The 57,005-nt window shown below is 40.9% G+C and carries 62 protein-coding genes (2 of these 62 only partly in view); 37 read left to right on the forward strand and 25 right to left on the reverse strand.

Annotated features, from left to right (window positions below; translation table 11 throughout):
- The 3 genes from CH352_RS12900 to CH352_RS12920 form a co-directional block, all read right to left on the reverse strand.
- A protein-coding gene (locus CH352_RS12900) for a helix-turn-helix domain-containing protein (protein WP_100707583.1) crosses the window boundary here: on the reverse strand, positions 1-831 show its 5' portion. It extends 63 nt beyond the left edge of the window; only the first 831 of its 894 coding nucleotides appear in the window; the start codon lies at positions 829-831; its stop codon lies off the left edge, out of view.
- A 387-nt stretch (positions 832-1,218) separates the two neighbouring features.
- Complete coding sequence (locus CH352_RS12915; protein WP_100707388.1) at positions 1,219-2,064, reverse strand: ParB/RepB/Spo0J family partition protein; 846 nt, start codon at positions 2,062-2,064, stop codon at positions 1,219-1,221.
- On the reverse strand, positions 2,048-2,800 hold the full coding sequence (locus CH352_RS12920; RefSeq protein ID WP_100707387.1) for a ParA family protein: 753 nt from the start codon (positions 2,798-2,800) through the stop codon (positions 2,048-2,050). The genes CH352_RS12915 and CH352_RS12920 overlap by 17 nt, the downstream gene beginning before the upstream one ends.
- A gap of 218 nt (positions 2,801-3,018) precedes the next feature.
- On the opposite strand from CH352_RS12920, the gene CH352_RS12925 reads away from it, so the two are divergent.
- From CH352_RS12925 to CH352_RS12950, 6 genes are all read left to right on the forward strand, one after another.
- Complete coding sequence (locus CH352_RS12925) at positions 3,019-4,428, forward strand: helix-turn-helix domain-containing protein (protein WP_243396367.1); 1,410 nt, start codon at positions 3,019-3,021, stop codon at positions 4,426-4,428.
- Positions 4,429-4,432: 4 nt separating this feature from the next.
- Complete coding sequence (locus CH352_RS12930) at positions 4,433-5,467, forward strand: hypothetical protein (protein WP_100707386.1); 1,035 nt, start codon at positions 4,433-4,435, stop codon at positions 5,465-5,467.
- A gap of 95 nt (positions 5,468-5,562) precedes the next feature.
- Complete coding sequence (locus CH352_RS12935; RefSeq protein WP_243396366.1) at positions 5,563-6,528, forward strand: hypothetical protein; 966 nt, start codon at positions 5,563-5,565, stop codon at positions 6,526-6,528.
- 5 nt (positions 6,529-6,533) lie between these two features.
- Positions 6,534-6,908 (forward strand): phosphatidylinositol phospholipase, encoded by a 375-nt coding sequence (locus CH352_RS12940; protein ID WP_207766704.1) that lies wholly within the window; start codon positions 6,534-6,536, stop codon positions 6,906-6,908.
- A gap of 810 nt (positions 6,909-7,718) precedes the next feature.
- Entirely contained in the window at positions 7,719-7,934 is a 216-nt protein-coding gene (locus tag CH352_RS12945) for a hypothetical protein (RefSeq protein WP_100707384.1), read from the forward strand.
- A gap of 99 nt (positions 7,935-8,033) precedes the next feature.
- A complete protein-coding gene (locus CH352_RS12950; RefSeq protein ID WP_100707383.1) occupies positions 8,034-9,479 on the forward strand; it encodes an MBOAT family O-acyltransferase in 1,446 nt (481 codons plus the stop codon).
- Here CH352_RS12950 and CH352_RS12955 read toward each other — a convergent pair.
- A complete protein-coding gene (locus CH352_RS12955; protein WP_165780190.1) occupies positions 9,464-10,942 on the reverse strand; it encodes a hypothetical protein in 1,479 nt (492 codons plus the stop codon). The genes CH352_RS12950 and CH352_RS12955 overlap by 16 nt on opposite strands.
- 91 nt (positions 10,943-11,033) lie before the next feature.
- Between CH352_RS12955 and CH352_RS12965 the strand changes: the two genes are divergently transcribed.
- The 4 genes from CH352_RS12965 to pyk all read left to right on the forward strand — a co-directional run bounded on the left by CH352_RS12965 (position 11,034) and on the right by pyk (position 17,160).
- Positions 11,034-12,578: a hypothetical protein gene (locus CH352_RS12965; protein ID WP_100707382.1), complete on the forward strand. Its 1,545-nt coding sequence runs from the start codon at positions 11,034-11,036 to the stop codon at positions 12,576-12,578.
- Between the two features lie 77 nt (positions 12,579-12,655).
- Positions 12,656-13,702 (forward strand): aspartate-semialdehyde dehydrogenase, encoded by a 1,047-nt coding sequence (asd, locus tag CH352_RS12970; RefSeq protein ID WP_100707381.1) that lies wholly within the window; start codon positions 12,656-12,658, stop codon positions 13,700-13,702.
- 16 nt (positions 13,703-13,718) lie between these two features.
- Entirely contained in the window at positions 13,719-15,689 is a 1,971-nt protein-coding gene (locus tag CH352_RS12975; protein WP_100707380.1) for a hypothetical protein, read from the forward strand.
- A gap of 40 nt (positions 15,690-15,729) precedes the next feature.
- Positions 15,730-17,160 (forward strand): pyruvate kinase, encoded by a 1,431-nt coding sequence (pyk, locus tag CH352_RS12980; protein ID WP_100707379.1) that lies wholly within the window; start codon positions 15,730-15,732, stop codon positions 17,158-17,160.
- A 19-nt stretch (positions 17,161-17,179) separates the two neighbouring features.
- On the opposite strand, the gene CH352_RS12985 is transcribed toward pyk, so the two are convergent.
- Genes CH352_RS12985 through CH352_RS12995 form a run of 3 tightly spaced genes read right to left on the reverse strand, consistent with a single transcriptional unit; the run spans position 17,180 to position 18,149 of the window.
- A complete protein-coding gene (locus CH352_RS12985; protein WP_100707378.1) occupies positions 17,180-17,452 on the reverse strand; it encodes a hypothetical protein in 273 nt (90 codons plus the stop codon).
- A gap of 21 nt (positions 17,453-17,473) precedes the next feature.
- On the reverse strand, positions 17,474-17,857 hold the full coding sequence (locus tag CH352_RS12990) for an LBF_4227 family protein (RefSeq protein WP_100707377.1): 384 nt from the start codon (positions 17,855-17,857) through the stop codon (positions 17,474-17,476).
- Positions 17,858-17,870: 13 nt separating this feature from the next.
- Positions 17,871-18,149, reverse strand: a complete 279-nt coding sequence (locus CH352_RS12995; protein ID WP_100707376.1) for a DUF883 family protein — start codon at positions 18,147-18,149, stop codon at positions 17,871-17,873.
- A 205-nt stretch (positions 18,150-18,354) separates the two neighbouring features.
- Here CH352_RS12995 and CH352_RS13000 point away from each other — a divergent pair, with 205 nt between their 5' ends.
- Both CH352_RS13000 and CH352_RS19265 read left to right on the forward strand, forming a co-directional pair.
- A complete protein-coding gene (locus CH352_RS13000; protein ID WP_086445698.1) occupies positions 18,355-18,768 on the forward strand; it encodes a TraB/GumN family protein in 414 nt (137 codons plus the stop codon).
- 11 nt (positions 18,769-18,779) lie between these two features.
- The gene (locus CH352_RS19265; protein WP_100707375.1) at positions 18,780-19,085 is read left to right on the forward strand and encodes a 4a-hydroxytetrahydrobiopterin dehydratase; all 306 of its coding nucleotides are present in this window, start codon (positions 18,780-18,782) and stop codon (positions 19,083-19,085) included.
- A 12-nt stretch (positions 19,086-19,097) separates the two neighbouring features.
- Here CH352_RS19265 and CH352_RS13010 read toward each other — a convergent pair whose 3' ends face one another.
- Positions 19,098-19,652, reverse strand: coding sequence for a DUF1564 family protein (locus tag CH352_RS13010; RefSeq protein WP_100707374.1), 555 nt, complete (start codon positions 19,650-19,652; stop codon positions 19,098-19,100).
- 155 nt (positions 19,653-19,807) lie between these two features.
- Positions 19,808-20,533: a response regulator transcription factor gene (locus CH352_RS13015; RefSeq protein ID WP_008588853.1), complete on the reverse strand. Its 726-nt coding sequence runs from the start codon at positions 20,531-20,533 to the stop codon at positions 19,808-19,810.
- A gap of 291 nt (positions 20,534-20,824) precedes the next feature.
- Here CH352_RS13015 and CH352_RS13020 point away from each other — a divergent pair, with 291 nt between their 5' ends.
- Positions 20,825-21,196: a DUF4279 domain-containing protein gene (locus CH352_RS13020; protein WP_243396365.1), complete on the forward strand. Its 372-nt coding sequence runs from the start codon at positions 20,825-20,827 to the stop codon at positions 21,194-21,196.
- Here the strand turns inward: CH352_RS13020 and CH352_RS13025 are convergent.
- On the reverse strand, positions 21,185-21,517 hold the full coding sequence (locus CH352_RS13025) for an STAS domain protein (protein WP_100707372.1): 333 nt from the start codon (positions 21,515-21,517) through the stop codon (positions 21,185-21,187). The genes CH352_RS13020 and CH352_RS13025 overlap by 12 nt on opposite strands.
- A gap of 51 nt (positions 21,518-21,568) precedes the next feature.
- On the opposite strand from CH352_RS13025, the gene epmA reads away from it, so the two are divergent.
- The 3 genes from epmA (at position 21,569) to CH352_RS13040 (ending at position 26,153) form a co-directional block, all read left to right on the forward strand.
- The gene (gene epmA, locus CH352_RS13030; protein ID WP_100707371.1) at positions 21,569-22,513 is read left to right on the forward strand and encodes an EF-P lysine aminoacylase EpmA; all 945 of its coding nucleotides are present in this window, start codon (positions 21,569-21,571) and stop codon (positions 22,511-22,513) included.
- A gap of 191 nt (positions 22,514-22,704) precedes the next feature.
- A complete protein-coding gene (locus CH352_RS13035; RefSeq protein WP_100707370.1) occupies positions 22,705-23,706 on the forward strand; it encodes an OmpA family protein in 1,002 nt (333 codons plus the stop codon).
- Positions 23,707-23,891: 185 nt separating this feature from the next.
- The gene (locus tag CH352_RS13040) at positions 23,892-26,153 is read left to right on the forward strand and encodes an aconitate hydratase (RefSeq protein ID WP_100707369.1); all 2,262 of its coding nucleotides are present in this window, start codon (positions 23,892-23,894) and stop codon (positions 26,151-26,153) included.
- A 46-nt stretch (positions 26,154-26,199) separates the two neighbouring features.
- Here CH352_RS13040 and CH352_RS13045 read toward each other — a convergent pair whose 3' ends face one another.
- Complete coding sequence (locus CH352_RS13045; RefSeq protein WP_100707368.1) at positions 26,200-26,886, reverse strand: TetR/AcrR family transcriptional regulator; 687 nt, start codon at positions 26,884-26,886, stop codon at positions 26,200-26,202.
- Positions 26,887-27,028: 142 nt separating this feature from the next.
- On the opposite strand from CH352_RS13045, the gene CH352_RS13050 reads away from it, so the two are divergent.
- Positions 27,029-28,777 (forward strand): ArnT family glycosyltransferase, encoded by a 1,749-nt coding sequence (locus tag CH352_RS13050; protein ID WP_243396364.1) that lies wholly within the window; start codon positions 27,029-27,031, stop codon positions 28,775-28,777.
- Complete coding sequence (locus tag CH352_RS13055; RefSeq protein WP_100707367.1) at positions 28,774-29,124, forward strand: Cys-rich protein; 351 nt, start codon at positions 28,774-28,776, stop codon at positions 29,122-29,124. The genes CH352_RS13050 and CH352_RS13055 overlap by 4 nt, the downstream gene beginning before the upstream one ends.
- Here the strand turns inward: CH352_RS13055 and CH352_RS13060 are convergent.
- A complete protein-coding gene (locus tag CH352_RS13060) occupies positions 29,121-29,696 on the reverse strand; it encodes a lytic transglycosylase domain-containing protein (protein WP_100707366.1) in 576 nt (191 codons plus the stop codon). The genes CH352_RS13055 and CH352_RS13060 overlap by 4 nt on opposite strands.
- Before the next feature lie 162 nt (positions 29,697-29,858).
- Between CH352_RS13060 and CH352_RS13065 the strand changes: the two genes are divergently transcribed.
- Complete coding sequence (locus CH352_RS13065; RefSeq protein ID WP_100707365.1) at positions 29,859-32,159, forward strand: sensor histidine kinase; 2,301 nt, start codon at positions 29,859-29,861, stop codon at positions 32,157-32,159.
- On the forward strand, positions 32,156-32,830 hold the full coding sequence (locus CH352_RS13070) for an LIC_20245 family lipoprotein (RefSeq protein WP_100707364.1): 675 nt from the start codon (positions 32,156-32,158) through the stop codon (positions 32,828-32,830). The genes CH352_RS13065 and CH352_RS13070 overlap by 4 nt, the downstream gene beginning before the upstream one ends.
- Before the next feature lie 2 nt (positions 32,831-32,832).
- Here CH352_RS13070 and CH352_RS13075 read toward each other — a convergent pair whose 3' ends face one another.
- Genes CH352_RS13075 through alr form a run of 4 tightly spaced genes read right to left on the reverse strand, consistent with a single transcriptional unit; the run spans position 32,833 to position 36,795 of the window.
- The gene (locus CH352_RS13075) at positions 32,833-33,597 is read right to left on the reverse strand and encodes a hypothetical protein (protein ID WP_100707363.1); all 765 of its coding nucleotides are present in this window, start codon (positions 33,595-33,597) and stop codon (positions 32,833-32,835) included.
- Positions 33,594-34,493: a hypothetical protein gene (locus tag CH352_RS13080; RefSeq protein WP_100707362.1), complete on the reverse strand. Its 900-nt coding sequence runs from the start codon at positions 34,491-34,493 to the stop codon at positions 33,594-33,596. Before CH352_RS13080 ends, CH352_RS13075 begins: the two co-directional genes overlap by 4 nt.
- Positions 34,494-34,503: 10 nt before the next feature.
- On the reverse strand, positions 34,504-35,643 hold the full coding sequence (locus CH352_RS13085) for a lysophospholipid acyltransferase family protein (RefSeq protein ID WP_100707361.1): 1,140 nt from the start codon (positions 35,641-35,643) through the stop codon (positions 34,504-34,506).
- Positions 35,644-35,661: 18 nt separating this feature from the next.
- On the reverse strand, positions 35,662-36,795 hold the full coding sequence (gene alr / locus CH352_RS13090; protein WP_100707360.1) for an alanine racemase: 1,134 nt from the start codon (positions 36,793-36,795) through the stop codon (positions 35,662-35,664).
- A 164-nt stretch (positions 36,796-36,959) separates the two neighbouring features.
- On the opposite strand from alr, the gene CH352_RS13095 reads away from it, so the two are divergent.
- Positions 36,960-37,448 (forward strand): DUF2505 family protein, encoded by a 489-nt coding sequence (locus tag CH352_RS13095; RefSeq protein WP_100707359.1) that lies wholly within the window; start codon positions 36,960-36,962, stop codon positions 37,446-37,448.
- Positions 37,449-37,493: 45 nt separating this feature from the next.
- Here the strand turns inward: CH352_RS13095 and CH352_RS13100 are convergent, their stop codons facing one another.
- Positions 37,494-37,826, reverse strand: a complete 333-nt coding sequence (locus tag CH352_RS13100; protein ID WP_243396363.1) for a hypothetical protein — start codon at positions 37,824-37,826, stop codon at positions 37,494-37,496.
- 302 nt (positions 37,827-38,128) lie between these two features.
- Here CH352_RS13100 and speD point away from each other — a divergent pair, with 302 nt between their 5' ends.
- The 4 genes from speD to pyrF all read left to right on the forward strand — a co-directional run bounded on the left by speD (position 38,129) and on the right by pyrF (position 41,157).
- Positions 38,129-38,515, forward strand: a complete 387-nt coding sequence (gene speD / locus CH352_RS13105) for an adenosylmethionine decarboxylase (protein ID WP_008596834.1) — start codon at positions 38,129-38,131, stop codon at positions 38,513-38,515.
- A gap of 114 nt (positions 38,516-38,629) precedes the next feature.
- Entirely contained in the window at positions 38,630-39,496 is an 867-nt protein-coding gene (locus CH352_RS13110; RefSeq protein ID WP_008588737.1) for an S-adenosylmethionine decarboxylase, read from the forward strand.
- A gap of 9 nt (positions 39,497-39,505) precedes the next feature.
- Entirely contained in the window at positions 39,506-40,348 is an 843-nt protein-coding gene (gene speE / locus CH352_RS13115) for a polyamine aminopropyltransferase (RefSeq protein WP_100707357.1), read from the forward strand.
- Positions 40,348-41,157: an orotidine-5'-phosphate decarboxylase gene (pyrF, locus tag CH352_RS13120; RefSeq protein WP_100707356.1), complete on the forward strand. Its 810-nt coding sequence runs from the start codon at positions 40,348-40,350 to the stop codon at positions 41,155-41,157. The genes speE and pyrF overlap by 1 nt, the downstream gene beginning before the upstream one ends.
- 13 nt (positions 41,158-41,170) lie before the next feature.
- Here the strand turns inward: pyrF and CH352_RS13125 are convergent, their stop codons facing one another.
- A complete protein-coding gene (locus CH352_RS13125; protein WP_100707355.1) occupies positions 41,171-41,923 on the reverse strand; it encodes a porin family protein in 753 nt (250 codons plus the stop codon).
- 115 nt (positions 41,924-42,038) lie between these two features.
- Here CH352_RS13125 and CH352_RS13130 point away from each other — a divergent pair, with 115 nt between their 5' ends.
- The 7 genes from CH352_RS13130 to CH352_RS13160 all read left to right on the forward strand — a co-directional run bounded on the left by CH352_RS13130 (position 42,039) and on the right by CH352_RS13160 (position 48,330).
- Positions 42,039-42,488: a YqaA family protein gene (locus tag CH352_RS13130; protein ID WP_100707354.1), complete on the forward strand. Its 450-nt coding sequence runs from the start codon at positions 42,039-42,041 to the stop codon at positions 42,486-42,488.
- A gap of 109 nt (positions 42,489-42,597) precedes the next feature.
- Positions 42,598-43,917: an NAD(P)/FAD-dependent oxidoreductase gene (locus CH352_RS13135; protein ID WP_100707353.1), complete on the forward strand. Its 1,320-nt coding sequence runs from the start codon at positions 42,598-42,600 to the stop codon at positions 43,915-43,917.
- On the forward strand, positions 43,908-44,690 hold the full coding sequence (locus CH352_RS13140) for a DUF1365 domain-containing protein (protein ID WP_100707352.1): 783 nt from the start codon (positions 43,908-43,910) through the stop codon (positions 44,688-44,690). Before CH352_RS13135 ends, CH352_RS13140 begins: the two co-directional genes overlap by 10 nt.
- A complete protein-coding gene (locus CH352_RS13145) occupies positions 44,677-45,972 on the forward strand; it encodes an SAM-dependent methyltransferase (protein ID WP_100707351.1) in 1,296 nt (431 codons plus the stop codon). The genes CH352_RS13140 and CH352_RS13145 overlap by 14 nt, the downstream gene beginning before the upstream one ends.
- Positions 45,969-46,451: a DUF2062 domain-containing protein gene (locus CH352_RS13150; protein WP_100707350.1), complete on the forward strand. Its 483-nt coding sequence runs from the start codon at positions 45,969-45,971 to the stop codon at positions 46,449-46,451. Before CH352_RS13145 ends, CH352_RS13150 begins: the two co-directional genes overlap by 4 nt.
- A 24-nt stretch (positions 46,452-46,475) precedes the next feature.
- Entirely contained in the window at positions 46,476-47,267 is a 792-nt protein-coding gene (locus CH352_RS13155; protein ID WP_100707349.1) for a DUF1295 domain-containing protein, read from the forward strand.
- A gap of 31 nt (positions 47,268-47,298) precedes the next feature.
- Positions 47,299-48,330, forward strand: coding sequence for an SAM-dependent methyltransferase (locus tag CH352_RS13160; RefSeq protein WP_100707348.1), 1,032 nt, complete (start codon positions 47,299-47,301; stop codon positions 48,328-48,330).
- 6 nt (positions 48,331-48,336) lie between these two features.
- On the opposite strand, the gene CH352_RS13165 is transcribed toward CH352_RS13160, so the two are convergent.
- The gene (locus CH352_RS13165; protein WP_100707347.1) at positions 48,337-48,957 is read right to left on the reverse strand and encodes a TetR/AcrR family transcriptional regulator; all 621 of its coding nucleotides are present in this window, start codon (positions 48,955-48,957) and stop codon (positions 48,337-48,339) included.
- 85 nt (positions 48,958-49,042) lie between these two features.
- On the opposite strand from CH352_RS13165, the gene CH352_RS13170 reads away from it, so the two are divergent.
- Positions 49,043-50,626 (forward strand): phytoene desaturase family protein, encoded by a 1,584-nt coding sequence (locus CH352_RS13170; RefSeq protein ID WP_100707346.1) that lies wholly within the window; start codon positions 49,043-49,045, stop codon positions 50,624-50,626.
- A 46-nt stretch (positions 50,627-50,672) separates the two neighbouring features.
- Here CH352_RS13170 and CH352_RS13175 read toward each other — a convergent pair whose 3' ends face one another.
- The 6 genes from CH352_RS13175 to CH352_RS13205 form a co-directional block, all read right to left on the reverse strand.
- Positions 50,673-51,428: a hypothetical protein gene (locus tag CH352_RS13175; RefSeq protein WP_100707345.1), complete on the reverse strand. Its 756-nt coding sequence runs from the start codon at positions 51,426-51,428 to the stop codon at positions 50,673-50,675.
- A gap of 48 nt (positions 51,429-51,476) precedes the next feature.
- Positions 51,477-51,683 carry a hypothetical protein gene (locus CH352_RS13180; RefSeq protein WP_008589214.1) on the reverse strand — a complete coding sequence of 69 codons (207 nt, stop codon included), beginning with the start codon at positions 51,681-51,683 and terminating at the stop codon, positions 51,477-51,479.
- A 78-nt stretch (positions 51,684-51,761) separates the two neighbouring features.
- Positions 51,762-52,310 (reverse strand): hypothetical protein, encoded by a 549-nt coding sequence (locus tag CH352_RS13185; protein WP_100707344.1) that lies wholly within the window; start codon positions 52,308-52,310, stop codon positions 51,762-51,764.
- Positions 52,294-53,403 carry a KamA family radical SAM protein gene (locus CH352_RS13190; protein ID WP_100707343.1) on the reverse strand — a complete coding sequence of 370 codons (1,110 nt, stop codon included), beginning with the start codon at positions 53,401-53,403 and terminating at the stop codon, positions 52,294-52,296. The genes CH352_RS13185 and CH352_RS13190 overlap by 17 nt, the downstream gene beginning before the upstream one ends.
- Positions 53,404-53,674: 271 nt before the next feature.
- Complete coding sequence (locus tag CH352_RS13200) at positions 53,675-53,995, reverse strand: hypothetical protein (protein ID WP_100707342.1); 321 nt, start codon at positions 53,993-53,995, stop codon at positions 53,675-53,677.
- 64 nt (positions 53,996-54,059) lie between these two features.
- Complete coding sequence (locus CH352_RS13205; protein WP_100707341.1) at positions 54,060-54,968, reverse strand: phosphate ABC transporter substrate-binding protein; 909 nt, start codon at positions 54,966-54,968, stop codon at positions 54,060-54,062.
- A 179-nt stretch (positions 54,969-55,147) separates the two neighbouring features.
- Here CH352_RS13205 and efp point away from each other — a divergent pair, with 179 nt between their 5' ends.
- The 4 genes from efp to CH352_RS13225 form a co-directional block, all read left to right on the forward strand.
- Positions 55,148-55,714: an elongation factor P gene (efp, locus tag CH352_RS13210; protein WP_100707340.1), complete on the forward strand. Its 567-nt coding sequence runs from the start codon at positions 55,148-55,150 to the stop codon at positions 55,712-55,714.
- Between the two features lie 91 nt (positions 55,715-55,805).
- Positions 55,806-56,339, forward strand: a complete 534-nt coding sequence (locus tag CH352_RS13215; protein ID WP_100707339.1) for a 1,2-dihydroxy-3-keto-5-methylthiopentene dioxygenase — start codon at positions 55,806-55,808, stop codon at positions 56,337-56,339.
- 3 nt (positions 56,340-56,342) lie between these two features.
- Positions 56,343-56,978 (forward strand): methylthioribulose 1-phosphate dehydratase, encoded by a 636-nt coding sequence (gene mtnB / locus CH352_RS13220; RefSeq protein ID WP_100707338.1) that lies wholly within the window; start codon positions 56,343-56,345, stop codon positions 56,976-56,978.
- 4 nt (positions 56,979-56,982) lie between these two features.
- Positions 56,983-57,005, forward strand: the beginning of a protein-coding gene (locus CH352_RS13225) for an SDR family NAD(P)-dependent oxidoreductase (protein WP_100707337.1). The gene runs 661 nt beyond the window's last position; 23 of the gene's 684 nt are visible here — the first part of the coding sequence; the start codon lies at positions 56,983-56,985; its stop codon lies off the right edge, out of view.

A 57,005-nucleotide genomic window follows, 5' to 3' on the forward strand; every position in this document is an offset into this window, starting at 1 on the left:
TTTGTCTGTGAAGTACTTTGTAATGATCATCCTAAGTGTCTCAGGAAGTGGATCCTTGACCAAAAGAGTCTTACCGTCCGGTTCCACCTGAACTTTCTCCAATACTTCTACGCTACTTCTAGAAAGATTTCCCTTACACCATTCCAGAAATCCAATCCAAGAAGCTTCTTTTCCCGAAGAATGTCCGGAGCCTTGAGACTGGACAGGGGAGGTATGCTCAAAATTCGGCCGCTTCGTTCCGGACAGATTTTTACAAATACCTCGAATATAATGTAAATTTTCCCCTAGTCCTTGTGTATTTGCAATTCCCATTGCTTCAGAAAGTATCCCGTCTCCGTATCGTTCTTTTAAAGAATCTAAACTCAATTCCTTCTTTTCCAAACTAGGTTTTTGGTTTTGGGTATTATGGATGGTTATATTTATATTGTTTGGGTTTCCAGTTTGACCCCCCTCCGGGCTACCTGTCAACACCCCTGAGGGCGCTCCAATTCCCCCTCCGGGGTTTCCAAAAATAACCCCCTGGGGTGGAATTTTAGAACCGGGGTAATTGAAGCAAAAATAATAGGTGGAATTCTTATGCCCGGTCCCAGGAACAAATTGTAGAAGGCCCGCCCTTACTAGGTCTTTCTTTCCTTCGTTAATAGATTTTTTAGTCTTTAATCCTGTAAGTCGGATCAAACTTTCATTACTAGGCCAGACAGGCTTAAAGGTCTGGTCACTAAATTTAAGCAGAACGAGATAAAGAGTCTTCGCGGCTGGGGATAAAGTGGCCCAAACCCCGGAATCTATGATATCCGAGAGGAATTTTATATATGGAAAATACTCGCCCATACCTTGGATCCTCTTTTGCCCCGGAGGCAAAAAAATTAATTTTAAGCAAAAAGGTTCGAAGGTAGTTGACATTTATCCGACATAAGGTTACTTATGTCTCATCCAACAACATTCCTTCGGGAAGGTCCGGCCCCTGGGCAAACCAGGGGAGTTTTTTTATCTCAGACCGACGGCAATGTTTCTTCCTTCTCTCTTCCGGGTTGGGAGAAAGTACTACATTTCCGTTTAGAATATTATGTCACATATTGGGGCGTTTTTCAGCTCCGTCAACTCATTCCCGATTTTTTCAGCCCCAGTCCCATAAAATCTTTTGCTAAGTACATGTTTGTACTGTTTTATTTCGTTTAACAACGAATGTTATTCGATTTTATGTTTCGGTTTTGGATCTTATTTTCCGAATTTTTTGGAAATTTCTTTCTTAATGAACTTGTGAAGTTCCGAAAGAAACTCTTCGTCTTCGGTAGAGATGATGACGCTTGTGCCTTTTTTTACGATCTTATAAGGATAGAGAGAAACTAACGGTTTTTCTGGAGATAGTTTAGTCCCAATCTGTGCGGGGGAGAATAATCCGCCTTCTTCTGCTCTGTTAAAAGTTTTTGCGTCTTTTACAGTCTTCAGTTCGCCTGAATTGAATTTTTCTAGAAAATCTTTTAGAGTACCTTTTTTGGCCGCAGAGGCTGCTTGCACTAAAAGGTTTTTGGATTCTATTCCTGCTTCTTTACAAACCTTTAGATCCTCTTTGGAAAGAGAGGAAATTCCCAAAAGTTCAGTCATATAACTTCTACTTTTTCCGAATAGATTTCCTAACTCCAGATCAGTATAAGAGAAAGAAGTTTTGAGATGGGTCATGGCCTCTATCTCTTCATAAGGAGATAAATTTTCTCTCTGTAGGTTTTCTATGATTGCTAGGCGGAAAGTTTCCTTTGCATCCTTGTCTAAAATTTTACATTCTACTTCCGGCCATTTGAGAAGACTCGCTGCATGGAATCTTCTCTCTCCGGCGATGATCGTATAAAATTCTTCGTCCGCTTTTTTGGTGACTAGGATAGGTTGAAGAAGTCCGTCCCTGTCCAAACTTTGGGCAAGTTCTTCTACACCTTTTTTTCTCTCTTGTCTAGGCTGACTTTCAGAAGGACGGATCTTATCCAAGCGGATCTTGCGGATCGTACCTTCTAATTTTTCGGCTTGGAAAACATCTGCGAGAGAGCCTAATCTTTTACTTTTTGAGCTCATTCAAAAATTCCTCAATGAAGCCTTCGTATTCTTGTGCCTGGCGGCTAGACTTATTGTATTCGTAGACTGACTTTCTTGCTAGGTGAGATTCTCCCACTGCCACCCCGTCCGAGATGCTATTATCAAAAATTCTGAAATATTTGGTAAGAACCGGAATGATCGTTTTAGTAAGAAGTGTCTGAGGCTTGAGCTGAGTAACCAAGGCGCCCATGATTTCCAAGCTAGGATTGATCCTTTTTTTAATGCTAGTGATTGTTTGCTGTAGTCCTAAAATTCCATCTACGGAAAACTTTTCCGCCTGCAAAGGAATGATCACATAGTTGGAAGCAACAAGAGCATTGATTGTAAAAATGGAAAGGCTAGGAGGGCAATCGATCACGCAAAAATCTATTTCCTTTTCCAGATCCGCAAGAGCGTCTCTTAAAATATAGGGGGCATCTACAATTGCTGCGATTGTTTCTGCTTCCGCGAGGGTCAGGCGAGAAGGAGCGATGTTCAGATTCTCCACTTCGGTCTTTACCATAACTTCTCTAATTTTCGCCTTGGACTGGAAAATATTATGCATGGATTTATCCAGCCCTTCCGGATTCAGGAAAATCCCTGTAGAATTTGCCTGAGGATCTATATCGATCAGCAGAGTTTTTTTACCTCTTCTGGCGAGACCCCAGGCTAAATTCAGGGAGGTAGTGGTTTTACCTTCTCCTCCCTTTTGGTTTGCGATGGATACTACAATCATTCTGTTCCCTTGTATCTCAATTGTCGGATGTCCGACATCCCGTCCTTATATCTCCCATACGAAATCGAGAGAATAAAGAGGAGAATTTAAACAAAAATAAAAATTAAAAAGTCAACTCCGGGACCGAAGCCAACACTATATTTCCATGTAAGAAGAAGGGGAGAAGCATTCAAACTAATTCTTAAATTTTCAGAAAATTGCAGAAAAATCGAACCCAAATGTCGGACGTCCGACATTCGAAAGAAAGTCCAGGTACATGGTTGACACCATGCTTAATTTTAAACATTTTCCCTTCTATGCTATCCGCTCCGGAAGAATTTATATGGGGGAATCCAAATCCTAAAGAACTTAGGATACTGCTGCCTCTTGCCTTTCCGGAATGTTTAAGATTAATCGATGGCCTGGCTGGACTTGCTACTTTAGTCTCCGAATCGGACCCTTCTTCCTTAGAGGAGGCGGGCTCTTGGGGGTATGGGGAAGATGGATTCTTCTATCCTTTCTTAACTAAGGGTTCCCAGATTCGAAGCCGTTTGGAAGGAAGTAAATCTCCATTCTTTTTGCATAGATCGGAAGAAGTGGAGCTGTTTCGAGATGATTCACTGGGATGTTTATTGTCCCCCGTTTTACTGGAAGGTAGAATGTTCGGATTCTTTCTGATAGAACTTCCGAACCAAGCCGAAGAAAAACAAATTTTACTCTTACATTTACTCTGCCAGAAGGTTGCTCGTCTTTTGAAAAAAGAATCGGAACCTTCTACCATTTATCGAGCTTCCGAGGAGATTGGTTCCGATCCTTTGGGAGAGCTTCTTTTTAGATTGGGAAATGGGAAAAGTTCCCAATTGGAGAAATTCAAAGAATCCAAGAGCATTTGTATTTCCGGTCCTGCATCTTCCGGAAAAAAAACCTTAGCAAAATGGATCCAAAAAAAGGAATTTCCTGGCAGGCCAATTTTAACGGTTTCGCTCCTTCCGGAGCAGGCATCCAAGTTGGAAAAGGCTCTGACCGATTGGGAAAAAATGGCCGAATCAGGGACCCTAATTTTAGAAAATTCAGAGAACTATTCTTTGGCACAACAGAGGATCTTGTTCGAATATTCTCAAAGAAAGTCCAGAAAATCCCGTCTCATTTTTTTAGAAAACTCAGGTAAAAAATCAACTGAAGAGTTCTTATATTTTCGTTCTCTTTTGGCCGAAAATAGGTTAGAATTACCTGTCTGGAAAGACTGGTCAAAATCGGATAAAATAGCGGCGGTCCAACCGATTTTCCAAGAGGTCTGCGAGTTACATGGCCGCCCTGATTTAGCACTTTCCGAGGATGCGATCGAATCTTTGGTGGAAGGAATTTCCTGCCAAAATTTAGAGGACCTTCGGAATGCAATTGAAGAAGCAGTTTTAAATTCCGGCTCGGGGGAGATCCGAAATTCCGATCTTAAAAAAGAAGGTTCAAAAGGGATTTCTCTTCCGGATCCGGAGGACCTGGATTTGCGAAAAGCAGTGGAAGCCGTGGAACGCCAAAAAATTCTTTTAGCGGATAAATTGTTCGGCGGTAACCAAATACGAATGGCAAAGGCCTTGGGAATTTCCAGGGGTTCTTTGCAATATAAATTAAAAAACCTAGGTTTGGGTTAAAATTTTGGAATTAGATTCCTTATACGAAGAAAGAAAAACTCCGGCCGGATTTTTAGTAAAAGTCCGCCTGGGAAAAATGACGTACGTAGTTTTCACTGCCAAGGGCCCAGAAGTCCCGAAAGGAGCCAGAAACCAGTCCATCGTGGTTCCGGTTCCAAGAATCGCATTTTTAGGAGAGGATTTTGACCTTTCCCATTTTAGGTTAGGTGAACTAAGTTTTGTAAACGTAAAGCAGGGGAAACTAGTGATCCCGTACCAGCATTCTAGTTCCGGAAACGAAGTTCGGACTATCTTCCTAAACAGTGGAAGTGAATGCGATATTCTGCCAATAATCATCTATCATTACGACCGAGTGGACAGTCTGCTCAGAGCCAGAGAAGAAGGTGTAGAAATGCATCACCTTGTTTTGGATGAGGAGTTCCCGCGCCAAGAATTGGTAGCCCTGAAAATCAGGTTCCCTTCCTTGAACATGCTGATCATCAAAAGAAAGGTGGCCCAAAAGATCGGAGCAGTGGGGGAAAAACCGCCCGCCGGAAAAGAGGAGCTGGAAAAAAGCCTGAGGGAAGAATCCAGCATTGTGGATTTCAACAAAGTCAGGGCCACGGATCTATTGGAGAAGGGCAACCTGAACATGCACTCCAAAAATCCGGTCTTCTTGGCCAGGATCCATCTCAGAAAAATGGAGCTGGAAAAAGTTAAACAATTACTTTTGGAATTCACATTGAAGTCGGAAGAAGTCGCATTCATCCGGACCTTCTTAGATGTAATGATCCGAAACGATGACAATAAAGAAGAGCTGAAAGGCTGGGCCCCTAAATTAAAAAATTTAGACGAAGGCTTCCGACTTGCAGGTTTAATTTTAGAAACGAAAGAAAAAGAGTTCGAAGCAGAATTAGAGAAAGGGTTTTCGAAAGATATCGCGAGCATGGTTTATGCACTTTTGGAAAAAGAGCAGGACAGAGCGGAGAACAAAGAACAGGAAATTGTGCTTTGGGAATGGAAGCTCCGAGCCAAGAGGCTGTTCAGAAAGATCGCTTAAAATCCTAGAAAAACGGTAAAAAAAGCTTCCATTTCCCTCAAAAATGGCTAAAAATGGGCTATACTGTCATGTTTTTTCGAATGAGACATAGTTTTTTGGCACAATTCTTGCTTATTGCCTCCCTGGCTTTGGGCTCGAGTTCTGCCTTCGCAGAAGAGGGTCCTGACTCAGGACTTTCTTCTCAAAATATGTCCGAGGCAGAAGAGTCCATTTCGGAAGAATTAAAATCTATCTACCAAGAAGAAGTGGATCAGGTGCTCGCTGAAGGAATTTCTTATTCTGAAGAAGAAAGATTGTCTGACTTTCCGGATTTAGATTCTCTTTTGGCTGATGATGTTGTTCCTACCAGAGTCGCAAAAATTTCTTCGCATCAAAAAGCGGAGAAGGAGAAAGACCCTAACTCTGAACTTGGGATCCAAAATCGAGAATCGACTTCTGAAATTTTTTCAGAGTCATCGATCCTCTCTCAAGATTGTCTTCTTGGTCTGAATGTTTTATTACCAAATATGAATGTCGGACAGTTCATTGGTCAGGAGTTCCTACCATTGCCCCAAGTCCAAGGACGAAATCGAGACCATGAGACTTCTCCAGTCGGAGGGGTTTCTTATGCGTACGCGGTGTCCGGATGTGCGGGTGTGTTTTCCCTATATTTAAGTGGAGAAGGCTCCGCAGCCGAGTCGGCCTGTTCTGTCGAAGATCAAAGAAATCTGCTCTTGGGGTCTGGAGTTCCTACCGCTAAAATGGCGGATTTAGGGAAAGCCGCAGAGAATGCGCTTGGATCGAGATTAAGCTTAGAATCCAATCAAATAGGGGACATTACCTGGGTTTTTGGAGAATCAGCTGAAAACCTGATCTTCTCCTGGGCAGACCTAAGCCAAGGGTTGGAAATAGGGGAGTTTGTCGGACACCAAATAGTAACTATCGGATCCTTCCCAGAAACAAGAGGGGCTCAGGATTCTAAACTAAAAACTGCAATCATTACTCAAAAAGGTCCTATCTACGCGGGACGAGACTCTCATAAATTTTCTTCTGGTCGTCCGACCCCAGAAATTCTAACGTAACAAATATGGCCGTGAAGATCAAACGAACCTCTTTTCAGAGGCTTCTGAATGCGATGAAGAAAGTCACTAGTGAGGTAAACGATCACGAAATTCTTCGCAGATTAGAGACTCTTATGGTCACTAGCAAAGAAGATCTAAACCAAGCGGTGGTTCGTTCTCTTTTAGAAAATCCTTTGGACTTTGATCCTAAATCTGTGCCTGAGCCCTATGCCCAATATGTTAGGCATTTCGTATATATGGTGAAACGAAATAAGAAGATGGGACTGGATGTAAATTTCGATGCAAGCGCTATCGATTCAAAAAAAGATAAAAAGAAGTTAACTGCTCCTAAAAAATCCGCTCCAGCTAAAAAACAAGTCCCCGCTCGCAAAAGAGCCTAAATTCACAAAACTTCCCTGTGCTGCGCACAGGGCCAAAATCCACTTTCCAAAGAAGGGCAGTATTCCTACTCAAATACCCGTATATGGGCGGATGTTCGCATAAATAGGCGGGCATTGCCTAAAAATCGTCTCTTGCTGCCTGGATTTTGGCTTTTACATAAGTGCCTAATCATAAGCAAGAAAAATGATTATTTGCCAGAAACGGCTTGGGGGTATTTGCAGATTGCGTAATGGGCGCAATTGCGAAAAACGGGAAAGGATCTACCGTAAGAGAAGCGATAGGATTCAGTTGTAGATCGGGCCTTCCGTAAGCCCAGAAATCCGACAGTCTATTGTAGTCGGGAAGTTAGCTTGGCCTCCTTGGTGAATACGGTGCTGCCCAAAAACGAGCGTTTAATTTAACTAGAGAGGTAGGTGCGAAAGGGGCAAGAATTGGCGTAAAGTGATCCAAATTGCCTCTGGGTAATGCATCTGAAAAAGGCAAGAATTCCCTCTCCAGGGTTCGATATTCGCCTTTACGTTGCGATTTGTAAGACTTTGGGCTCCATATTCGGACTGTTTATTGCCTCCATTTCGACCAAGCTGTCGATCCCTGGGCAGCAAATGAACGAACTCCCTGCCTTTCTTCCTTTTTTATTAAAATTTCAGAGAAAGGAGTTTGATTCCCCTTTTTGTTCGGAGACAAGAGCTATAGGCCCCTGTATTTATGTCATAAAGTCATGTGTATAAAATTTACACCCCCATGAGGTTTTGGCAGGCCTATATAGCTTTCTTCTTGCGAAAGGAGGATGCTTCATAGATCCTCTTCCAATGGCCGAAGTAATCAAATTGAGAGTAAAATGCCACGCCTGCTCAAATTTAATCGAAGGCTCCGCTAAATATGGAGGCGGGCATTACGTCCCTGAGGGCGTAAACTTTGAATTTGTGGCTATCGGGAAGATCGAGACTCCCAAAGGAAAGAGAGTAAAGGCGGAAATCACCGCAGATTGTCCTAATTGCGGGGTTCGTTGCAAATGGACCATTTAAATTGCTTTTTATTAGTGTATATTGGGATTATAAATAATCAATAATATGATTATGAATGAGCTGCCTCCTATGTTTTCAGTTATTGCTTAAAATTAAGTAATGAATTTTGCTACACCTCTATTTTTATTTTTCTTTTTGCTTATATTTGGGCTAAGATGGACCCTCCCCAGGTTGAAATTTCTTCCAGAATGGGTCCCGAAGCCATTTTTGTTGGTAGGAAGCTATTTCTTCTATATGTCTTGGAATCCTAAGTTTGGGCTCCTTCTTTTCGGAACAAGTATTCTGGATTATTGGATCGGGAGATTCATGGATCAAAAAGAAGGTAGGTCGCGTGCTATCTTGCTTTCTATCTCTCTGGTTTTGAATCTTGGAGTTTTGGCCTTTTTTAAATATTTCTTTTTCTTTATGCAGTCGGGAAATGCCGTATTATCGGCATTTGGGCTAAATTCAAGTCTTCCTGTATGGCGCATTGTGCTTCCTGTAGGTATCTCTTTTTACACTTTTCAGTCCCTAAGTTACACGATCGATGTGTTCAGGAGAGAAATTCTGCCTGAGAAAAATTTTTGGAACTATGCTCTCTTTCTTTCCTTCTTTCCTCAGTTGGTTGCGGGGCCTATCGTTCCGGCCAAAACTTTTTTGCCCCAACTTAGAAGCTGGGTGGCATGGAAGGAACTCCCACTTAGAGAAGGTCTACTTTTGGTTTTGATCGGCGTTTGGAAGAAAGTAGTGATCGCAGATCAACTTTCGATCTTGCCTGATTCTTTTTATCGCTCTCCTTTAGAGTTTTCCAGTGCCTATGCATGGGCAGCAATTTTTGCATATTCTCTTCAAATTTATTGTGATTTTAGCGGATACACCGATATCGCTTTGGGTTGTGCTCTTCTTCTTGGCTTCAGATTGACTGAAAATTTTAAGATGCCTTATCTCGCTTCCGGGTTTTCCGATTTTTGGCGAAGATGGCATATCTCTCTTTCTTCTTGGCTTAGGAACTATTTGTATATTCCTTTGGGTGGTAATCGTAAATCCGAACTAAGAACTTATGTGAATCTATTTTTGACCATGCTTTTAGGCGGTCTATGGCATGGGGCGAGTTGGAATTTTGTGGTCTGGGGAGGGTTCCATGGTATTTTTTTGGGTTTAGAAAGATTGGGTAAAAAGTTTTGGCCCGGTTTCTTCTCCCTTGAAAACGGATCTGGGATTTTAGCTAAATTTTTCTATCGGACCTTTGTGATCTTTGGCGTGGTTCTTTGTTGGGTATTTTTCAGATCTCCGAATTGGAAGACTACAGGGATCGTTTTCGAAAAACTTTTCCGGTTTTCGAGCGGCGGGGATCCGGCACTTTCTTCTTTGCGTATTTTGTTTATTGCATTCTTTCTTTTCTTTATCGCGACTTGGATTGGGAATCGGGATGAGAAAGACGGCAGTTTTCGTAAATTTTATGAAGGTTTACATCCGGTACTCTTTGGATTTTTGATAGGAGTTGGATTTTTGTTGGGGGCCATATTCTCTTCCGAATCTCAGCCGTTTATTTATTTTGTTTTTTGAACAGGCCTTTGCAGATAATCCCTGATCTTTGCGTTTTCTTCGTAGACCCAAATTTTTCCGATTCCTGATCCACAATTTAAAACGCGAGTAGGTTCCCCGTAAAATGATTTGATCCTGGATTCTCCGAGTCCTTCCGGTAGGACTGCGATCGGCCCTTCCGGTGGGAATAGGAACCATTCTTTGTTAGAAACTGAGTAAGATCCTTCTAATGTGCTGAAATCTATCGGATAAGCCAGGACTCTTTTTTCGGAATATGTGAGTATTCGTCTGGCTTTTCGCGGTTCTGAGAGTACGAAAACGAAAGAATCTTTTTCTTTCCATTCATCTACGCAGATTGTTTCAGGTGGTCGGATGGATTCTCTCGGATCTCTGAATTGTCCCGCTCCTTCTCCGAATGCTGCAAATATCCCAAGTCCGAATATCAGTCCTAAAAACGCAAAATTTCTAGAATGGCTTAGATAGTTTTGATTTTTGATAGAAGGTAAAATCCCAAAAAGTACAGGGACCATCACAATTGCAGGAAGGCTGTATTTGAGCGAATTTTGGCCGGAATATAACCCGAGTAAAGGTGGTAAAAAGCAAAGGCTGAGCTGGAAATATCCTAAAAATCCGTAACTATGCCCGGATTCTTTTCCTTTTCTTAGGCATAAAATTCCGCCCAAAATTGCGAATGCGAGAAAGATCCCTGAAAGTCTTAGGGTTAGGATTGCTGTGAAAAAATCACTCCACCAATGTGAGATCGATTCGAGTGTAGAAAGTTTATTGGGTGAGTTGATTGCTAAGAATATTTTTATGAATGAATGAAGTCCGAGCCCGATTAAGCCTGTGGCAAAAAATCGGATGGAGATTAATGGGAAAGAAATTCCCCAACGACCGTACCTTCTTGTCCAGGCAAATAAAGTGGGCAGATATAATTCTAAAATTAAGATCCTATCTGAAACTGTGAGTAGGGAAAGCAGGGGGAAGATGGAATATTTCGGGACCTTCTCCCTTTTTAAATATGGCCAGATCCATAGACTTGTGAGGAATGCGCTGATATGTACGGATGGAAAATATAAAAAATACAATAATGGAAATTTTTCCGCGATCAGAAATAGGAAAGAAAGTGTAAGCAAGCTGAACACGTAACTTTGGGGCCTCGGCATTTTTGGCTCCATTGCACGGATGAATTTTCCTAATAGATATGCAAGTAAGGAGGTTTGGAAAATCGCGTAGAGTGTTAATGTCCTGAAAACATTCTCAGTTATATAGCCGAATATAAAAACGATCGGTAGGTCCGGAAAAAAATAAGGTGTGGGTGCGAATGACCAGGTCCTTAAGGAGCCTCCGTTACGAAGCACGTCGATCAACACGGAAGGAAGATATAAGGCTTCTATATTCCAGAAGATTTCTTTAGGCGCAGTAAATAGGGAGAATATAAGTGAGGCTAGGAAAATAATTATAGAAGTCCAGAGCCAAACCACTTGGGAATCCTGGCCAATGCCTCATCCTAGGTAAAGTAGAAAACGAAACAATTTCTGGACAAAGAGGCAATTACTTTCAGTTTATGGAGCTGTGTCCCGTTCCAAGTTAACGATCTTATTTTCCGTTGTTATCTCCGTACTTTTTTTAGATTTCTTCTTATTCCGATACTCGTTTTGGCTCTTGCCTAACGAATCTTCCTGGGGAGCGGATTATTTTTATAATTTTTTACATGAGTTTAAAACTTTCGAAAAAGTTTCGAAGCAGAAATTCCGCGTTTTAGTAATAGGTTCTAGCGTTACCGGTTATTCTATTAATCCTAGAGACTTAGAAGCAGAGCTTCGAAAGGTCACTGGGAAAGATCTGGAAGTCATCTTTTTGTCTTATGCGGGTATGCCTCCTATGGATGCGTATCTGATGAGAAACCAATTCCTAAATTTATCTCCGGATCTTGTCGTGTATCCGGTGAACTTTGTGGATTGGAGATTGTATAGGACTTATGTTCTGGATCCTAAAAACGGTAAGAATGAAACCGCAGAAGAATCCAAACTGATCCTGGACGCTCTGGATTTTCGAGACGCTCCCCAATCCAAGATCATTTTTCCTTTAGAAAGTCTCTTTGAGTTTTGGGATTTAATCGGATTGGAGAAAGGTGCGGAATATCTAGCTGCTTCTATTTTCGGTTCTTATCGTTATAAGGAAGTTTATTGGAAAATTTCCTCTTCTGTTTATGAGCATCGTTTTGGTAGGAACACCAGCTTCAGAGAGTATAACGGCGTGGACATTCCGGAGAAGGTGACCTTTAGAGGTTGGACTGGGAAAGTTTTTTCTTTTCAGCCTAAACCTTATATGGCCCGCAAAGGTTTTTATATCCAGGTGGTAGAAGAAGTCCTGAAGGATGGAAAGTTGATCCTGAATTTGGAAAATTCTTCTCATACAGTTAAGCAGACCTTGGAGTTTAAGAGTCCTGGTTGGAAAAAAATTCTTTTAGATTCCAGGTTTTTGGATCAAGGGGAGAAGGAGAACTGGATCCGAGCAGAAGTTTCTAATACTTGGATCCCTTATTTTGCGGGACCGGAACATAAGGACTGGGCTCGGGACATTCTTGGGGTAAGGCTCCAGCAGATTTTCGGGAAAGAAGATGATCTCTCTCTTTTGGACAGAAGACCGGTGAGAGAAGAAAGGTTGGAAGACCTACGCTTTTTAGGGATGTCCGATAAGGAATATGAAGAATACTTTTACTTTCGCCTTCTTACAGACCTAAAAAAAAGACCGGGATTACAGTACATTCAGGTGTTGGCGGACTCTAAGAAGAAGATCGCAAAGGAGAAGTTCCGACCCATTCTTCATTTTCGTTATATGAAGAAGCTCATTTCTTTTTTTAAAGAGAAGGATTTGCCATTTCTCTTAATAAACAATCCTGAAAACCCAGTCAGCCTTTCCTGGTATGGGGATTCTGATTGGTATAAAGAGCATTTGTTTTATCTGAAAGAGATTAGCGGTGGCGGGGACAATTTTGTGGATCTAAGTCGGGCGTTGCCTTCGACAGATTTTTGGGATTTCCATCATCTTACGTATAAAGGGACTCAAAAGATGAATTCTAAGTATGCTTCGTTCATATCTAAATTTGTCGAATGACAGTCCGTGGTCTTGGAAAAAAATAGAAAAAAACAATGAAAAGCGGACTTTAAGTTCGCGAGCGGTCAATAAGTTCTATGAGCAAAATTAACGTAGCTGTTTTGGGAGCCACCGGCTCCGTCGGGCAAAGGTTCATCCAACTTTTGGAAAACCATCCTTATTTTCAGGTAACCCATCTATGCGCATCCGAGAATAGCGCAGGCAAAACATATGCTGACGTTATGAAGAAGCGTTGGAAGATCTCCGGAGATATTCCTAAATATGCTCGCGACATAATTATCACATTGCCGGATCCGAAGATCACCCAAGGTGTTAAATTAGCTTTTTCCGGTTTGGATGCTTCTATTGCAGGAGAAGTTGAAACTTCTTTTGCAGAGGCAGGTATCCATATTATTTCCAATTCTAAAAATCATAGAATGGTGGAGAATGTTCCTCTTCTTTCTGCGGAAGTGAACGCGAACCATTTGGATGTGATCTCCAGTCAGAAGACACCAGGTAAGATCATCACTAACTCCAATTGTACGATTATGGGAGTGACCATCTCTCTCAAACCTCTATATGAAAAGTTCGGCATAGAGTCCGTTATGTTGTTCTCTATGCAGGCAATCTCCGGAGCAGGTTATCCGGGAGTTCCTACCATGGATATTTTGGGGAACGTAGTCCCTTTTATAGGCGGCGAAGAAGATAAGGCGGAGATCGAACCTCTGAAATGTCTTGGAAAGACCGAGGGCGGTAAAATTGTGAATGCGGATTTTAAGATTTCCGCTCATTGCAATCGAGTTCCTGTTTTTGACGGACATACAGTTTGTGTTTCCGTAAAATTCAAGAGGACACCTACGGAATCCGAAATTTTAGAAGCCTGGTCTTCATTTAAAGGCGAGCCTCAAGAATTAAAGTTGCCTCTCGCTCCGGATTTTCCGATTCTTTATCGTCAAGAAGAAGACAGACCCCAGCCTCGTCTAGACCTGGAAACAGGGAGAGGTATGACTACCGTAGTGGGAAGACTTAGACCGGATCCGATTTTAGATTGGAAATATGTTGTCCTAAGTCATAATACGGTTCGTGGGGCTGCCGGTGCCGCGATTTTAAACGCGGAATTGATGTATCGGAAAAACCTACTCTAGTCGAAGAGGATGACTCATGCTGGATCCCCAATCTCCGGAACTTAAGGTAGCGGATTATAACTCGGCCTTACAGTTAACCCAAGCTTTAGAGGCCAGAGGGGATTTCCAGTATAAGGGAATTCATAAACTAGTACTGATCATTGGCGACTGGACTGAAAAGTTCGTAGCGAATAAAATTCTACCTAGCACGGAACAACTTTCCAGAGAGTTAACCTTGGACAAGGAAAGGGTAAGCGCCTATCTGAAAGAGATGAGCGCTCGCCATAATCCTCCTATCGTAAAAAAGATCTGTATGGTGGATTATAATCCTACCGGAGATTCTTCCGACGGAAGGATCACTTCCTTTTTACGGTTGATCACTGTTTTTGCCAGGCCTTCTCAAACGGATGCAGGTTCGAGCCACAGATATGTCGACGGTGTAAATCAAACTTCTTTCAGTTCCATCCAAAGATGGGTAAAGGAGAAGAGGCAGTTTCCCGGGAAGGAAAATTTCCAAAAATGGATCTATGATTGTATTGATAATAATAAATTAAGCGAGACATATGCTTCTTCCGAGATCGGGAATTTGTTTCAGGATAATTTTGACGTTACTCCTGTCTTAAAACAAACCACGATCAATATTCACTTAAAGCCTGTGCTTAAAAAGTTAGTGGATTCTCGGATCTTATATTTTTATAGAAATGAGAATGCCTTAAGTCCAGGAAACCGTTCCGTTTTTTATTATAATGTCCAAGATGAGATCATCGCGAGATTGGATGCTTATAAAAAGTATCTGAACGAAAGAATTATTCCTGAACTGCAAAGAATAGGCGTGCTTGGTAATTTTTCGGAGCAAGACCTCCAGAATACACGCTCTATCGCAGGACAAGTCCTTCCTTTTTTAAGTCCAGCCTATGGTGACCAAAAAACCGCAGTTGAAGAACTTCTTTCTCTAATTCATTTTGAAGAAGAGGAGAAGGAGAAAAAAGAAAAAGAAGAAAAGAAGGCCAAACTTTCCGAGTTACTCGACTATATTAAATCCGCAAATCGATTGGTGGATCTGAATTATCTTCGTTTTCGCGGCGAGCCTATCGAAGAAGAAGTCAAAAACCTGATCGTCAATCATGATATGATCTTAAGTTCGGATTTTGCGGATAAGAAGGGTCTTTACGTTTTTGTTCTTCATAAAGATTGTATCAACGGTGCGGTTGAGACTGCAAAAAGGGTTCTTACCGCGACCGGAAACGACAGTGAGATCCGTGTTTTAGCAAAAATGAATATCCGGGACATGATGGAGTCCAGAGAGGCGAGCTCTCAATTTGAGAAATTGGAATATTCTTCTCTTTTTAAATATCTTCCTTTTATCACCAGATTTTTCAGATCTCTCTTCGGGAATAATGTAGTTCATAGATTCGAAGCAGAAGAGATCAGAGCAAGGCTTGCATCCGAGCAGAATAAAAAGATCTTAGAAGCAAGAACCAGAGTTGCTCAGGAAGAAAAGGTAAAACTTGCAGAAAGAAGAGTAAAAGATAGAGAAACTGCCGAGGCGACTGCAAAAGCGCGAGCTGCGGCTGCAGTTGCAAATTCCGAGTCGAATGCTCCTGCAAGAAGCTCCGGGTTGAGCTCGGAGCAAGAAGCCGAGATTAAACGAAATCTTTCTGCCGTTTTAGACGTTATAGACCACGCTTGGAGCCAGGACGAACTTCCGGACAGGGAATATCTCTTACAGGCTTTAGGTGGAGATATGGATGAAAATACTCTGATCAACTTCCTGAAAAAGAATGCAAAAAAGGAAATCCATTCCTTTATGGTTAGAAATCAGGAAGAGCAGTATTCTTTTCCGATCCTTATTAGCAGAAGGTTCTTGAAAAAGAACGGCAAGGCATTGCTGGATAAGGCGAAGAGAATTGTAGACGAACAGAAAAATGCGGGCATGCCTGAACAGGAAAAGTTCGATTTTTATATTTCTTTTGAGGATTTTCTAAACAGAACCCTTCCTAAAATCTGAGCTCGGATCATTAGAGCAATTTTAATAAAACCGAATATACATGAAGAATGAATTAGTTAATTTCAGAAAAACTAAAATTATATGCACAATCGGCCCGGCAACGGCCGACAAAAAAATGATCCAATCCCTTGCGGAAGCTGGGATGAATATCGCCAGATTAAACATGTCCCACGGGAATCACGACTTTCATAGATCCGTGATCCGTGCCATTAAGTCTTTGAACAAGGATGTATTAAAACATCCGATCGCAATCTTATTGGACACCCAAGGTCCTGAGATCCGCACAGGGGATCTGCAAGTGGATCATTTGGATCTAAAAGTGGGAGAATCTTTTACTTTCCATATCATTCCTGGAGAAGAATCAGAGGAACAATCCGTTTTCGTAAATTATCGCGATATCGTAAAAGACCTGAAAATCGGCGATAGAGTTACTGTCGATAACGGTTTGATCAATCTTGTGGTGGAAGAGATCCAAGAAACTGCTTTAAAATGTAAAGTTGTAGACGGTGGTAAATTAGGTTCTCGTAAACATATCAATCTGCCAGGTATTCGCGTAAACCTGCCTTCCATCACTCAAAAGGATCAAAAGGATATTCTTTTCGGTTTGGAAGAAGATGTGGATTTTATCGCACTTTCTTTCGTTCGCTCTGCGGAAGATATCCACCAACTTCGCAAGATCATAGAAGAAAATAATGGTCATACGGATATCATCGCTAAGATTGAAGATCAAGAAGCCGTGAAAAACATGGTAGAGATCGTGGAAGCCGCTGACGGTGTGATGGTAGCCAGAGGCGATCTTGGAGTGGAACTTCCTATCGAGGAACTCCCTCTAATCCAACGTGCAATTATTCGAGAATGTGCGATCAAAGGAAAACGAGTGATCGTTGCGACTCACCTTTTGGAATCCATGATCAATAATCCTTCTCCAACTCGAGCGGAAGTGACTGACGTTGCCAACGCAGTTTTTGAAGAAGCAGATGCAATCATGTTGTCCGGTGAGACAGCCGCAGGAAAATTCCCAGTTCGTTGTGTCGATATGCTTCACAAAATCTCGGAAAGAGTGGAGAAGGCGCCGGGACTTGGTTATGTTTTGGAAAGAGTTCCTTCCAACAAAAAGGAAGAAATGGCCAGATCAGCGGCTATGCTCTCTGATTCTATCAAATCGCCTGCAATTATAGTGATTACTAGGAGAGGAACTACTGCTCTGAATGTAGCTTCCTTCCATCCTAGGTTTCCACTCATCTATGCTTTTACCAACATGACCACAGTAAGACGTAAACTTTGGCTGACTCGAAGTGTAATTCCATACCGGATCGATTTTTCCAGCGATCCTGAGAAGACGATCAAACTGGCTATCGAAACTTTAAAATCGAGTGGTAGAGTGAAGGATGGAGACCAGGTGGTGATCTTGTCGGATATTATTGCGGGTGCTGACCGTGTGGAGACGATCCAGATCCGAGAGGTGAAGTAAGGTTGGTAGGAACTCCAGACTACTCTGAAGTGTCTTCGTCCCCTTGGTTCAACAATTTCAGGACCCAATCCTGAAGTCCCAGACTTTGGAAGGCCTCAATTATCATTCCCGTATAACTAATGGAAGACTGTAATCGTTCGAAACTCAGTCGAACCTGTAATTTTTTAATCTGTAAATAGAGCTGGAGTTCTTCCTTGCTCATTTTGGAAGGGTCTTTCCAAGGAATGTAGTCTTCTCCAGAAAGAGGATTCAGGGAGAAGATACGATTTTCTTTGTTCTTTGTCTTACTCATGGGCGGGAGTTCCTTCCACTCTCACGCTTTAAGTTTCCGAATAAGGGCGAAAACACCCATTAGAGAAATAAAGAGGCAAAGGCCTCCAGTTCCCAAAGCCGCAGGTAACGGATCACCCGTAAATTGCCTCTGTAAATAGAGGAAAAAGGCAGCAAGAAAGAATAAAACACTTAAACTAACGAAGAATAGAGCGATCCGGAAGAATACATAGGCTTGGATACCTAATACAATCTTTTCCGTTGCGATTTTTTTTGCATAAAGAAGAAGAGTTTCGAAATATTCTGTGATTGAATTGATAAAAGCGAGCAGGTGTTCCTTCAATTCAAAACTTGAAAACGAAGCTCCCTCTTGCTTCTCTCTATTTTCGTAAGGAATTTCTTCTGAATCCGTTCTTTTAGCGGTCAATGGATGTTCCGTATTATTTTCTTCGACCGATAAGCATTCCGATGATCACGCCTATCCCGACTCCAACCCCTAGCCCGATCAAAGTTGCTTTTTGTGGATTTTCTTTGATATAAGTTCCAGTTTGGTCGATGATTTGTTTGGCCTTTTCGCTGGTCTCGCCAGTAACTTGTTTTAATTTTTCCTTTAGATCAGATACGTGTTCCAAGTATTCCTCCCGGGCCTTGCCTGTAATTTTTTTGGCCTTATCTTTTAAAATTTGGAGTTCTTCGCTTAGATTATCACCTTTAGACATAAGAACGCCCTCCATATACTTTTATGTTAGTATAGCTAATCAATTTCAAGAATTTTACATCTTGAAATCATCCAATCACGAAAATTAAGGACTTTAAATTTGACCGTAGGGATAAATAAGTCGATATATTAGGTCTAACCACAAACGGATAGAAAATTGAAGCGAAAACCATTCCGGTCGATGGAAAGTAAAAAGGGGATGGCACATGAATTTATTATCTAAAATTGCTAAGATAAGAAGAACTCAAAGACAGAGAATATACAATAGAGCATATCGCCAAGCTCTGAAGCATTTGAAGCGAGAGTTTAAAGCTGAAGCTGATCGTCACGCGCAAGCTGAGAAAGAATTAGAGAAATATTATCGTAAAGATGTGGATAGCGAGGCTAAAAAGACCCGCAAGAAAATCCAAGAGTTAGAGAATTATAAGCTCCTTCTTGAAAGAAAGGAAATGGAAATCGAATCAAAACTCGCTTTTCTAAATGATCAACTACACAAAATCGAAGAGCTAAAAGCGAGAATGGATGGGGCTGTTAATTTAATGGCACGTGCAGGATCTCTTTCAAATGGCGCGATTGATGATGCTGAGAAGATCAAGCAGGCTTTGAAAAAAGTGCTCTAAACTGAGATTGTATGAGTCATTTGCCAGTTCCGCTTTCGTTAGAGCAAATCAGGAAGGAACTCCCTATCACCTGGGAAATAGTTACCGCAAATGAAGTTCCGAAAATTGTTAGAGTATATAAATTATCTCAATATCTAGAAGGCATTAAAATCATAACAGCTTTAGCGAAGCTCGCTAATGATATAGATCACCATCCAGACATGCTTTTTTCCAATGGTTCAGTTAGAGTGGAACTATGCACACACAGCTTAAACGGGTTATCCAACTTCGATTTGCAATTTGCTATCTCAGCCGAAAATCTCTTAAGTAATACTTAATTTACTAAGTATTTAAGCGATTTTTGGTCCATGTGGATCTTTTCTTTTCACTCTAAAATCTGATTTTGTTAACCGATATTCTAAGACCCATAGCTCTCGGAAGAAGATCTTTGAATCAAAGTTCGCATGAATTGCAGCTTTTACTTGCCAAATTATTCTTTCAACATTTGAAAATTCTTTGGATTTATATTTTTCTAAGAGCAATACGAATAGATAGCACATTGAAACTCCATGACTCATGGCAAGACTTCTAAGTTGAATCCAATCTTCTGTTCTTGGCCTGAAATTAAACTTTATATATCTATTGTCTTTCGATCTTCCTCGAATGTTCTGATATTTGGTATATATTGATTCAGAATTAATACGTTTACTTGAATGAAAGCGAAAGCTTCTTTGATGGTGCGTAAGAGCCTTTTTCAGTAGATAGTTTATCCCTTGTTTACGAACATATTTTGCCAGGTGAGGAGGAACCAGAAGGGTCGAGACTTTACGTTTCTTTCGAATCGTGTTTTCTAAAGATATGTTTTGAGAGAATGAACGATGAAAAGTGGGTCTCAATTTTTCCATACAGAAGACGGGTTTCGAAATGGAAATATGGAGTAAATTTTTTGTGAGAATTGCGATTTGTATTAATGATAAAATTTGTTCTGTGAAGGAACTCCTCAGAAATTCGCTCTTAATTCATTTTAAGAACGAATTTTCAGTAGTTTAAGGTGAAGGATTTAATCTATGATTACAATGCCCTCATAATTATCAGTAAATCTATATCCAATTCCCCAGATTGTTTCGATCCATTCCGGCTGAGCTGAATTCTTTTCTAACTTAGAGCGAATTCTTTTGATATGGGAGTCGATCATTCTTTCAAATCCATCCCATTCCATTCCCCAGACTGCTTCTAAGATCATTTCTCTTGAAAAAACTTTGCCGGGAGAGGTTGCCATTAGCTGTAAAATATCAAATTCTTTTCTGGAAATATTGATCACTTGATCTTTCAAGGTAACTCTGCGGCGAACTGGATCGATTTTCAAAGACCCTCTGATGATTTCTCCACCGCTTCCGATATTCGGTTTAATTCCTGCTTTTTTATCCCATCTGCGGAAGAACACATCCACTCTGGTTTTCAATTCTCTAACAGAGAAAGGCTTAGTGATATAATCATCTGCACCTAACTCGAGTCCCATGATTCTATCTATTTCCTCATTTCGAGCAGTAACTATAAAAATGGGGGTATTCTCATCAGATCTTCGGACTGTTCGACATACATCCATTCCGTCAATGTCGGGTAAGGAAAGATCTAAAATCAAGAGGTCGGGATGGTTTGCCTTATAATATTTAAGGCCCTCTTCGCCAGAAGTTTGAATTGTAGTTCGGTAATGAGCTGAATCCAATGACTTTCGTATTAAATTCCCGATGTCCGGATCATCTTCAATTACCAGAATATTCTTCATAAGCGCCTCAGGTGTATTGGATGTTAAATTTAACCTCATTACAACATATTATTCCCACCAAAATTGTAACATAGCAAAAAATGGGATTTTAAATGTATTGATTGAAAAACAAAAATTCGAAAAATGCTATAATGTTTGGCTTTTTTGAAGGCTTTGCTATTCTTCTTTTAATGGCAATTCCGGAGAATTCTTATTTCTTAATGTGAAAAATCTGGTTTTGGTCAGTTTATGAAATATGGCAATCCTTCCTTCCCGCGGAGCTGGGCTCTTATTGCTGTTTCGGAGCCTGGATTGGATGTTCACGAAGTAACCAGAACTCTTGGAATTCGACCGGACTTGTCGGTCAATAAAGGAGTTCCTGCCATCTCAGGAAAACCGACTACTTCCTCCTTATGGCAGATTAACTCGAAAAGAGACGCGAGTTCCCCATTAGAAGATCATATCCAAGAGTTATTAGAAAGAATAGCTCCTCGTCGCAAAGAATTCCAAAGTTTTTGCGAAAAACATAATGTCATACTTTATTGTTCCGTTGAATTCAATAACGGTAGTTTAGAAGAAACTGCATTGAGTGCTCGAACTCTTTTGTTGCTTGGAAATCTTGGGCTCAAGTTGTCTTTTCATGCATGGAACATCCCTGAAAGAAGGAGAAGGCTAGAGGATTAGAACTAATTCTTCTAAAGAAAAGGTTTTGATATATTTTCGGATCGGAAGCCTCGGCTTGGAAAGAATTAGCACTCGGTTCTTTTCTCGGAGATCTAAGGCGTATTTAATCAATTTTTCTACCACTGGAAATGGCAAAGTCTCGAATTTAGACATTTCCAATTTTACGTGTCGATTTGTTTCATAAAAGGCCATCGCCAAAACTGAGTTTAATTCGTTCAATACTTGATCGTTGACTTCAGAAAGAAGAGGCTCAATCTCTACAGCTTTGGATTTTTTTCTTATTTCGAAGTAACTGTATTTTCGGATATACTCCACAATCATTTCCCTTTCTAAAGGATTAATATACTATTTTGAGCGATTTCATACTCGAAGATGAAGCTGAATAACTTAGAAATATTGTCATTTCGATCCAGATTTTTACACGCTACGAGAACTTTTTTTCATGAAAAAGGATTCATGGAAGTTGATACGCCGTCTTTAAAAAAAATTCCGGGAATGGAACCATATTTGGATCCTTTTTTGGTAGGATCTCCTTCTGGTGAAGAGAAGGGATATCTGATTACCTCCCCTGAATATTCCCTCAAACAAGCTTTATCTTTAGGTGCTGAAAAGGTATATGAGATCGCTCATACGTTTCGTTCCGGAGAGAAGGGGAGTTCCTACCATACCGCCGAGTTCCTAATGTTGGAATTTTATCAATCAGGCACTGATTTGTACCAGGCAATGAACCTTGTCGAGGAGTTGATTCGATGGATTGCTAATATGTTGAGCCTTCCGCTTCCGGAAACACGATTCCAAAGAAAATCAGTGAAGGAACTCCTCTTTAACTCACTGGGCATCGATTGGGATAGAGAATCGCTGGAAAGAAAAATAAAGGAATTGTCTCTGACAAATCTTCCTTTCAATTCTATGGAATATGAAGACTGCTTTTTTTTAATATTCTTAAACTTATTAGAGCCGAACTTCGCTTCGGAATTTCAATTCATCTATGACTATCCTCCAGAAATGGCTGCCCTCTCTAGAATTGAAAACGGGACGGCGAAAAGGTTCGAATTGTATTTCGGAAAAATAGAATTAGCTAATGCATTCTATGAACTTTTGGACCCGATAGAACAGAGGACTCGTTTTGAAAAAGAGCAAGAGTTGAGAAAAAAGTTGGGTAAGGAAGTTTTTCCGATTCACGAAGAGTTCCTTCAGGCTTTGAAAAGAGGTATCCCTGAGTGTTCTGGAATTTCAATCGGATTGGATCGTCTTCTAATGGTACTTTTGGGAAGGAACTCCCTCTCCGAAGTTAGCCCATATTGGCGAGAAATTTGAAAACAGAAGATTTTATTATAGTCTGACTTCATTTAGAATCAAGAAAGCATCATACAGGGTTCGATAATGAATATAGGCCCCGCAAAACTTTTGTTGCACGGATTATCTATCAAATTAACTTAAGATTCGATTTGCCCTGAAAGGGGTTCTTCGAATGAAAAGATCCCTGGCCTTTAGTGCGGACGGAGAATATGACTAAGAAGCAGAATTATTACGTCACTATAAAAGGCAAAAAATATGATCGAGGCCTGATCGAGTTAGCGGAGAAAGCTACCTCAGGTAAAAAAGACGGTCGTATTTCAATCGCGGATGCAAAGAAACTTCTTAACGCGGTGAAGGATAACAATACCTATACGGACATCGAAAAGAAAACGATGGAATACGTCCGTGAGAACTTTCAATTTACCACAAAAGCAGACGAGTGGTTCCGCACCGAAATTCGCAAATGGGCCGCAGAAAAATCTTCTCATACTCATACCAAATCTTCCCTACAAGAGGAATACACTTCTCACGATGAAGCGATTAGTCTTATGAGTTCTCAACACTCAGACACACCTTATAGAGGATACATTCCGACTCCTTCTGCCGGCCAGACGAAAAAACAAAATAGTATCCCTGTTCTCGTCCTTTCTCTCATTATTTTAGGAGGTTTCGGAATCGGGATATATTATGCGTTTCGAAACAACGGAAAGAAGCCAGTTAGCCATACTGAAGAAGTTAAAGAAAGTAGGCCTATACAGGTAGAAGAGAAGAAAGAAACTTCTTCCTCGTCTTCGGAGAAGGGAAGTATTTTCGAATTCTTCTCTCAGAAACACGAGCCTGCGAATTTTTCCGGGAAAGATGGCGAGCTTGTTTCTAAAATCCAATCTTCTCCGATCCTTTTTGATAAAAATGATATTAAAATTCCTCAGTCCCAAAGAAGGATCCTGGATTCTCTAACGTTTCTTCTCAAAAAACATTCGGATGTTAAAGCAGTTCTGATCGGACATGCTTCTTCCGAAGGAACGGAAGAAGTGAATTTGAAAGTTTCCCAACTCAGAGCCGAGATGGTTAGGGATTATTTATTGGGGAATGGTTTGGAAACTTCTCGTTTTATTTTGGAAGCGAAAGGTTCTCAGATAGTTTCTTCTCCGGAGGGAAAGGGACAAAGTCAGGAAAAAAACAGACGCGTGGATATCCAGATCGTCAAGTGAAAGGGAGTTTCTCCCTTTTTCTTCTCTCTTTCAATTTCTGGAAGGAACTCCAGTCACCTTCCGTATCGCCATCTAATCTAATAGTAAACGGATATTCCGTATTCTTAAAATTGTCCTTTTGGCGGAAAAATCCTATACAAGCACCCCGACCCTAAGAGACGATGAAACCATCATCGGAGATGACAATGGCATTTGATATAGATATGATTCGTGCCCGGTATGAAAAACTCGGGACCCTGGTTAAAAAAGCCAGAGAAGTGGTCGGAAGACCTCTCACTCTGACTGAAAAAATTCTTTATTCTCACCTTTGGGAAGGAACTCCTTCCTCCAATTTCGAAAGAGGAAAGTCTTACGTTGATTTTGCCCCGGACCGCGTTGCAATGCAGGACGCAACCGCTCAGATGGCCCTATTACAATTCATGTCCGCAGGTAGAAACAAGGTAGCAGTTCCTTCCACCGTCCACTGCGACCACTTGATCACCGCGAAAACCGGTTCCTCGCAGGACTTAGCAACTGCTTCTACCGAAAACAAAGAAGTTTACGACTTTCTTTCCTCCGTTTCCAACAAGTACGGGATCGGATTCTGGAAGCCCGGAGCAGGAATTATTCACCAAGTAGTATTAGAAAATTATGCATTCCCTGGAGGAATGATGATCGGAACCGACTCACATACTGTAAATGCAGGTGGTTTGGGAATGGTTGCGATCGGGGTCGGTGGAGCAGACGCTTGTGACGTAATGGCTGGCCTTCCTTGGGAACTCAAATGGCCTAAATTGATCGGAGTGAAGCTGACTGGAAAACTAAACGGTTGGACTTCTGCAAAAGACGTTATCTTAAAAGTGGCAGGAATTCTTACCGTAAAAGGCGGAACGGGAGCCATCGTAGAATATTTTGGCGAAGGATCTTCTTCTCTTTCTTGTACTGGAAAGGGAACCATTGCCAATATGGGAGCAGAGATTGGAGCGACGACCTCCACATTCTCCTATGACGAATCTATGGAAAGATACCTTCGCTCCACAAATAGAGCGGATATCGCAGATTTAGCAAATGGGGTGAAGGAACACCTTACCGCAGATCCAGAAGTGTATGCAAACCCTGATAAATTCTTCGACCAAGTGATCGAGATCAATCTTTCAGAGTTGGAACCTCACTTAAACGGACCTTTCACTCCTGATTTGGCTACTCCTATTTCTAAAATGAAAGAAGAAGCTAAGAAGAATGGATGGCCTACAAAAGTAGAAGTAGGTCTGATTGGTTCCTGCACAAACTCTTCTTACGAAGACATTGCTCGTGCTGCTTCTCTTGCAAACCAAGCTGCCGAAAAATCTCTAAAGCCTAAGGCAGAATTTACAATCACTCCCGGTTCTGAGTTAGTTCGTTTTACGATAGAAAGAGATGGGTACATTAAAGTTTTCGAAAAGATTGGAGCAAAAGTTTTTGCGAACGCTTGCGGCCCTTGTATCGGAATGTGGTCCAGGGTAGGAGCTGATAAGAAGGAAAAGAACACGATTGTTCACTCTTTTAATCGTAACTTCCAATCTAGGAACGACGGTAATCCGAACACTTTTGCATTCGTGGGTTCTCCGGAGCTTGTAACTGCGCTGGCGATCGCAGGAGATCTTACTTTCGACCCGAACAATGATACTCTTACCAATGAAAAAGGGGAGAAGGTTAAATTAGATCCTCCGAATGGAGATGAGCTTCCTAAAAAAGGATTTGATGTAAAAGATGCCGGTTACCAAGCCCCTGCGGCTGACGGCTCTAATGTCCAGGTGGTTGTGGATCCGAAATCCAATCGTTTACAGTTGCTTGCTCCTTTCACTAAGTGGGAAGGTACCGATCTAAAAGGTTTGAACCTTCTGATCAAAGTAAAAGGAAAATGTACAACTGACCATATCTCTATGGCAGGACCTTGGTTGAAATTCAGAGGACATTTGGATAATATTTCCAATAACCTTCTGATCGGAGCTACGAACATTTTTAATGAAAAGATCAATAGTGTTAAGAACCAATTAGACGGATCTTACGACGAAGTTCCAAAAGTCCAACGTCAGTATAAGGCGCAAGGGATCGCTTCGATTGTGGTCGGTGACGAAAACTACGGAGAAGGTTCTTCCAGAGAGCACGCCGCGATGGAGCCTAGATTCTTAGGAGTGAGAGCGGTTCTTGTAAAATCATTTGCTCGTATCCATGAAACAAACCTGAAGAAGCAGGGGATGCTTGCTTTGACATTTGCGGATAAGGCGGATTATGATAAGATCCAAGAAGATGATAAGATCGATATTATCGGACTTACTGGTTTTAAGGAAGGAACTCCTCTTACTTTAGCTTTACATCATAAAGATGGAAGTAAGGACGAATTTAAAGTAAACCACACTTACAATGCTCAACAGATTGAATGGTTTAAGGCGGGAAGTGCTTTGAATTTGATCGGCAGCAAAAAGTAAAAGTTTTCTAAAAAATGCCGAGGCCTGGACTTGGTCTCGGCATTTTTTATTTAGAGTCCGGTTTTAGACCCTTCTGCAAGATCCTAACCATTTCTTTGATTGTAGCTTTGATTTCCGATTCCGGAATTTTATAAACCACCTGAGCCATAAATCCTAAAGCGAAAGTCAAAGAAGAAATTCCAAATGCAACCGATTTTAGGTCCGCTTTAGGATCTATTTCTCCTCCCTTCTTAAATTTCTCCAGTTCATGGATCATTTCAGGAAGAGCCTTGGTGTAAATTTTACTTTGGATAATTCTACTAACGTCCGGATCTAAGATGATCCTACTGACCGCAACTTTCATGAAGTCGGAATAATGTTTGAAATCAGAACATCTTTCCGTAATGGACTCGACCAATGCCTCATTTAAATGAAGTTCCGGCTTGGCCTCAATTTCTTTTTTCCCTGTAGCCGAACCGCCTAGGTCGTCTGTTCGAGTTAGGATAGCTTCTAATAGTCCTTTCTTCCCACCAAAATAACGCATGATGAGAGCCTCGTTAGCTCCCGCAGCCTTAGCGATATCCTTTGTGGTCGCTGCGTCATATCCTTTTTTGGCAAAAACTTGTATCCCTGCCTTCATCAAAGCAGTTTCAGTTGCTTTTCGGTCTCTTTTTTTAGGGCCCTTATGGGAACCATGAGCACCAGCTTTGGATACCTTAGTTTTTTTGACCTTCTTCTTAGGGGTTCGAACCATCTAACTGCCTATATGGGATGTATCCCGACCTTCGACTAATCAGCCAAGCGCATTTTTACTTTTTAGAACCACTTTGCTCTTGCCTGTTCCGTTTATTTTTACATTATGGTGATAAGTAAGTGAGTGATTACATGCGGATTTTTTGATCCTTCCGGATCGAGAATCTGCAAAAAAGGGAACTTTCTTCAAATTTATGGTTTGGAATTCGTTTTTTAAAAAAAGCTTAAATGGAGATAGAATATTTGTTTCTCTGCTCATTTTGTTAAACGTATTCTTTCTTCTACCAGGATCTGGAGGGAATGCTATCTTAACCCAAGGAGACGAAGCGATGCATATCGCTACGATCCGAGAAAGTTTGGCTTCTTCTTCCTATCTTTTCCCTAAATTCGAAGGTGTTTTAAATCTCTACAAGCCACCGGCTCTGTTTTGGCTCGGAATTTTTTCGGATAGTCTTTTTGGTGTCAGCTTTTTTGCAGAAAGATTTCCTTCTTTTTTACTTTTTTTCGGTTCCTCTGTTCTAATTTACTTAGGTATCAGAAGGGCAGGTGGAAGTCCTAAACTAGCGTTCACAATTTCTTTTGCTTATACGCTGACCTTGGGAGTATTCAAATTCTCTAGATTGGTGATGATGGAATCCTTGCTGACCTTCTTCATCATTTTGGTGTCTGTCACGATCTTAGAATTCAGGCTCTCTAAGAATCGGATCTGGCTATTTCTTGGGGGCTTCTTCTCCGGAATCGCAATTCTTATCAAAGGTCCGGTGTTCCAGGTATACAGCGGCATCATCTTAGGATCTTATTCAGTGATCGGAATTTTCCTTCTTCACTCGAATGGGGGATGGGTAGGCAAAAAAAGAATATGGAAGGAACTCCTCTCTCATATTATCTTTCATTCTTCTTCTTTAATTGTTCCAGTAGTATGGATCCTGGTCCTTCTTTCTTATTCGGAATTGGGGAAAGAATTCCTAACGATCTTCTTATTCACCGAAAATTTAGGAAAATTTTCCGCTGCCACCGCTAACCAATCTGAGTGGATCATTCCGATCGGGTTCTTACTCTATAGTTTTCCTTTCAGTTTGGCGGTTTTCTCAGGGTTCTATTCTAAATTATTCCAGAAGCCAAAATCGTTGAGAGAAGTTGTCGGGAGTTCCTACCTCTGGGCCATCCTTGCGATCTGCTTAGTCCATTTGGCGCCGAACCGTAAGGATTTTTACTACCTTCTTCCTTTGATCCCTTTGGCTTTCTTGGGAATCGGATTATTCTTCATTCGGAAAAAGGAATATCAGTTCTCGAAGCTTCTATCTTTGGACTATTTCTTTTGTTTAGGGATCAGTTTGTTGGTCTTGGCCGCAATGTGGGGTTTCGGAATTCTTCTGGGCCAGAATATCTGGCCGGAATTGATATTCACAGCGTTCTTACTTTTGATTTTTTTATGGGGAAGAAGGATCCGAGTCCAAGGGTCTGGAGTTCCTTCCACTACCGCATTGAACCTCGTGCTGGCGGCAGGTTTACTTTCTTATATCCAATTTTCCATTCTTCCCAGAGTGAACCTAAGTGAGGTTCCGGAGAATGGACCATTCATAAATGCAAAACAAATCTGTATAGTTTCAGAAAACCCTTGGACTGCGCTCACTTTTAGGAATGCACTTCCAGACGCGGAGATCATTCATTCTGTTCCGGGTGCGGATCGAAATTGTGTGGATGGAATTCGATATCTGGTCTTCTTCCAAGAGCCGATTCCGATTCCAACTGGATACCAACTTCTTCAGACACAAACTGTATGGAAAAGAGATGTTACCCTGCAGGAACTCCTGAGTCCAACACAGGGAAAAGAATACGTATATTTTTATGAGCCTTCTCGGAGTAAGAATTCCGAATTGGAGAGTCGATGAGCCCAATTCCTTTCAGAAAAATTTTCCCTTATTTCCCAATCTTCGTTTTGGGTCTGGCCGTGGGCACATTTATCGCCTTCAAATATTCCAGAGGAACTGTGGTTCAGTCCGGTATGGAATGGGAAGGAAAAGAGATCTGTCTGGATTATTGCGATAATCTTGCGAAATGTACTAAGAAAGAATATCCGCAAACTTCCGAAGACCAATTATATAAAGTGGAAAATTCCTGTTTAAGAGGTTGCAGAAAACATTTCGATAAGATGCAGGTATGTCTCCAACCCGAGAAGATGGCTAGTTGTTCTGAATTGACTTCTTGTCTATTCGGAGAATTAAAAAAATATTATTAATACTCTCCCTTCCAGAAACGATTTACCTTTTTTACGTAATCTTTCGTCTCCTTGTAAGGAGGGATCCCGTCGTATTTTTGGACTGCACCAGGTCCGGCATTATAAGCCGCGAGTGCCTTATCAGAATTTCCGAACTTCTTCATCATATCCGCGAGGAACTTAGTCCCACCCGCGATATTTTCTTCCGGATCGTAAGGATTATCTACGCCTAGAATGTCCGCCGTTCCAGGCATGAGCTGCATCAGACCGATCGCACCTTTAGAAGAAACCGCATTTGGTTTAAAATTGGACTCCGCCTTGATCACAGATTTGACTAGATTCGGATCCAAATGATTTTTATAGGATTCCCTCTCTATAATACTGCTCAGATCCTTGGGAGTTGGATCATTCTCTTGTGAGAAAATCCCTTTCATTTTGGAGTCCAACTCTTGCGAGAATTCGGACTCGATCTTTTTAGATGTAGGATCTCCTTCCTGGACAGGAGGTTTCGGTTGAAATCTCTCCGTAATTCCTTGGATTTCTTCCATTCTGGAGACAATTCTGCGATAAGATTCTAGATCATCTAACTTCATATAAGCCTCTGGAGTTCCTACCTAAGCCGAAATGGCTAATCTTCTCACCCTTATTATGTCTCTCGGACGAAAACCGAGATCCGTTTAGTCTTTTTTGCAGGTTTTAGAAAGGAAATCCAAGGGTTTCTTGAAAAAACCCGGTGCCTAAGAACGATAGACCGCGTGATAGAAATAGAGATAGTCACAACACCAAGGCTCACAGCTTTTCCGGTATTCTTGGCTTTCAGCCGAGGATACTTTGAAGAAGAAGACGTACTTGTCAGAGTCAGAGCGCTCAAAAGTTACGAGGCAGTTCTCGCTCACTTGAGAGAAGGGAGAGCAGAAGCAGGAGAAATTCCTTTCACTGCATGGGCTCATCAGCAACTCAAAAAAACTTCTCCTAATTGGACTTTTTATAGAGGAGTCATTTTATCATGTTTGGTGCATGGATTTTATTCCGCATCTTATATGGAAGCGGAGTCCATTAGAGATTCCTATCATAGTTTTTTACCGATCTTACATCCATATTCCTTGGACAGGTTCGTAGCGGAGGAATTTTTTCGCTCCGAAAACTATCACCGTAGAAAACCTGTGCCTTATCTTACCACAAGGCCTACGTTACTCGCTCATGAGTTTATTCGTGCGGAATGTCTGGGTGCGGCCGCATCTCTCCAAGAGTATCCATTCTTTGGGGAGAAGGGTTACTGCCTCACAGTTGAAAACGAGATCCCGCCGTATTACTTACCTACAAATATGTTAGTATTCACGGGAAGATTTGCTTCTAAGTATCCGGAAGAAGCAAACAGAGTTTCCAGAGCGATCAAAAAGGCAATGGAAGATCTTGCAAATCATGTAGCATACGAAGGGGATTCGTTCGTAGCGGATTGGGTAGGCCCATGCCCTTGGAAGCCAGGAGAACTGGACGGATTTTATAGAAGGCCGGTCCCTGAACTTGGAAAAATTTTATCCGGAATGCCTTCCTTCGAAGACGTGCGTTTCGTGATGGAGATGTATGGAAAAACATTCCCAGGTTTGGACGGAGGGAAAAAGATTCTAGAAAATCTGGCTCATTCAGTCGCAGATAATCCTTTTCCTAAATTTCCTTCTTCTATCACTCAGGCTAATTCCAAATTCTATAATAGTTATTATTCTAATGGAAAAACTAAATTCGGGAATATCGTAAAGGATATCTCTCCGCTCCGAAGTTTAGTATCCGAATTGAAAGAGTTGGCTCTTTCTCTCTTTTTAGGAAGAAAAGAAGTTTCTTTGGATACACAACTTCCTCGGAGCCCGTACCTTTTTATACGTTCCACTGTGAATGCAATATTAGATTATTTGAATCAAGAGATCCGAGATATAGAAGAGAAGAATAAAAGGTTATCCGAGGATAATTATCTCTTGGAAACCAGGCTGGATATAAGCGATCTAAAACGACAAACTACAGAAGAAAGATACCGCTATATGTTCGAATTTGCGACTGATGCGATGATCATAGTAAATGCCGATACAAGAATGATCGTGGATGCAAACAGAAGGTTCAGAGAAGTTTCCGGATACCAAACCTCCGAGATCAAAAACATCCGACTCGCAAGAGTTCTTCCCGATATTTTGGAACAAACAGAACTAAAATCTCCGGGAGGAAAAGACCAAAATATGACTTTCATTCCGGAAGCGGGTTTGATCTTAAAAGATGGAACCAAATTTTCAGTGGGCCTGAGCGTAACCGGTTTTAGCGCGGAAACAAAAAGATTCTATCAGATCCAAGTAAACGATAACGCGTTAATTTTAGAGTCTGAAAAGATCAAACATGAGTTCATATCCAATATATCTCATGAACTTAGATCCCCTATGACGAATATCCAGGGATATTTCGACCTTTTATTCTCGAATGAACAACTTCCTTTGGACAAGGACCAAAAGGAAATGACCGACGTGATCCGTAAGAATGTGAGAAGGTTAAATTTCCTGATAGATAACCTTCTGCAATTGGAGAAGAAGGACTCACAAACTTCCGAGGAGATGTATGAAATTTTCGATCCGCTAACGGTAATCGAAGAGGTTCTTTATATCAATTCTCCTTCCGCATCCGAAAGCGGACTTACTGTAACTACTAATCTTTCTGAAGGTTTAAAACTGAAAGGAGTAAGATTTGAATTCTCCCAGATCATCACGAATTTTTTCGTGAACGCTATAAAATATACGGAAAAAGGAGGGATCGATGTCTCTCTCAAAAAAATCTCGGATAAAAAAGTAGAGGTTCGATTTACGGACACCGGGATCGGTATAGATCCTAAATATAAAGAGCTGATCTTCGAAAGATTTTTTAGGGTACCGGACCAAAGGAACAGAACTGTGGGCGGTACTGGACTAGGACTTTCTATCAGCCGAACTTTAATCAATAAAATGGGGGGAGAAGTCATCGTAGAGCCAAACCAAAAAGGTGGCAGCATTTTTAAGGTGATTTTACCTTTGTATTCTGAATGAATCAAAAAAGAACGTATTTAATCTTATCCATACTCATCGTTTCCTTGATCGGAATTTTTTATCTTCTATTTCCGGGAACTTCTCCAAAAGAAAACACAAGCTACCAAGGTGGGCTCTCGGAAGAGACCTTGACTAGAAAAGAAAACTCTCTATTCGAAGGAGGATCTTTCTTAGATTTTTCAGGACATATAGAAGAGACAGCCTCCGGACCTGTTGCGGTTACCGCTGAACAAGGTTCTAAACCTACTAAAACAAAATCTTATCTAGAAAGTTTAAGTCCGGAAGAAAAAGCTAAATTATACGAGCAACTTTATGAGAAGTTCAAACCTCTTACCGAAAAATTTCCGAACAATTCTCTCATCCCTAAAAAACTTTCAGAAGAAGAAATAGCTAAAAAGAAAGAAAATGAAGATCATTATTACAGGGTTCAAAGAGAAATTTTAGAAAGAAAAGATGTGCCTAAGGAAGAAATGTCCTTCTATCTAAATGCAAAATTAAAACGATCCGACGATATGTTAGAGATCCTAAAATATGGAATGGAGAATTATCAAAAATTAGTGGGAGAAAATCCAAAAACCGCCAATCCAGAATATGAGAAACTTCTAAAGGAAAGATTGGATGGCATTTCTAAGAGTAGGGAAGAAGTGATCTCTGCTCAAAAAGGAAACTAAGTTTAAGGACTTTTACGTTTTCTTTTAGAACTTCTTTTGTTTTGAGGGACTTTCGTCTTCTTTGCCGCAGGGTTTTTGGCAGAAGGTAATTTCATTTTGTTTAAAGTGTGGATTAGATTTACAAGTTCTTCCGGATTCAAAACGGAAAGGATTGAAATTACTTTTTGAAAACCTACCTGTTGCAAAAGGTTTACTGCATTTTTAGTTCCTAAACCTTTTAATAAAGCAGGGATCTCTGAAATGGATCTTTTACGGATCCATTCTGCACATTCTTCAGGAGTTAAGGCTTTAGTTAAAGGAACAAAATCTTTTACAGGCAAAGCCTTGGTCAGTTCCAGAAAAGAATCTATACCAATCGCATTCAAATAATCAATCGAAGAATCAGGTCCGATATTCGTTAAGATCTCAACGATCGTTTTAGAACCTATCGTATGATTTATCTTAGAAACATCTAATGGAGAAATCGACTCTGCTAAAAATTTAAGATCTTTGAGACCTAAATGTTTTACATAATATACCAGATCGGATGGAACCGTGTTCTGGATCAGATCCACAAGAGTTGTTTCTTGGATGGATTGTAAAAGAGTTACTATTTCCTGTTCGCTCAGGTTTTGGCTTAAGAATAAAAGTTTTTTATGATCCACCTTTTCCGAAATGGAAAATAACGCCTCGTAACCTAGATTGCGGAATAACTGGAAGGATTTTTGAGGTCCTAGTTTATCTAGGTATTCTAATGCGTTTTGGATGGTGGATATTACCTTCTTCATCCCAAAATATCCGAGAGTAGATCCAGAACCAAAGGAGAAAGAGACCTTTTAGAATGGACCTTTCTAATATTGGAAGCTGCGTCTTCTGAAATTTTGCCGATCCACAGATCCAGCTCAGGTTCTGAAAGTCCGATAAACTCTTTCAAAGTTTCTTTTCTATAATGATTCAGTAATGTATCTCTGCTTACGGAGTATAAATTCTCCATGGCTCCACGGACTTTTTCATCGCTTGCAATTGCTCTCCTGATCCTATCGGTTCCCGCACCGAACCTGGAAGTTTCTAATCTTCCCAGATCGTTAAAACCTGTTTTGAAAAGGATTTTCAAAGTGTTTCGGATCACCGTTTGGATCTCTTGAGTTCCAGAACCTATAGAAACAAAGTCAGCGATCCTTTCCGTAAATGTAGGCAATAAAGAAGATAAGAATTGAGAAATCTGTTTTTCCAAACCCGCTACTTGGAAAACTCCATGCAAAGGATTTATCTTTTTATGAAATTCACTTAATACTTTCTCCAATCCTTGGGAGAAGATCGCCTGAACTTCCGGTTGATTCAGAATTCCTAAGATCAGATTTTTAGAAGGAGCAGCTTGAGTTCCTGCAATAAACTCCACGATAGAATTCATAGATTCTTCCGAAAGAAATTCGTCCGCAGAAGTATAGGGGAATGCTTTCTCTATTGGAAATTCTTCCGCTAAAACTTTTAGTTTTTCTTCAGGAAGACGAACCAGGCCTAAAGCAGAAGGAGAGATTGAAAGATCTTCCGGAAAAATTTCCTCTAAGCTGGATCTGAATAAAAAATGTAAACTTTTACGTATGCTGTTTTCCAAAACTCCGGGGTTAGTGATCCAGTTTTCTACCCTAGTTTTACGGGAAACAAATCTTTTCCAAAATGCCAAAAGTTACTCCTCAGGCGTTAATAGCGGACCAAATCGTATCCAATTTAGGAAGATGATACGTGAGTTGGTTTCTGTGATATAAGACCAGATTTTTTTTCTTTAAATTATGAAGATCTTTCGGGAGCTGAAATAATTTTTCCAAGAAAACTATATCGTTTCCTTCTAATCGGACAAAGCCACCTTTTTTGGCCTTCTCTAAAAAGAAATCGAATGCGTGTTTAAGCGCGTCCGTTTTGAATTTTTCGGAAATATAAATTTCAGGGTGAGCGTTCTTGATCTTCTCGGCTAAGGAAGTGAGAAGTGAAAATAATTTTTCCTTACTTTCTTTCGCTTTCCCTTCGAATTTTAAGATCATATAAGAAGCCAAATTTCCCGCGGTGACTGTGTATCCGCTTCCTAATCTTCCTTTTACGATATTAGCAACTTGATCTGCATCCGCATTTTCTGGGATAGGGAATTGCTCTCCATAACCTATATGAAGCTCTGATTTTTTAGAAGAGAGATAGTCGTAAGTCAAGGTAAAGGAAGTGAAATTCAAATTTTTGAATTTAGTTCTGAGGAAATAGACTCCTTTTTTCACTTGCGCCATGTACCCGTCTTGGTTAAACACTCCCTCCGGAAATAGAAAAAGGTTTCTTCCCTCAGAGATCCTGTCTGAAAGATAGCCCCATTCTTGGTCTACCATATCTCTTAAAAGTCCTTTTTTCAGAAGTTCTCTCGCATTGTCTCTAAAAGGTCTTTTGATTGGGACACAACCTATATAATCCAAATATTTAGGGATCATCCCTGATTTATCTATTAAAAAAAAGAAAAGTTTCAGAAGTCCTTTCGGTTTGAACTCTTTCACTAAAAAATCTTTTCCTAATATATCTTCTCTTGCAGGAATTGCGAATTTAATTGAGGGATGAATATGAGGATATACCGCTGCCAAAGCAGGAACATCTCCTTCCCAAACATGATTGGCCATTAGAATGGAAGGATAGGGGGCTTCTAAAATTTTTTTAGGATTACTCGCTGCAAAATGTTCTTCGAAACCATCGAATAAAATCCCTCTCGCCTTGAATACGATCCTGATCAAAAAACTATAGGTCTTAGTAGTATATACAGGTTGAACTTGCTTTGGAGTTTCTTTTTCTGTAATTGGGTCCATCCAGTTCCTCTTCTCTTTTTATTCTGCTATTTTTTTGGGGACCGACTCGCTGATCCGAGTGGTAACTTCATAATTGATCGTATAAGTCCAGTTTGCATGATCATCTGCGGAGATTTCTTCTTCTCCATCTTTGCCTAAGATCGTGACCTCATCTCCGATCTCTGCTCCTGGAATATGTGTGATATCCAACATGGTCATGTTCATACAGATCCTTCCCAGGATCTTTGCCCTTTTTCCTTTGACGAGCATTACCCCGTTATTGGAAAGTTTACGATCCAATCCTTCGTAATAACCTACAGGCACGACTGCGATCCTGGTCGGCGCGCTTGTTTGGTAAGTGGAACCATAACCTACAAAACTATCTTCCGGAACGGTCTTGATATGAACAATTCTAGTTTTCCAAGAAAGAACAGGAGAAAGATTAAAATCTTTTTTGCCGCTTAGATGCAAAGAGAGCCTAGTCTGCAAACTCGGCCAAAGACCATAGAGAGAGATTCCCACACGCACCAGATCATAATGAGCTTCCGGAAACAACATGGTAGAAGCGGAAGCACATGCATGTTTGACTAAATTTTTAAATCCGAATTTTTCAGCGAGAAGGACTGCTTCCGAAAAAGACTTCATTTGCTCTTTAGAATATTTCTGCTCTAATACATCTTCCGTGCTAGCAAAATGTGTCGCGATCCCATCTAATCTCAAACCTTCCGATTTGATCTCGGAAAATGTTCTTTCCAAGTCTGTACCGAAAAACCCAAGACGAGCCATTCCAGTATCCACCTTCAAGTGTATCTGAGGAGAAGGTTTACAATTTGTTAAAATTCTCACTTCTTCCGTGCGAGATACAATGATCCAAAAATTCGGATCCGAAACTTCAGCAGTTCTGTCTGCAAGTCCTGGGATTTCTCCCATGATCAATATTTTAAATGTAGGATATTTTTTGCGGAGAAGTTTTGCTTCTTCCAATGAATTGACTCCGAAAAGATCTGCTCCAGCTTGGTGAGCAAGCTCGGCAGTCTCTAAAAGTCCATGACCATACGCATTTGATTTGATGACTGCAGTGAGTAAAGTCTTAGGGGAAAGAAGTGAGCGAAAATTTTTCAGGTTCGCTGAGATTGCTGCTCTGGAAAGTTCTATCCAAGTTCTGTCTTTCATTCTTTGAAATTAGCGCAGGATCTCCAGTCATGAGCCCCTTTTATCGCCGGGCTGTCATTCGGATTTTTCCTTTCGACCGGAAGGAAAAAAGGGTTTCCCGAGCAAGGAAATACGAACAGACTGCCCGGGAAACGGCTAAAACAAATCCTTAAGGATTCCCCTGGATGAAACAATATAAAGTAGTACAAACTTTCCCAGTTCCCCTCCAAGATCTACTCAGAGCTAGAGAAGAAAGATACAAATATTTAGATAGATTCCCCGAGTTGAAAAACGTGGAATTATTGGAGGAAAGAAAAGAGGGAAACAAAGTTTACCAAAAAAGAAAGGTAAAGTTAGCCGAATCCCTGCCAAAGGTGCTTGCTACACTACTTTCGGATCCTTCTCTTCTGGAAGATTCCGTTTTTGATATTTCTACAAACACCCATGAGTTCACGATTGCGCCTCCGGGAAACGATTCAATTGTCACCATCAAGGGATTCTCCGTATACAAGGAGATCAGCCCTCTTGAATCAGAGAGAAGTTACGAAGTGAAAGTAAGCTCCGGAGTCTTCCTAATGGGTTCCGTGATCGAAACAGTGATCGAAGAGATCCATAGACATTCTTTGGAGAAGGACAAAAACTCCATCTCCGAATTCCTGAAAAAGGGAGATTGAATTCAGAAAGAAGCCTCGCAGGCTTCTTTAATATTACAAAATCGTTTATAGATCCGATTTGCTGGGTAATCCGGGCTTAGCGAGCAAAAGTTCTTCTCCCAAATTAAGTACTCCCCACACGGGCTTGCCTTCCTGGATTACTGGCAGTATTTCTGAGAATCTGTCATCCGAAAGGATGGTTTCGTAGTCGGGATCTTCTTCTTCCAATCGGACAATACTCCAACCTAAAGAATTTAATTCCTCTAGGAGTGTGGTACTTACGCCACAGTCTCCGCAGGACTTAGGAGTTAAGATAAGTACGATTCCTTTTTTTTCATTCTTCTCTGCGTTAGAGATCGCTTCCTGTTTGGAATGAAAAACAAAAGAAGAAGTTTTCAAGAAGTCAAACTTCTCTCTATTAATGTAAATCAACGTACCTAAAATAACCCAAAAAACCCCGAAAAAGCTCAAAAGGACCCATTTTTGAATTCGTATATTTTTGATGATGATACTCCTAGAGTAATTTCTTCATTAGATTCACTAGTAAATTCTGATCTTATTTCTTTGTAGGATCTTCCGATCTTAGAAAAAGCTGCACAGAAAAAATAAATATAAATTTACGTAGAGAGTTGACAAAAAAACATAGTCATACGCATGCTCGGTTACTAAACCAAAACCGGTTCGGAGGTGTCAGGCAGTAGATGAACGCATTGGGAAAGCACGTAATTGCAGAATTTTATGAGTGTGATTACGAGACCATCAACAATCACGAATTGGTAGAAGATATCATGTTGAAGGCAGTCGACCTCTCCGGCGCCACCACAGTTAAATCTGTTTTTCACAGATTTAGTCCGTTTGGTGTGAGCGGTGTGGTTGTCGTGAGCGAATCCCATTTCGCCATACATACCTGGCCAGAATACGGTTATTGCGCTATCGACGTCTTCACTTGCGGAGACCTAATCGATAATCAGGCAGCTCTGGAATATCTCAAGGAACGCTTCGGCTCAAAGAGCATCTCCGTAGTGGAAATGAAGCGCGGTTTGTTGAAACTTGGCGTAGACCTACCTCACAAGCCAGTTGGGAAATAAGTATCTTCTCTCCGGCAGAGCCGGAAACACCCTAATTGATAAAGACGAGTTCCCCTCTCCGGGAGGAAAGGGCGACTACACTTATTTTCAAACTTTAAGGAGAGGTATCAGAGTATGAGCCTAAAGATCCAAGACCAACTTAAAATAGTTAATCGTTTTTCTTATCTAAGAAACAGTATCGAAATCGCTACTACAGACAAGGGCGAAGCTTTCCTTTTCACTAAGGAAACTATCTCTGCTGGAGAAGTTGTAGCAGTTTGGGGAGGAAAAGCAGTTCATAAGAATGAACTCGCAGGACTTTCCGGACTTTCTTCTCCTCATCGTGTGCATAAGGATTTCTATCTAGTTTCTCCTTTGCATGATGACGGAATTGATTCCGTTCATTATATCCGCCAATCTGCGGATGCAAACTGCGGCTTTCAGGGAGATATCACCCTGGTTGCGCTTCGTGACATCGAAGCTGGCCAAGAGATTACTTATCATCCTGCGATGAAAAATCCTGAACTCGCATGGGCTCGCAATGAAGAGGCAGAAATTGTCCGTAAACGTTTCAACGGAAGTTTCCCTACTTATATCCAGTCCAAGATCGAATCTGATCCTGAATTGAAAGTATATGAACCTTTCAAAGACGGAGCTTGGGGACTTCTTACCTCAATCGATCTGGAAAACTGTGATGCGGCTCTTATCCGTGACGCTGATGCAATTAAACAATACGTTGTGGAACTATGTGATTTGATCGAGATGAAACGTTTCGGTGAAACCCAAGTAGTTTACTTCGGAGAAGACGATCGTGTAGCCGGATATTCCATGGTGCAGTTGATCGAGACTTCTTGTATCTCCGCTCACTTTGCGAACGATACCAATACTTCTTATATCGATATCTTCTCTTGTAAAGGATACGATCCTAAAGTTGCGGCTGAGTTTACTCGCAAATTTTTCAAAGGCGCTGCAATGCGTCTTACAGTAACAAACCGCTTCTAAGAGGTCATATTGGAACTTTGGCTGGACGAGACCCTCGAGTTACCTAACGGAAGGGCTCTCAAAATTAGAGTGAAGGAGTTCTTACATTCTCGTAAGACTCCTTTCCAAAAAATAGACGTATTCGAATCTCAAAGTTTCGGCAGAATGTTCACTCTAGACGGAGTTGTCATGATGACCGAAGCGGATGAGTTCGCGTATCATGAAATGATCGCTCACGTTCCTATGATGAGCCATCCGAATCCTGAAAAGGTTTTAGTGATTGGTGGCGGGGACGGAGGAACCGTTCGTGAGATCTTAAAACACCCTTCCGTAAAAGAAGTACATCTTTGCGAGATCGACAAGGGAGTTGTAGACGTTTGTTACGAATATTTCCCTGAGATCGCAAATGCGATGAAAGACCCGCGAGTCAAACACGCATACGAAGACGGAGCTAAATACGTTCAGGATTATAAAGAATATTTCGACGTGATCTGCGTTGATTCTTCCGATCCTGTAGGGCCTGCAGAAGTTTTATTCAAAAGACCTTTCTATGAGACAATGGCTGCTTCCTTGAAACAAGGCGGGATCTGTACAACTCAGGCAGAAAGTTTTTATTATCACGGAAAAGTAATTAAGGAATTATTCCAATTCATTCCCGAAGTATTCAATCATTGCGGATATTATTTTACAGTGGTTCCTACTTATCCTTCCGGAATTATAGGGTTCACTTACTGCTCTAAAGGACCTGATCCTTATAAAGTAGAGCCGGATCCTAAAAGAGTTCCAAAAGGTTTAAAATATTACTCTGCCGAGATCCATAAGGCTGCGTTTACTCTTCCTCCTTTTGCGCAAGAGTACATCGTAAGAAAATAATGGATTTCTATTCCAAATTCGTAAGAAGAAGGGAGAAGCTAAACTCCCTTCTTTGCGTTGGAATCGATCCTGATATCACCAAACTTCCTCCTTCCTTAGAAAAGTTTCCCGACAAGCTATACGTATTTTCCAAAGAGATTGTAGATGCTACCGCAGAATATGCAGTCGCTTACAAACCGAATATCGCATTCTTTGAAGCATTCGGTTCCAAAGGAATTGAACAGTTCGAAAAACTGATCTCTCATATCAAAACAAATCATCCTGAGATCCCGATTGTTGCAGATGCAAAACGGGGCGACTTGGATAACACCGCAAGACAGTACGCTAAGTTCTTTTTCAAAGAGTTAGGTGTCGATTCACTCACTCTTTCTCCATACATGGGATCGGACACGATCAAACCATTTATAGAAGATGATTCTAAAATGGTGTTTTTGCTTTGTCTGACTTCTAATCCGGATTCTTCCGAGCTGCAGAAAAAAACATTCTCCGAAACTGGTAGGACCTTATATAGAGAAGTTGCGGCTCTGAGCGAAAAGTTCCCGGTTAAAAATGTAGGTTTAGTAGTCGGGGCAACACATCCAAAGGAATTATTAGAAATTCGTAAAGCTCATCCGGATCGTATCTTCCTGATTCCCGGTTATGGAGCTCAAGGAGCTTCTTTAGAAGAAGTTATCTCCGTTTGCGGAAAAAATTCTTTGGTGAATTCTTCTAGAAGTATTATATTTTCTTCCTCTAATCCTGATTTTGCGGAAGCAGCGGGTAAAGCGGCAGCTTCCATCACTGAAGAGATGAGAAAGCTGCTCATTTAATTCTAGATCAAATTTAACGATTCTCTTCCGTTTGAGAAGGAGTAGTTTCTTCTTTTTTGATCTCTTCTTGTTGAGGCGGCGCAGGCTCTTCTTCTTTTTGTTTTACTGGATTCTCGGACGAAGAAGAGGTTCCGAAATAATAACCGAATCCGAAAATTCCGGAACCTTCTCCATAGATATATTTTTCTCCTTGGAAATGTCGATTGATGGATGCACCTCCCAATTCTAAAAACAAAAAGCTGCGTTCAAAATTCATCCGAACACCCAATTTACCGTAGGCTCTTAATGTAGATTGTTTTGCGCCAATATCTGCGATTCCAAGTCCCGCTCCGATGTATGGATCGAATTTGGATCCGGGACGGAAATGAAGTGTAGGCCCTAAATCTAAAAATGTTTTTGAGAATGTGACCTTATCGATCATTGCCGCTGCTGCCAGATAATAACCAAAGTTATCGAAAGATGGGGCGGATAATATCATTGCGGAAGCCATTTCAGTAGAACGATCCTGAGGAACAAAATAACCGCTTCGGTTCACTCCAACTTCAAAACCTAAATTTCTCGGATTGTATTCGAAACCTGCTCTGTAAGTTTCGGATTTGCCTGCAAGACCGTACTGGTATTCGGCCTGTCCTGCTCCGGCACCTATTTTTACTGTGAAAGGGGAAAACTGGGAACCTTCTCCAAGTAGAGTAAACGGTTCTGCAAATAGAGTGGAGGGAAGAAGGGACAGAATGCAAACTACAAATTGGGATATTATTTTTTTCAAGGTTACGCGCTCTTGTATCAAAATCGTGTTACTTTACATATCCGATCCAAAGCCTAAAGGGGTCATTTGAAATTGGATTTGTTTTGAAAAAAATCTAGGACCTGGAGATCTGATATTGGAACTTTCAAAACTTTTGTCGGAACTTCTACAAACCTATGCAGGACCCGGATTAACTCTGATTTCTTTCGGAGCCGCCACCTTGCTTCCATTCAGTTCCGAGGCGGCACTTATGGGAGCGATCTGGTCCGGACTTTCTCCTGGAGAAGCAGTGTTTTGGGCTTCGATAGGGAACTGTGCAGCTTGCGCGTTCAACTATTCATTGGGTTATTGGTTTGGAAAAAAAATAGAAGATAGAATTTCAGAATCCAAAACCTACGCAGGTTGGGCCGAAAGAATGTCGAGATGGGGATATTGGGCCTTGGGATTTTCTTTTCTTCCATTTGTAGGAGATCCAATCACCGTACTCTCGGGATTTTTTCGCCAAAAGTTTTGGATTTTTGCCTTAGTAGTATTCTCACTTCGTATATTAAGATACACTGCCCTGGCATATGGATTCGGCTTGTAAGCTTTCGGAATACAGGAACTTGTAATATTGGCGAAGTTTTGGAAAAATTTTTCCAAACCATGATGACATACACCAAGTCTATAGAACGCTGAAAGGAAGAAGGAAGTTTTTGAAAAAGAATTCTCCCGTTAAAAAGAAATCCCAAAAGATCCCTAACCGAAAGAAGGAAAAACTTGCGATTGTCGGTTCCGGTATTGCCGGAATGGGTTGCTCTTATTTTCTAAGGGACCGTTACGATATTACTGTTTTTGAAAAGGCCGATTATGTTGGAGGTCATACAAACACCGTATTTGTACCGGAAGAAGATCAAAAGATCCCGATCGATACTGGGTTTATAGTTTTTAATCATGTCACTTATCCCAATTTAAAACGATTTTTCGAAGAATTAAATGTCCCCACAAAGAAGACTAGCATGTCTTTTAGTGTACAACATGTTCCTGATAATCTTGAGTTTTGCGGTTCAGGATTGAACGGTCTATTTGCCCAAAGAAAGAATATATTCAATTTTCGATTTTTACGTTTACTCTTGAATATCAATCGGTTCAATGATGAGTCTCCTAAGATATTACAAGATCCTAAATACAAAGAATATTCTTTGCATAGATATATAAAAGAAGAAGGATATCATCCTGATCTTTTGACATACTATTTGGTTCCAATGAGTTCTGCAGTTTGGTCTACTCCGGAAGATCTGATGTTGGAGTTCCCAGCTTACTCTTTGGTCCGATTCTTCTTGAATCATGGATTCTTAGGACTAAATACTCAGCATCAATGGTACACTGTGGATGGCGGCTCTATCGAGTATGTCAAAAGGCTGCTCTCATCCAATCGAGATGGATTTCATATCAACTCGCCGGTGTTAGGTGTAGAAACAACTCCGACAGGGAAAGCCAAGCTTATATTTAAAGGAAAGAAATCTGAAGTGTTCGATAAGGTTATACTTGCCTGCCATGCGGACAATTCCTTATCAATCTTGAAAAAGCCGACATCTTTACAGAGAGAATTGTTATCTCAGTTTGAGTATCAGGAGAATATTGCAACCTTGCATACGGATGATTCGGTAATGCCGAATACAAGATCTACTTGGTCTTCTTGGAATTATAGAATGGATCAAATCCAAGGTCAGATCCTTCCTCATACTATCTATTGGATGAACTGTTTGCAGGGAGTATCAAAGAAGAAGGATTATTTTTTATCCATAGGAGATCCAGGGCTTGTGGATCCTAAAAAGATCTTGAAAAGGATAAAATACGAACATCCTCTTTTTCATGTCGGTTCTTTAAAAGCGCAAGGAAGATTATCCGAACTGAATCAAAAGGGGCCTATTTATTTCTGCGGAAGTTATTTTAGATATGGGTTTCATGAAGATGCCTTTTGGTCCGCTAAAGAATTATCGGAGACCTTATTGGGAAGGAAGGTATGGGACTAAATTCCAAGATCATCGAAGCCAGGGTCATGCATGATCGTAAGATCCCTAAACCGAATCGGTTCAATTACGGGGTCTTTACATTTCAATTGGACCTGGATGAGCTCGATATAGTAAACGATCGTTTACGGATGCTTGGAAATAATAAGTTTCGTGTATTCTCCTTTAAAGATACTGATCATTTAAACTTCGGAAAAGAAGGTATAAAAGAAAATTTTTTAGAGTACTTAAGACAGGAAGGAGTCAAAGAGAAGGTAGAAAAGGTAACGCTAATCACCAACCTAAGAGTATTCGGCTACGTCTTTAATCCGGTATCATTTTATTTTGCCGAGGATAAGGATGGAAATCCAATATGCGCCGTTGCTGAGGTTGGGAATACATTCGGAGAAATGAAGTTATACTTCCTTGGAAAAGGATCCTTCGATCAAAAAGGATTTAAAAGGAAAGAAGGGAAGTTCTTCTATGTGTCTCCTTTTGTCAGTTTGGACTCAGAGTTCGAATTTTATTTAAATCCTCCCCAAGACGGAAGGGTAAACTTAAGGATAGACGCTTTCGAAAATGAAGAAAGGGTCATGGTAACAACTTATACCGGAAAGGTTTTAGATCTGACGGATCTAAATCTAATCCGAATGTTCCTGAAATATCCTTTCGTAACTTTGAGAGTGATCGGGCTTATCCACTGGCAAGCCTTACTTCTTTACCTGAAAAAACTTCCTTTCATTCGAAAGACTGAAGGGTTAGACAAACAAAGAGGATTGCACCTTGGAAGGCGATAATATTGTAAAAGTAGAACCGTTAGAAAGTGCTGGTTCGGAGATTGGAACTTTAAGTTTTTATGAAAGGATCTTCTTCTCCGCATTATCAGGAATGCAAAGAGGGTCTCTCAGGATCCTTTTCCCGGACGGAGGACAAAAATATTTAGGAAATCCGAATTCTTCCGATCCTCCAGAGTTTCATCATGCAATCCTACAAGTGAAAGACCGAAAGTTTTTCAAAAAGCTGGTATTGTATGGAGATCTTGGGCTTGCAGAATCTTATATGGACGGTGATTGGGATACGGACGATATTCGAGCGATCATATGTTGGTTTTTGTTAAATTTAGAAAGTACACCTTCTGTCAGCGGTTCCGATAAAAATTTTATTCATCTTACATTGATGAATTTAGGAAATCGACTTCTGCATATATTCCGAAATAATTCCATCCGAGGAAGTAAGAAAAATATTTCGGAACATTACGATATAGGAAATGATTTTTATAAGAAGTTCTTAGATCCAACAATGACTTATTCCTGCGCGTACTTTTCCGACCAGGTAAAGTCTTTGGAAGAGGCGCAAATCTTTAAGATAGAAAACCTATGTAAAAAATTAAAACTCAAGGCTTCCGATCATCTTTTAGAGATTGGGACCGGTTGGGGTGCATTCTCTACTTATGCCGCTAAAAACTACGGATGCAAAGTGACTTCTTATACGATCTCGGAAGAACAATACAAATTTGCAAAAGCACAAATTTCTGCGATGGGCTTAGAAGATAAGATAGAAGTCCGATTGGAAGATTATAGAAAAGTTCAGGGCACTTACGATAAGATCGTTACAGTGGAAATGTTAGAAGCAGTAGGTCACGAATATTTCGAGGACTTCTTTGCAATGTGTCATAGAGTTTTGAAAAAAGACGGGCTTATGGCTCACCAGATCATCACTTGTCCGGATTCCAGGTATGAGTCATTTAGAAAGGGAGTGGATTTTATCCAAAAGCATATTTTTCCCGGATCACTTTTACCTTCCGTTGCAAGGATCAATGAAGCCATTAATAAGACCGGCGATATGTTCCTTCATGAGCTGGAAGATATCGGTCGGTATTATGATCGGACTCTCATGACTTGGCAGAAGGGATTTGAAGAAAATCTTTCATCCATCGCAAGTATGGGGTATGACGAATCCTTTTTGCGAAAGTGGAGATATTATTTTTCGTATTGCGCCGCAGCATTCCATATGAGAAATATTAGCGTGGTGCAGGTAGTGTATACCAGGCCGAATAATCTCGGATTGAATTCTCAGTGACAAAATTAGAAAACCAAGAATCGAAACCTTCCTTTTTAGCTAAAACAAGAGTAAGGATCCTAGAAGAATTGAAAACTGGAACTAGTCCGGCAAAGATCGCATTATCTTTGGCAATTGGCGGAGCGATTGGGATCTTTCCTTTGATTGGGACCACAATGGCGTTGTGCGCCTTTTTAGGTTTTATTCTAAGACTAAACCCGGTCGCCATTCAAATCGCAAATTATGCGATGTATCCATTTCAAGTTTTTCTAATTATCCCTTTTTTAAAATTAGGAGCTTATTTGTCAGGTAAGGAACTGGATCTAACTTGGGCATATAAGCTTGTAGAAGGAGATAGTTCTGGGGTTTTGGAAGGTCTTTCTCATTCTGCAGGGTATGCTGTTCTGGGTTGGACCTGCATGGTGCCAATTCCTGCGGGGGCTTCCTATTTTCTATTATTGATCCTGGTTAAAAAAGCAAATCAAATCGTTCGCAAATAAATTCATCTATATCGGAGTATTCTAATGTATGAAAAAGCCGTGTCCTTGATGTTCAGCGCCTGGGTAGTCGTATTCTTTTTGATGAGCCTTCTTTGGTTGATCGGTAAACTGATCAGAAATTATTCGATTGTAGATGTGGGATGGGGGCTTTGTATCTCTACAATTGCAATCGTATATTTTATATTAGGCGATGCTTTTTCGGTGAGAAAAGCTATATTTGCATTTATGGCAACTGTATGGGGTTGGAGACTTTCTTACTTTATATTCACTACAAGAGTTTTGACCGGACATGAAGATGCAAGATATACCGAATTCAGGAAAGATTATGGAGATCAAGTAGATCGGAAATTTTTCATTAATGTATTCCAGTTCCAAGGAATTCTCGGAACGATCTTAAGCCTTCCTTTTCTCTTTCCCGCATTAAATCCCTCCGTACAAACTCATCCATTGGAACTGATCGGACTTTGTGTTTTTATGATAGGGTTATGGGGAGAATCGGTAGCTGATTTCCAATTGGCGGAATTTAAATTAGATCCTGCCAATAAAGGAAAGGTCTGTGATATAGGTCTTTGGAGATATAGCAGGCATCCAAATTATTTTTTTGAATGGGTGATTTGGATCTCTTTCGGTCTAGTTTCTCTTGCTTCCCCATGGGGATGGATCGGTCTTATCTCTCCGTTGATCATGTTTATTCTTTTAACTAAGATTACGGGCATTCCTTTGAATGAGATCGGACAATTAAGATCCAAAGGAAATCTGTATTTGGAATACAAATCCAGGACAAGTGCGTTTTTCCCTTGGTTTCCCAAAAAATAAATTAGAAATTTAGAATATAGGAAAACTGACTATGGGCCTGATCTACACTCTAATGGAAAAAGATATTTTCCCGGATTGGTTGATCCGACTTAGGATACGACAACTATTACGGCTCAGGCTTCGTATGGAAGATAGAGGGAGCCTGGAGAAGAATCAGGAACATTTAATCGAATATGTAAATGGCCTGAAACAATCTCCCATTGCGATCGATACCCAAGCCGCAAATGAGCAACATTACGAGGTGCCTTCCTCTTTTTTCAAATTGGTGATGGGAAAATATATGAAGTACAGCTCGGGCTACTGGACTTCTCCTCATGTAGGAATTGACGAATCCGAAAGTACAATGCTGGATTTGACCTGCAAAAGAGCGGAACTCGAAAATGGGATGAACGTTTTGGACCTAGGTTGCGGTTGGGGATCTATTTCTCTTTATATAGCGGAGAAGTATCCGAAATGTAAAGTGACAGGGGTATCCAATTCTAAGAGTCAAAAGAAGTTCATAGATTCGCAGGCCAAGAAAAGAGGTTTAAAAAACCTGAATATTATTACCGCTGATATGAATGTATTCAAAACAAGTTTGAAATTCGATCGTATCATCTCCGTAGAAATGTTAGAACATATGAAAAACTACGAAGTATTATTCGAAAAGCTGGCAAACTTTTTGAAACCGAAAGGAAAATTTTTCGTACATATATTCACACACAAAAAATTCGCATACCCCTTCGAAGTTATAGATGATACTGATTGGATGGCAAAATACTTTTTTACGGGAGGTCAGATGCCTTCTCATGACCTGTTCTTGTATTTCCAAAAAGATTTTCAGATCCGTAACCAGTGGGTGGTAAACGGTAAAAATTACGCACTTACTTCGGAAGCTTGGCTTTCCAATATGTATAAGAACAAAAAAGAGGTCCTACAAATTCTAGGAGAAACCTACGGCAAAGACCAGGCAGTGAAATGGTTTGTTTATTGGAAAACTTTCTTCATGGCATGTGCAGAACTTTGGAAATACAAAAACGGAGAAGAATGGATCGTATCTCATTATCTTTTCGATAAAAGATAGAATGTCTCAGGCTTTCAGTCCTGTGTATAAGAATTGGATTAAGTCCTTAGTGATCTTTCTTGCCTGTTTTAATTCGATATTTCTGAACATCATCTGTTGGCCGGATAATAATACTGCAACTCCATGTGCCATTGTCCAAGCGGAGGTCGCCGCTTTTTCCGTATTTCCTTCCGGGATCAAACCTGCTTTTTGGCAATCTCTGATGATCTCCACTATGATCTGAAATGTTTCGTCTTCCGTTTTGATGAGAGAATCGTATTTTAAATGGCTTTCAATCTGATTTCCATACATGATCCGAAATAGATCAGGGTTTTCTAATGCGAATTCCACGTAAGAAACTCCGGATTCCCGGAAGAGGAGTAATGGTCTTTTTTTGTATTTTGCTCTTAGTCTTTTTTGTCTTTCCGCTAAGATCTTAAATCCTTCTTCTGCGATGTCTGCGTATAAAGATTCTAAATCCGGATAATGTCTATAGGGTGCAGATTGGCTGACTCCGGCCAGGGTTGCGGCTTTTCTGAGGCTTAGGGCCTTATAACCTTCTTCTTTTAAGATCTTTATGGAGGCATCTAATAAAGCCCTTTTTAGATCTCCGTGGTGGTATGAATTTTTTTCTTGGGAATTTTTCATGTTGACATGTATTACATTAAAGGGTGAAATTAGAGAACTGAATGTATTCAGTGTTCACATTGAATGCGAATAAGAGGTTTTGTCAATGAATATTGATCAAGTAGGAAACGAATTCGATATTATATTTATAGGTTCCGGAATGGGGAGCCTAACCACCGCAAGTCTTTTGGCCCAATCAGCAGGGAAGAAGGTACTGATCCTGGAAAAACATTTTCAGCCAGGCGGTTTTACTCACGAATTCCAAAGAAAACAGGGAAAGTATCATTGGGATGTGGGCATTCATTATGTAGGTGATATGCACGAAGGCGGGCTTTGTAAGAAGATCTCTGATAAGATCACTCGTGGACAACTCGCATGGAAAAGAATGAAAGACCCTTTCGAACGTTTGGTTTTTCCTACTCGAAATTTTGATATTTATGGAGATCCAGAAAAGTTCAGATCGGATCTGATCAATGCATTTCCTGAAGAAGAGGAAGCTATCGAAAGATATTTAAAGGATATTAGAAAAGTTTCGGTCCTTTTTGGAAAAGCAATCATGATGAGACTTTCTCCTCCTCCTTTGGATTCCCTCATTAACATACTGGGAGAAGGGAATGTAGTAACTCTCAAAGATTATTTCGATAAAAATTTCAAGAGTGAGGATTTGAAGGGAATTTTAGCTGCGCAATGGGGGGATTATGGACTTCCACCTTCTAAAGTTGCTTTTGCGATGCATGCAACACTCGTACAGCATTATATTAACGGTGGTTATTATCCAGTCGGAGGCGCCGGTAAAATTTTCGATACGATAGAACCTATCTTACAAGAAAATGGAGGTGCAGTTTTATCTTCCGTAGAAGCAAAGGAAATCCTGATCAAAGAAGGAAAGGTAGTAGGAGTAAAAGCAAAAGCGTTGAGAGGAGAAGGTCATGAGCGAGACTTTTTTGCTCCGGTGGTAATCTCATGTGCGGGAGCTTATCCTACTTATACAAAATTGATCCCGGATTCTTATCCGATTTCTTTCAGAAAAGATTTAAAAGATTTTTATAATAGAGAAAGAATGACCACAAGTATTTGCCTATATCTTGGTCTTTCCGAGAGTCCTGCAAAATTCGGATTTAGTGGGGAGAACTATTGGATTTTCGCTTCTCCTGATCATGATAAGAATTTTTCCGAAAGGAATGATTGGCTTTCTGAAAGTGATGAGATCCCGAATCTATATCTTTCTTTCCCAAGTCTAAAAAATCCGGAAGCTAAGTCTCATACCATGGACGTGATCACATTCACGGATTATTCTAATTTCGCAGAATGGAAAGACGAACCTTGGAAGAAAAGGGGAGAAGAGTATAAAGACTTTAAGGAAAGGATCATAAATCGGATCCTGACCACATTGGAGTCCAGATTTCCTGGTCTTACTAAATTGGTTGAATTTGCGGAACTTTCTACTCCGATCACGAACGAACATTTTACTTCTCATCCAGACGGAGCCATTTATGGTTTGGCATGTGTGCCTGAAAGATATAAGAAGGAAAAATGTCCTTGGTTCGACGTCAGAACCCCGATTGAAGGTTTATATTTAACGGGTGCAGATGCAGCTTCTCCCGGAATTGCAGGTGCGATGATGGGGGGCTTGGCTGCTGCTCTGGCAGTGACCGGAAATGCAAATTTATTGAGAGAATTAAGAAATTAGAAAATTCTAATGAAAGAGATCCCATTTTGGCCGTAGTGGCCAAAACTTAATAATTCAGTTTTAAGATGCGGATCTCTTTTTCTTCGAAGCGGAGAGTTTCTTTGAGTTGGTTGAATCTTTCCACGGAGAAAGGGGACTCAGGTGAACGGAGTTCCTTTTTCAACTTTAGGACTTCTTCATATAGCGATAGTAGTTCCAAAGTGTTTCCTTTGGCTTCTTTTGAATAAAGTGCACGGAACATCGGCCCGATCCTGGAAGGGATATCAGAGTTTACGATCTCAGCGACCCCAAGATCTTCGATATGTCGGAACATCCAGTTCTGGAGATAGACAGTCAGAAGTCTTTCCATCCGGACCACGTCTTCCTTAGTATTGCGAGGAACGATTCCTTTATAGAATCTATAACGTTTTCTTAAATATTTGCCTGCGGTGTTTCCGTCGATTGGCTCAGATTTAAGTTTGTCCCATTCTTCTTTGATGACTGGAAAATATTCGGATCCGAAATAAGGTTCTCCCAGTTCGCAGATATGGATGGCACCAGGGTCGTAACTTCTCATCCTGGTACGGAATCCGTCCCAGTCTGCCGCGAGTAAGTTGACCTGTCCCTGGCTTTGAAGCGGTTCCATAGCCTTATTGATCTCTCGGATAAAATTCCCTTTGAGCTGGTCGGATGGATCCGCGAGTACTAGAAAGTTGAAGTCGGAGGATTCGTCTCCTTCTCCTCTTTGTCTGGAACCGAAAAATATGAGTTCGAATGGTTTTAGGGAGGAGACGCTGGATAGATTTTCTTTAATTCGTTCCATGGCTTAGATCGCTTTTGGTCTCTACTCTAGGAATATTAGAAGATACTGTTATTCGAAAAACAAACGCATCCTGGAAAGGTTTTCCAAAATAGCTTTGTAAGCCCGATCTCTATCTTCTGGATCTCCGAAGGGCAATGATTTTACGTGGTTGAAGTCATGGTAGGTAATCTCTATGGAGTTTGCCGCCATGTTCTTTTTGATCGAGGAGATATAGTCTAGATTAATGACCTCGGTATCCCCCAATTTTAACCACATTCTATCTTATCCCCGGGATATCTTCTCCCCGCCGGATAACATACTTTCCGGATCGAAATCGGTCAAGAAAATACACTGTTAAAACGCTTTTATTCCCCGGCTTACGAATTCGTGGAATTCTTTTCCTAGTTCCGCTGCGCCCAATCCCTTTTTGTTTTCCAATTGGGTTTCAAATACAAATATGAACGCCTCTTTTTGCCATTCCCAACGGACGTAACATTTTTCCGCTCCCGATCCTTTTGCACAGCCTGAGAATACTGTTGCTCTGGAATTTTCTCCCATTGGGAAATATTGGAATTGTCTAGAATTGAATTTGGCCTGGTCCGTTTCGGATACCAATTGTCTGAAATCGTTGGAATTATCCTCAGTATAGGATGAGGCCCGGAAACTTTCAAAATTGGAATTCGTGTCGGATACTTTACATTCGTAGAATAAACCCCTGGCGAATAATCTCCCGGAGTTGAGTAAAACGGAATGTCCGCCTGTATAATATACTACGTCGTAATTGAGTCGAAGTGCCGACGGATTTTCAGGTGTGACCGAGGTCGGATTCTCCTGGTGGCTTTTACATTCTATTAGGACCAAAGTAGATGCAAGTAGAATGAACATTCTAAAAACCGATCTCATACAGATCTCCTTTATAATTTCGAAATACATAAGAAGAAGTTTTAGTTTCTTCCAGATAGTTCGCAGGAAGAGGGACTTTTCCTCCTCCTCCTGTCAGATCGACTACATATAATGGAACGCTCAGTCCGCTAATACTTCCACGGATCTGTTTCATGAGTTCTACACCTTCTTCTATCGGGACCCTAAAATGAGAAGATCCGAATACCTCGTCGCATTGGTGTAAATAATACGGTTTGATCCCGATTTTGGTCAGGCCGTAGAATAAATCTGTCAAAGCTCCTACAGAATTATTGATCCCTTTTAAAAGTACAGCCTGATTCAGAACAGTAACTGCGCCTTCTTTCACGAGCATCCCGATCCTTTCTTTTACTAGTTCAGTGAGTTCCTTGGAATGATTGAAATGTGTAACCAGATAGATCGGAAAATGTTTTTTGAGTATCTGGCAGAGTTCCGACGTAATCCTCATTGGAAGCGTAACAGGATACCTGGTATGAATACGCACTTGGTTGATATGCGGAATTGATTTTAATTCGCCTAGAAGATAATCCAGTTTGGAATCGGAAAGATTTAAAGGATCTCCTCCGGAAAGGATCACTTCTTTGATCTCAGTATGTTCTCTAAAATAACGGATTGCGTCTTTCCAATCTTCTGCACCTGGAGTTCCTGTAGATTGAGACACTTTTCTTTTTCTAGTACAAAATCTACAATACACAGCGCATACATGAGATAGATACCAAAGCGCCCTGTCTGGATAACGATGAGTCACTCCTTTGACAGGCATGTACGTTTCTTCTGCCAATGGATCTCTTCTGTCCGAGGCTCTTGTATGTAGTTCTTCTTTTCTTGGTAAAACTTGTAATCGTATAGGACAGTTTGGATCTTCCGGATCTGCGAGGCCGAGGTAATAAGGAGTAGCGGAGAAGCTGAATACTTCGCCACAGGTGAGCAATGCTTCTTTTTCTTCCGAACTGATCCGAATATAATTTTCCAGTCCGGATGAATCTTTGATCCGATTTTGGATCTGCCATTTCCAATCCAACCATTCCGATTCGGAAACTTTCTTTTGCTTTGGATGTGATGAAACGAGTTCCAAGAAGTCCTCTTACTGATGGATTCTCACGCCTACAATTCCAGTCAACTGAGTATCCGTATAAAAAAGAAGGAAACCTAACCTAGGTTTCCATTCGAGTCGTTTATTTATATAACCTCGAGGAGAATGCCCATCAGTTAAAGTTGGAGACTTAGGAGAAGGATGAGCAAGATTTCCCGTTTTCTGTTTTTGCCGAAGCGGAATTTTGCCCGAAACCGCATTCATGCTTTTTACGGGGAAAAGTCCTCCCGAGGACTTACAGAATGAAAACCGGTCAGACCGGAGGGGGAAGAAAAAGATAACGATAGGCTAGGGTGTGAAAGTAAAAATTGCGACCTGAGTCATTCGGAAGAAGACTGCTATTTAATCCGGAAGCTGTTTGGGAGAATTTATTGAATAACCCGATAACTGCGTCATCTGCACTTGCGGAAAATAAAGAAGGGAGTCCTTGATCATCACCGTCTCGGAAGGATTGGGTCCTTGATTTCTTTTGAAGAGAATAACTTTTAGCGGTACTATAATCTCTGGCCACGACCTCACTGAAGAGGGCGAGCACCATGAATAAGATCAGAGGTATGAGCCAAAGCCGCTTCATATCTATCTAAACTTAGACGGAACAAAACGGCTTTCGCAACCTTTTTTCGGAGAGAAATCGGAATTTATGGTTTGATCGCTTCTACTTCTACAGTACTTAACGAACTTCTTAAATAGCCGCTTTTTAGCACCATTGCTTGTCCTTCTTCCGAAGTGATATAAGTAATGAACTCATCGATTTTTTTACCCCTATCAGAGAGATAAAATAGGTACAAACCTCTAGAAAGTTTGTATTTCCTTTCGGAAACATTTTGGATGCTCGGCTCCACAAAAGGATCCTTCCCGGTTTTAGAATAAGGAATTGCTTTCACTTTTCCTTTGTTCTGAATCTGTGCGCTTCCCATTCCCATAAATCCAACGGATGCAGTGTCCTTTTCGATCAGATCTGCCATCTCATCGTTATCCGCCACCACCTTGGAGTCGCTAGTGAATTCTTTCTTCTTGGAAGTTTGGTATTCTTTTTCTCCCAAGTCTCTTTGTCTTAGGATATGAGTTTCGAAGTAAGCCGCAGTTCCACTCTTATCGTTTCGAAGAACCACATGAATAGGTCCGGGTTTTCCGCCAACTTGTGACCAATCTTTTATATCTCCTGAGAATATTTTGGAGATCTGTTCCAGGGTAAGCTTAGAAACTGTATTTGCAGGATTCACTACTATAGCGATCCCATCGTAACCGATCAGTACATTTTCAAATCTTCCCTTTCTTTCAAACTGGGTTTGTTCTTCCGGAGTTAATGGTCTGGAAGAAGCAGCTATGTCCGTTTTAGAATCGAATAATTTTTCGATCCCTTCGAAGGAACCTCCTCCTTGGACGGTAACTTCTACATTCGGATTTTTCTTAGAGTATCCAGCTGCAACCACGTTCAGTAATGTATGCATGGTTTCGGAGCCTGTGATCAGTAAGGGTTCCTTTTTGCAATTGGCAACCGTTAGCACGGTAAATAGAAGGAGTAAGAGCGTTAATTTTTGTTTCATCAAATCTTTGATTCTCCGGAAATCTTTTCCAAAAGTGGACTCTCCTCTTGGAAGGGGAAAAGTCGAACGGATTTTGGCCCTGAAATATTACAATTAACGGTAGAGCCCGAGTACATCGCTTGACACCCCGCCTTCTTACAAGGATATAGAAGTAGCGTAATCTTTATTTTAGGTCGTTTATGAACTTAGGCATTACTGAAGTCAGAAAAGGAATGGTTCTCAAGGTAGAAGGAGAACTTTACTCCGTTGTAAAAAGCGAATTCGTGAATCCGGGAAAGGGTTCTGCCTTTATCCGCACAAAATTAAAGAACTTGGTCCGTAACAGTTCCATCGAAAGGACCTTCAAGGCCGCGGAAAAATTAGAATCCGTCGAATTGGAAAAGAGACAGATGACCATCTGTTATTCCGAGGGTGATGATATCATCTTCATGGACACGAACGACTTCGAACAACTTCCCGTGTCTAAAGAATACTTAGAAGATATCCTTCCATTCTTAAAAGAAGAGACTGCTATGGAAGTTTCCTTCTATGAAGGTAAACCGATCGGAGTAATTCCTCCAAACTTTGCGATCCTGCAAGTAACTTATGCAGAAGAAGGTCTCAAAGGTGATACTTCCGGAACAGCTCTGAAAAGGGTAACCGTAGAGACCGGGGGAGAGATCAACGTACCTATTTTTATCAAACAAGGAGATTCTATCCGAATCGACTTGAGAGACCTTACCTATGTAGAGAGGGTCAATAAATAAGGTTTTTATAAAAGCGGCCTAACAAACACAAGGGCCGCAACTACCGCTGAGGGTGCGGAGCTAAAAAGGACACCACCTAAAGGAGGCGCAAATGGCGACTATTATCCAAAAACCGGGATTGCCGGAAATCAAAGACAACACCGAAGTTAAATCCTTTCTAAATAAAAGAGGGATCAATTACGATCATTGGCCGGTCCCAAGTTCCTCTCATTCTCTTACGGATAAATTGACTCTTGTTGACGACGAGAAAGAAGCTCTTCTCAAAAATTTGGACAATCGTTTCGAGACTTTAAAGGAAAAAGAAGGTTATCAATCTAGAGACCTGATCGTTCTTCATCCGCAAGTTCCTGGCCTAAACGAGATGTTAGCCAAATTTGACAAAGTGCATTATCATACGGACGACGAAGTTCGTTATATCGTAGATGGCTCCGGGATTTTCGGATTCTCGCTTGCTGGCGAAAAGTTTTTAGTAAGAGTGGAGAAGGATGATTTCATCTCTGTTCCTAAGAACACAAATCACTGGTTCACTCTAGATGAGAACAAAAGGATCAAAGCAGTTCGTTATTTCCAAGATATGAGCGGCTGGGTCCCGAATTACGTAGAAGAAACTACGGCTTTAGTCTGAAGAATGTCCCAAAAAAAGATCCTGACTCGCTTAGCTGAGTCGGGAGTTCTATACCATTCTAAAGGATGGATGCCCGGAACTGCAGGCAACCTTTCCATCAAAGATGAAAAAGATCCTAACGTATTCTGGGTAAGCGGTAGCGGTTTAGATAAGAACAAACTGACTCGCAAAGATTTTCTTCCTGTAGAAATAGAGTCCGGAAAAGTATTAGAAGGTTGGAAAGGCAGAGAAGGCCTAAAACCTTCCGCCGAAACTTCTATCCACAGAGCAGTTTATAAAGCATTTCCTGAAATGGGTTGCTCTCTTCACGTTCATACTCCGGAATCCAATCTGATCGAAATAGGAGTTTCTAAAGAGAATCCTATAGAGGATCTTCCACTTCTTCCCTTAGAGATCATCAAGGCGTTCGGTATTTGGGACGAGAATCCGAATGTTTCCGTTCCGGTTTTGTATAATTATCCAAAGGTTCAAGATATCTCGGACCATTTGGAACAGCATCTCGTTCAGGCAAAACCTAGAGTCCCATTCTGTATTATAGAAAAACATGGGATCACTGTTTGGGGAAAAGATCTGGTCCAAGCAAATCGACATTTGGAAGCAGCAGATTTTTTACTAAAAGTGCGGGCAATGTCGAAGTAAGAACATGGCACTCAAAAATATCCTGGT

Source organism: Leptospira hartskeerlii (genome assembly GCF_002811475.1).
In the GTDB taxonomy this organism is placed as follows: domain Bacteria; phylum Spirochaetota; class Leptospiria; order Leptospirales; family Leptospiraceae; genus Leptospira_B; species Leptospira_B hartskeerlii.

Coding starts and splice junctions, on each gene's coding strand:
- CH352_RS12915 (WP_100707388.1), bottom strand. CDS start 2,064: ATGAGCTCAAAAAGTAAAAGATTAGGCTCTCTCGCAGATGTTTTCCAA.
- CH352_RS12920 (WP_100707387.1), bottom strand. CDS start 2,800: ATGATTGTAGTATCCATCGCAAACCAAAAGGGAGGAGAAGGTAAAACC.
- CH352_RS12925 (WP_243396367.1), top strand. CDS start 3,019: ATGTCGGACGTCCGACATTCGAAAGAAAGTCCAGGTACATGGTTGACA.
- CH352_RS12940 (WP_207766704.1), top strand. CDS start 6,534: ATGGCCGTGAAGATCAAACGAACCTCTTTTCAGAGGCTTCTGAATGCG.
- CH352_RS12945 (WP_100707384.1), top strand. CDS start 7,719: ATGGCCGAAGTAATCAAATTGAGAGTAAAATGCCACGCCTGCTCAAAT.
- CH352_RS12950 (WP_100707383.1), top strand. CDS start 8,034: ATGAATTTTGCTACACCTCTATTTTTATTTTTCTTTTTGCTTATATTT.
- asd (WP_100707381.1), top strand. CDS start 12,656: ATGAGCAAAATTAACGTAGCTGTTTTGGGAGCCACCGGCTCCGTCGGG.
- CH352_RS12975 (WP_100707380.1), top strand. CDS start 13,719: ATGCTGGATCCCCAATCTCCGGAACTTAAGGTAGCGGATTATAACTCG.
- pyk (WP_100707379.1), top strand. CDS start 15,730: ATGAAGAATGAATTAGTTAATTTCAGAAAAACTAAAATTATATGCACA.
- CH352_RS12985 (WP_100707378.1), bottom strand. CDS start 17,452: ATGAGTAAGACAAAGAACAAAGAAAATCGTATCTTCTCCCTGAATCCT.
- CH352_RS12995 (WP_100707376.1), bottom strand. CDS start 18,149: ATGTCTAAAGGTGATAATCTAAGCGAAGAACTCCAAATTTTAAAAGAT.
- CH352_RS13000 (WP_086445698.1), top strand. CDS start 18,355: ATGAATTTATTATCTAAAATTGCTAAGATAAGAAGAACTCAAAGACAG.
- CH352_RS19265 (WP_100707375.1), top strand. CDS start 18,780: ATGAGTCATTTGCCAGTTCCGCTTTCGTTAGAGCAAATCAGGAAGGAA.
- CH352_RS13010 (WP_100707374.1), bottom strand. CDS start 19,652: ATGGAAAAATTGAGACCCACTTTTCATCGTTCATTCTCTCAAAACATA.
- CH352_RS13015 (WP_008588853.1), bottom strand. CDS start 20,533: ATGAAGAATATTCTGGTAATTGAAGATGATCCGGACATCGGGAATTTA.
- CH352_RS13025 (WP_100707372.1), bottom strand. CDS start 21,517: ATGATTGTGGAGTATATCCGAAAATACAGTTACTTCGAAATAAGAAAA.
- epmA (WP_100707371.1), top strand. CDS start 21,569: ATGAAGCTGAATAACTTAGAAATATTGTCATTTCGATCCAGATTTTTA.
- CH352_RS13035 (WP_100707370.1), top strand. CDS start 22,705: ATGACTAAGAAGCAGAATTATTACGTCACTATAAAAGGCAAAAAATAT.
- CH352_RS13040 (WP_100707369.1), top strand. CDS start 23,892: ATGGCATTTGATATAGATATGATTCGTGCCCGGTATGAAAAACTCGGG.
- CH352_RS13045 (WP_100707368.1), bottom strand. CDS start 26,886: ATGGTTCGAACCCCTAAGAAGAAGGTCAAAAAAACTAAGGTATCCAAA.
- CH352_RS13055 (WP_100707367.1), top strand. CDS start 28,774: ATGAGCCCAATTCCTTTCAGAAAAATTTTCCCTTATTTCCCAATCTTC.
- CH352_RS13060 (WP_100707366.1), bottom strand. CDS start 29,696: ATGAAGTTAGATGATCTAGAATCTTATCGCAGAATTGTCTCCAGAATG.
- CH352_RS13070 (WP_100707364.1), top strand. CDS start 32,156: ATGAATCAAAAAAGAACGTATTTAATCTTATCCATACTCATCGTTTCC.
- CH352_RS13075 (WP_100707363.1), bottom strand. CDS start 33,597: ATGAAGAAGGTAATATCCACCATCCAAAACGCATTAGAATACCTAGAT.
- CH352_RS13085 (WP_100707361.1), bottom strand. CDS start 35,643: ATGGACCCAATTACAGAAAAAGAAACTCCAAAGCAAGTTCAACCTGTA.
- alr (WP_100707360.1), bottom strand. CDS start 36,795: ATGAAAGACAGAACTTGGATAGAACTTTCCAGAGCAGCAATCTCAGCG.
- CH352_RS13095 (WP_100707359.1), top strand. CDS start 36,960: ATGAAACAATATAAAGTAGTACAAACTTTCCCAGTTCCCCTCCAAGAT.
- speD (WP_008596834.1), top strand. CDS start 38,129: ATGAACGCATTGGGAAAGCACGTAATTGCAGAATTTTATGAGTGTGAT.
- CH352_RS13110 (WP_008588737.1), top strand. CDS start 38,630: ATGAGCCTAAAGATCCAAGACCAACTTAAAATAGTTAATCGTTTTTCT.
- pyrF (WP_100707356.1), top strand. CDS start 40,348: ATGGATTTCTATTCCAAATTCGTAAGAAGAAGGGAGAAGCTAAACTCC.
- CH352_RS13140 (WP_100707352.1), top strand. CDS start 43,908: ATGGGACTAAATTCCAAGATCATCGAAGCCAGGGTCATGCATGATCGT.
- CH352_RS13155 (WP_100707349.1), top strand. CDS start 46,476: ATGTATGAAAAAGCCGTGTCCTTGATGTTCAGCGCCTGGGTAGTCGTA.
- CH352_RS13160 (WP_100707348.1), top strand. CDS start 47,299: ATGGGCCTGATCTACACTCTAATGGAAAAAGATATTTTCCCGGATTGG.
- CH352_RS13165 (WP_100707347.1), bottom strand. CDS start 48,957: ATGAAAAATTCCCAAGAAAAAAATTCATACCACCACGGAGATCTAAAA.
- CH352_RS13170 (WP_100707346.1), top strand. CDS start 49,043: ATGAATATTGATCAAGTAGGAAACGAATTCGATATTATATTTATAGGT.
- CH352_RS13175 (WP_100707345.1), bottom strand. CDS start 51,428: ATGGAACGAATTAAAGAAAATCTATCCAGCGTCTCCTCCCTAAAACCA.
- CH352_RS13180 (WP_008589214.1), bottom strand. CDS start 51,683: ATGTGGTTAAAATTGGGGGATACCGAGGTCATTAATCTAGACTATATC.
- CH352_RS13185 (WP_100707344.1), bottom strand. CDS start 52,310: ATGAGATCGGTTTTTAGAATGTTCATTCTACTTGCATCTACTTTGGTC.
- CH352_RS13200 (WP_100707342.1), bottom strand. CDS start 53,995: ATGAAGCGGCTTTGGCTCATACCTCTGATCTTATTCATGGTGCTCGCC.
- CH352_RS13205 (WP_100707341.1), bottom strand. CDS start 54,968: ATGAAACAAAAATTAACGCTCTTACTCCTTCTATTTACCGTGCTAACG.
- efp (WP_100707340.1), top strand. CDS start 55,148: ATGAACTTAGGCATTACTGAAGTCAGAAAAGGAATGGTTCTCAAGGTA.
- CH352_RS13215 (WP_100707339.1), top strand. CDS start 55,806: ATGGCGACTATTATCCAAAAACCGGGATTGCCGGAAATCAAAGACAAC.
- mtnB (WP_100707338.1), top strand. CDS start 56,343: ATGTCCCAAAAAAAGATCCTGACTCGCTTAGCTGAGTCGGGAGTTCTA.